49 protein-coding genes, 1 tRNA gene and 3 pseudogenes (1 of these 53 running past the window's edge) are annotated in these 57,671 nt (G+C 43.5%); 16 read left to right on the top strand and 37 right to left on the bottom strand.

Annotated features, from left to right (window positions below):
- A protein-coding gene (locus JMX70_RS03970; RefSeq protein ID WP_201589786.1) for an esterase-like activity of phytase family protein crosses the window boundary here: on the top strand, nucleotides 1-872 show its 3' portion. Its footprint begins 505 nt before the window's first position; only the last 872 of its 1,377 coding nucleotides appear in the window; the start codon falls outside the window, past its left edge; the stop codon is at nucleotides 870-872.
- Between the two features lie 103 nt (nucleotides 873-975).
- Here JMX70_RS03970 and hemN read toward each other — a convergent pair whose 3' ends face one another.
- Together hemN and JMX70_RS03960 are read right to left on the bottom strand one after the other, a co-directional pair.
- Nucleotides 976-2,520 carry an oxygen-independent coproporphyrinogen III oxidase gene (gene hemN / locus JMX70_RS03965; protein ID WP_201589784.1) on the bottom strand — a complete coding sequence of 515 codons (1,545 nt, stop codon included), beginning with the start codon at nucleotides 2,518-2,520 and terminating at the stop codon, nucleotides 976-978.
- A 189-nt stretch (nucleotides 2,521-2,709) separates the two neighbouring features.
- Entirely contained in the window at nucleotides 2,710-5,208 is a 2,499-nt protein-coding gene (locus JMX70_RS03960; protein WP_201589781.1) for a penicillin acylase family protein, read from the bottom strand.
- 378 nt (nucleotides 5,209-5,586) lie between these two features.
- On the opposite strand from JMX70_RS03960, the gene JMX70_RS03955 reads away from it, so the two are divergent.
- The gene (locus JMX70_RS03955) at nucleotides 5,587-7,128 is read left to right on the top strand and encodes a YifB family Mg chelatase-like AAA ATPase (protein WP_201589778.1); all 1,542 of its coding nucleotides are present in this window, start codon (nucleotides 5,587-5,589) and stop codon (nucleotides 7,126-7,128) included.
- A gap of 8 nt (nucleotides 7,129-7,136) precedes the next feature.
- On the opposite strand, the gene ilvD is transcribed toward JMX70_RS03955, so the two are convergent.
- Nucleotides 7,137-8,819, bottom strand: a complete 1,683-nt coding sequence (gene ilvD, locus JMX70_RS03950; RefSeq protein WP_201589774.1) for a dihydroxy-acid dehydratase — start codon at nucleotides 8,817-8,819, stop codon at nucleotides 7,137-7,139.
- A gap of 360 nt (nucleotides 8,820-9,179) precedes the next feature.
- Between ilvD and JMX70_RS03945 the strand changes: the two genes are divergently transcribed.
- A complete protein-coding gene (locus tag JMX70_RS03945; RefSeq protein ID WP_201589771.1) occupies nucleotides 9,180-9,473 on the top strand; it encodes a hypothetical protein in 294 nt (97 codons plus the stop codon).
- Nucleotides 9,474-9,617: 144 nt separating this feature from the next.
- Nucleotides 9,618-10,292 (top strand): NnrS family protein, encoded by a 675-nt coding sequence (locus JMX70_RS03940; protein ID WP_201589768.1) that lies wholly within the window; start codon nucleotides 9,618-9,620, stop codon nucleotides 10,290-10,292.
- A 100-nt stretch (nucleotides 10,293-10,392) separates the two neighbouring features.
- Here JMX70_RS03940 and JMX70_RS03935 read toward each other — a convergent pair whose 3' ends face one another.
- From JMX70_RS03935 to JMX70_RS03920, 4 genes are all read right to left on the bottom strand, one after another.
- On the bottom strand, nucleotides 10,393-11,112 hold the full coding sequence (locus JMX70_RS03935; RefSeq protein ID WP_201590574.1) for a phosphoglycolate phosphatase: 720 nt from the start codon (nucleotides 11,110-11,112) through the stop codon (nucleotides 10,393-10,395).
- Nucleotides 11,113-11,204: 92 nt separating this feature from the next.
- Complete coding sequence (locus tag JMX70_RS03930) at nucleotides 11,205-11,705, bottom strand: DUF4385 domain-containing protein (RefSeq protein WP_201589765.1); 501 nt, start codon at nucleotides 11,703-11,705, stop codon at nucleotides 11,205-11,207.
- Nucleotides 11,706-11,900: 195 nt separating this feature from the next.
- Nucleotides 11,901-11,976 (bottom strand) — tRNA-Phe (locus JMX70_RS03925).
- Between the two features lie 122 nt (nucleotides 11,977-12,098).
- Entirely contained in the window at nucleotides 12,099-12,521 is a 423-nt protein-coding gene (locus JMX70_RS03920; RefSeq protein WP_201589762.1) for a hypothetical protein, read from the bottom strand.
- A gap of 346 nt (nucleotides 12,522-12,867) precedes the next feature.
- Between JMX70_RS03920 and hisB the strand changes: the two genes are divergently transcribed.
- The 4 genes from hisB to JMX70_RS03900 all read left to right on the top strand — a co-directional run bounded on the left by hisB (nucleotide 12,868) and on the right by JMX70_RS03900 (nucleotide 15,888).
- Nucleotides 12,868-13,515 carry an imidazoleglycerol-phosphate dehydratase HisB gene (hisB, locus tag JMX70_RS03915; RefSeq protein ID WP_068404355.1) on the top strand — a complete coding sequence of 216 codons (648 nt, stop codon included), beginning with the start codon at nucleotides 12,868-12,870 and terminating at the stop codon, nucleotides 13,513-13,515.
- A complete protein-coding gene (gene hisH / locus JMX70_RS03910; protein ID WP_201589759.1) occupies nucleotides 13,516-14,160 on the top strand; it encodes an imidazole glycerol phosphate synthase subunit HisH in 645 nt (214 codons plus the stop codon). It abuts the gene before it with no gap.
- Between the two features lie 138 nt (nucleotides 14,161-14,298).
- Entirely contained in the window at nucleotides 14,299-14,691 is a 393-nt protein-coding gene (locus JMX70_RS03905; RefSeq protein WP_201589756.1) for a hypothetical protein, read from the top strand.
- Between the two features lie 234 nt (nucleotides 14,692-14,925).
- Nucleotides 14,926-15,888 (top strand): DJ-1/PfpI family protein, encoded by a 963-nt coding sequence (locus tag JMX70_RS03900; protein ID WP_201589753.1) that lies wholly within the window; start codon nucleotides 14,926-14,928, stop codon nucleotides 15,886-15,888.
- 92 nt (nucleotides 15,889-15,980) lie between these two features.
- Here the strand turns inward: JMX70_RS03900 and JMX70_RS03895 are convergent, their stop codons facing one another.
- Both JMX70_RS03895 and JMX70_RS03890 read right to left on the bottom strand, forming a co-directional pair.
- Nucleotides 15,981-17,312 (bottom strand): valine--pyruvate transaminase, encoded by a 1,332-nt coding sequence (locus tag JMX70_RS03895; RefSeq protein ID WP_201589749.1) that lies wholly within the window; start codon nucleotides 17,310-17,312, stop codon nucleotides 15,981-15,983.
- A gap of 320 nt (nucleotides 17,313-17,632) precedes the next feature.
- The gene (locus JMX70_RS03890; RefSeq protein ID WP_201589746.1) at nucleotides 17,633-18,334 is read right to left on the bottom strand and encodes an IS1 family transposase; all 702 of its coding nucleotides are present in this window, start codon (nucleotides 18,332-18,334) and stop codon (nucleotides 17,633-17,635) included.
- A 64-nt stretch (nucleotides 18,335-18,398) separates the two neighbouring features.
- Between JMX70_RS03890 and JMX70_RS12655 the strand changes: the two are divergent.
- A pseudogene (locus JMX70_RS12655) lies at nucleotides 18,399-18,687 on the top strand (IS3-like element ISPar2 family transposase); the annotation flags it as partial.
- Between the two features lie 89 nt (nucleotides 18,688-18,776).
- Here the strand turns inward: JMX70_RS12655 and JMX70_RS03880 are convergent.
- From JMX70_RS03880 to JMX70_RS03860, 5 genes are all read right to left on the bottom strand, one after another.
- A complete protein-coding gene (locus tag JMX70_RS03880) occupies nucleotides 18,777-19,220 on the bottom strand; it encodes an MgtC/SapB family protein (RefSeq protein ID WP_201589743.1) in 444 nt (147 codons plus the stop codon).
- A gap of 56 nt (nucleotides 19,221-19,276) precedes the next feature.
- Nucleotides 19,277-20,200: a DUF808 domain-containing protein gene (locus JMX70_RS03875; protein WP_201589740.1), complete on the bottom strand. Its 924-nt coding sequence runs from the start codon at nucleotides 20,198-20,200 to the stop codon at nucleotides 19,277-19,279.
- Between the two features lie 59 nt (nucleotides 20,201-20,259).
- A complete protein-coding gene (locus JMX70_RS03870; RefSeq protein WP_191690782.1) occupies nucleotides 20,260-20,784 on the bottom strand; it encodes a TIGR00645 family protein in 525 nt (174 codons plus the stop codon).
- A gap of 292 nt (nucleotides 20,785-21,076) precedes the next feature.
- Nucleotides 21,077-22,144 (bottom strand): DUF475 domain-containing protein, encoded by a 1,068-nt coding sequence (locus JMX70_RS03865; protein ID WP_201589737.1) that lies wholly within the window; start codon nucleotides 22,142-22,144, stop codon nucleotides 21,077-21,079.
- A gap of 383 nt (nucleotides 22,145-22,527) precedes the next feature.
- Nucleotides 22,528-24,300 carry a potassium/proton antiporter gene (locus JMX70_RS03860; protein ID WP_201589734.1) on the bottom strand — a complete coding sequence of 591 codons (1,773 nt, stop codon included), beginning with the start codon at nucleotides 24,298-24,300 and terminating at the stop codon, nucleotides 22,528-22,530.
- A 172-nt stretch (nucleotides 24,301-24,472) separates the two neighbouring features.
- On the opposite strand from JMX70_RS03860, the gene JMX70_RS03855 reads away from it, so the two are divergent.
- Nucleotides 24,473-24,832, top strand: a complete 360-nt coding sequence (locus JMX70_RS03855) for a hypothetical protein (protein WP_201589731.1) — start codon at nucleotides 24,473-24,475, stop codon at nucleotides 24,830-24,832.
- Between the two features lie 48 nt (nucleotides 24,833-24,880).
- Here the strand turns inward: JMX70_RS03855 and JMX70_RS12700 are convergent.
- The 3 genes and pseudogenes from JMX70_RS12700 to JMX70_RS03845 all read right to left on the bottom strand — a co-directional run.
- A pseudogene (locus tag JMX70_RS12700) lies at nucleotides 24,881-24,961 on the bottom strand (transposase); the annotation flags it as partial.
- Between the two features lie 262 nt (nucleotides 24,962-25,223).
- Entirely contained in the window at nucleotides 25,224-25,526 is a 303-nt protein-coding gene (locus tag JMX70_RS03850; RefSeq protein WP_068408813.1) for a helix-turn-helix domain-containing protein, read from the bottom strand.
- A 4-nt stretch (nucleotides 25,527-25,530) separates the two neighbouring features.
- Nucleotides 25,531-25,875 (bottom strand): type II toxin-antitoxin system RelE/ParE family toxin, encoded by a 345-nt coding sequence (locus tag JMX70_RS03845; RefSeq protein ID WP_201589728.1) that lies wholly within the window; start codon nucleotides 25,873-25,875, stop codon nucleotides 25,531-25,533.
- Nucleotides 25,876-26,216: 341 nt separating this feature from the next.
- Here JMX70_RS03845 and JMX70_RS03840 point away from each other — a divergent pair, with 341 nt between their 5' ends.
- The 3 genes and pseudogenes from JMX70_RS03840 to JMX70_RS03830 all read left to right on the top strand — a co-directional run bounded on the left by JMX70_RS03840 (nucleotide 26,217) and on the right by JMX70_RS03830 (nucleotide 29,032).
- A complete protein-coding gene (locus JMX70_RS03840; RefSeq protein WP_201589725.1) occupies nucleotides 26,217-26,420 on the top strand; it encodes a hypothetical protein in 204 nt (67 codons plus the stop codon).
- Between the two features lie 550 nt (nucleotides 26,421-26,970).
- Nucleotides 26,971-27,399 (top strand): PaaI family thioesterase, encoded by a 429-nt coding sequence (locus JMX70_RS03835; RefSeq protein WP_191690772.1) that lies wholly within the window; start codon nucleotides 26,971-26,973, stop codon nucleotides 27,397-27,399.
- A 351-nt stretch (nucleotides 27,400-27,750) separates the two neighbouring features.
- Nucleotides 27,751-29,032: pseudogene (locus JMX70_RS03830) on the top strand (IS256 family transposase).
- A 440-nt stretch (nucleotides 29,033-29,472) separates the two neighbouring features.
- Here the strand turns inward: JMX70_RS03830 and JMX70_RS03825 are convergent.
- The 16 genes from JMX70_RS03825 to JMX70_RS03755 form a co-directional block, all read right to left on the bottom strand.
- Entirely contained in the window at nucleotides 29,473-29,829 is a 357-nt protein-coding gene (locus tag JMX70_RS03825) for a DMP12 family DNA mimic protein (RefSeq protein ID WP_144297952.1), read from the bottom strand.
- On the bottom strand, nucleotides 29,829-30,707 hold the full coding sequence (locus JMX70_RS12570) for a hypothetical protein (protein WP_265089125.1): 879 nt from the start codon (nucleotides 30,705-30,707) through the stop codon (nucleotides 29,829-29,831). Before JMX70_RS12570 ends, JMX70_RS03825 begins: the two co-directional genes overlap by 1 nt.
- Nucleotides 30,704-30,892, bottom strand: coding sequence for a PAAR domain-containing protein (locus JMX70_RS12450; RefSeq protein WP_265089124.1), 189 nt, complete (start codon nucleotides 30,890-30,892; stop codon nucleotides 30,704-30,706). The genes JMX70_RS12570 and JMX70_RS12450 overlap by 4 nt, the downstream gene beginning before the upstream one ends.
- A 484-nt stretch (nucleotides 30,893-31,376) precedes the next feature.
- On the bottom strand, nucleotides 31,377-33,998 hold the full coding sequence (locus JMX70_RS03815; protein ID WP_227671161.1) for an ABC transporter permease: 2,622 nt from the start codon (nucleotides 33,996-33,998) through the stop codon (nucleotides 31,377-31,379).
- Entirely contained in the window at nucleotides 33,976-34,674 is a 699-nt protein-coding gene (locus JMX70_RS03810) for an ABC transporter ATP-binding protein (protein ID WP_201589722.1), read from the bottom strand. The genes JMX70_RS03815 and JMX70_RS03810 overlap by 23 nt, the downstream gene beginning before the upstream one ends.
- Nucleotides 34,671-35,492, bottom strand: a complete 822-nt coding sequence (locus tag JMX70_RS03805) for an arylesterase (protein WP_201589719.1) — start codon at nucleotides 35,490-35,492, stop codon at nucleotides 34,671-34,673. Before JMX70_RS03805 ends, JMX70_RS03810 begins: the two co-directional genes overlap by 4 nt.
- A gap of 90 nt (nucleotides 35,493-35,582) precedes the next feature.
- Nucleotides 35,583-36,860 (bottom strand): MFS transporter, encoded by a 1,278-nt coding sequence (locus JMX70_RS03800; protein WP_201589716.1) that lies wholly within the window; start codon nucleotides 36,858-36,860, stop codon nucleotides 35,583-35,585.
- 374 nt (nucleotides 36,861-37,234) lie between these two features.
- Nucleotides 37,235-37,480 carry a (Na+)-NQR maturation NqrM gene (gene nqrM / locus JMX70_RS03795; protein ID WP_201589713.1) on the bottom strand — a complete coding sequence of 82 codons (246 nt, stop codon included), beginning with the start codon at nucleotides 37,478-37,480 and terminating at the stop codon, nucleotides 37,235-37,237.
- A 121-nt stretch (nucleotides 37,481-37,601) separates the two neighbouring features.
- The gene (locus JMX70_RS03790) at nucleotides 37,602-38,732 is read right to left on the bottom strand and encodes an FAD:protein FMN transferase (RefSeq protein WP_201589710.1); all 1,131 of its coding nucleotides are present in this window, start codon (nucleotides 38,730-38,732) and stop codon (nucleotides 37,602-37,604) included.
- 180 nt (nucleotides 38,733-38,912) lie between these two features.
- Nucleotides 38,913-39,713 carry an SDR family NAD(P)-dependent oxidoreductase gene (locus tag JMX70_RS03785; RefSeq protein WP_201589708.1) on the bottom strand — a complete coding sequence of 267 codons (801 nt, stop codon included), beginning with the start codon at nucleotides 39,711-39,713 and terminating at the stop codon, nucleotides 38,913-38,915.
- Between the two features lie 140 nt (nucleotides 39,714-39,853).
- Complete coding sequence (nqrF, locus tag JMX70_RS03780) at nucleotides 39,854-41,089, bottom strand: NADH:ubiquinone reductase (Na(+)-transporting) subunit F (protein WP_144297945.1); 1,236 nt, start codon at nucleotides 41,087-41,089, stop codon at nucleotides 39,854-39,856.
- Nucleotides 41,090-41,209: 120 nt separating this feature from the next.
- Nucleotides 41,210-41,818, bottom strand: coding sequence for an NADH:ubiquinone reductase (Na(+)-transporting) subunit E (nqrE, locus tag JMX70_RS03775; RefSeq protein ID WP_068404382.1), 609 nt, complete (start codon nucleotides 41,816-41,818; stop codon nucleotides 41,210-41,212).
- A complete protein-coding gene (locus JMX70_RS03770; RefSeq protein ID WP_068404384.1) occupies nucleotides 41,818-42,489 on the bottom strand; it encodes an NADH:ubiquinone reductase (Na(+)-transporting) subunit D in 672 nt (223 codons plus the stop codon). Before JMX70_RS03770 ends, nqrE begins: the two co-directional genes overlap by 1 nt.
- Before the next feature lies 1 nt (nucleotide 42,490).
- Nucleotides 42,491-43,423, bottom strand: coding sequence for a Na(+)-translocating NADH-quinone reductase subunit C (locus JMX70_RS03765; RefSeq protein ID WP_144297944.1), 933 nt, complete (start codon nucleotides 43,421-43,423; stop codon nucleotides 42,491-42,493).
- A complete protein-coding gene (locus JMX70_RS03760) occupies nucleotides 43,404-44,639 on the bottom strand; it encodes an NADH:ubiquinone reductase (Na(+)-transporting) subunit B (protein WP_191692430.1) in 1,236 nt (411 codons plus the stop codon). The genes JMX70_RS03765 and JMX70_RS03760 overlap by 20 nt, the downstream gene beginning before the upstream one ends.
- Before the next feature lie 5 nt (nucleotides 44,640-44,644).
- Nucleotides 44,645-45,997 (bottom strand): Na(+)-translocating NADH-quinone reductase subunit A, encoded by a 1,353-nt coding sequence (locus JMX70_RS03755; protein ID WP_201589706.1) that lies wholly within the window; start codon nucleotides 45,995-45,997, stop codon nucleotides 44,645-44,647.
- Nucleotides 45,998-46,961: 964 nt separating this feature from the next.
- On the opposite strand from JMX70_RS03755, the gene hisA reads away from it, so the two are divergent.
- The 3 genes from hisA to JMX70_RS03740 all read left to right on the top strand — a co-directional run bounded on the left by hisA (nucleotide 46,962) and on the right by JMX70_RS03740 (nucleotide 49,946).
- Nucleotides 46,962-47,702 carry a 1-(5-phosphoribosyl)-5-[(5-phosphoribosylamino)methylideneamino]imidazole-4-carboxamide isomerase gene (hisA, locus tag JMX70_RS03750; RefSeq protein WP_068408306.1) on the top strand — a complete coding sequence of 247 codons (741 nt, stop codon included), beginning with the start codon at nucleotides 46,962-46,964 and terminating at the stop codon, nucleotides 47,700-47,702.
- A 202-nt stretch (nucleotides 47,703-47,904) separates the two neighbouring features.
- A complete protein-coding gene (locus tag JMX70_RS03745) occupies nucleotides 47,905-49,542 on the top strand; it encodes a mechanosensitive ion channel domain-containing protein (RefSeq protein WP_201589704.1) in 1,638 nt (545 codons plus the stop codon).
- A 119-nt stretch (nucleotides 49,543-49,661) separates the two neighbouring features.
- Nucleotides 49,662-49,946 carry a hypothetical protein gene (locus JMX70_RS03740; RefSeq protein WP_201589703.1) on the top strand — a complete coding sequence of 95 codons (285 nt, stop codon included), beginning with the start codon at nucleotides 49,662-49,664 and terminating at the stop codon, nucleotides 49,944-49,946.
- A gap of 152 nt (nucleotides 49,947-50,098) precedes the next feature.
- Here the strand turns inward: JMX70_RS03740 and rnr are convergent, their stop codons facing one another.
- From rnr to thrS, 4 genes are all read right to left on the bottom strand, one after another.
- Nucleotides 50,099-52,408 carry a ribonuclease R gene (gene rnr, locus JMX70_RS03735; RefSeq protein WP_201589701.1) on the bottom strand — a complete coding sequence of 770 codons (2,310 nt, stop codon included), beginning with the start codon at nucleotides 52,406-52,408 and terminating at the stop codon, nucleotides 50,099-50,101.
- A 149-nt stretch (nucleotides 52,409-52,557) separates the two neighbouring features.
- Nucleotides 52,558-53,802, bottom strand: a complete 1,245-nt coding sequence (locus JMX70_RS03730) for a toxic anion resistance protein (RefSeq protein WP_191692434.1) — start codon at nucleotides 53,800-53,802, stop codon at nucleotides 52,558-52,560.
- A 481-nt stretch (nucleotides 53,803-54,283) separates the two neighbouring features.
- Nucleotides 54,284-54,787, bottom strand: coding sequence for a translation initiation factor IF-3 (gene infC / locus JMX70_RS03725; RefSeq protein WP_144297936.1), 504 nt, complete (start codon nucleotides 54,785-54,787; stop codon nucleotides 54,284-54,286).
- 23 nt (nucleotides 54,788-54,810) lie between these two features.
- The gene (gene thrS, locus JMX70_RS03720) at nucleotides 54,811-56,745 is read right to left on the bottom strand and encodes a threonine--tRNA ligase (protein WP_201589700.1); all 1,935 of its coding nucleotides are present in this window, start codon (nucleotides 56,743-56,745) and stop codon (nucleotides 54,811-54,813) included.
- Nucleotides 56,746-57,671: the final 926 nt, after the last annotated feature.

The following is a 57,671-nucleotide window of genomic DNA, read 5'->3' as shown; positions in this document are numbered from 1 at the left end:
AAGGGCTCGCAGCGCTGCAAGATGGCAGCTTTTGGGTCAGCGATGAGTACGGTCCGCACCTTGTGCATTACGATGGCAATGGCGTAGAGATTGAGCGTATCAATGCATTTGCCAATGATGAGCGTAATAATGTGATGGTTGAAGGTAAGCCAATTTTGTTACCGACGGAATTTACCAAACGCCGTGCCAATCGTGGCATGGAAGCGTTAACCATTACGCCTGACCAAATGACGCTTGTCGGTATCATGGAATCCTCTATGGACAATCCCGATAAGTCAGGGCGACTATCTAGTTTGGTACGTATGGTAACGATTAACTTAGTTTCAGGACAAATAGCGCAGTATTTATATCGATTGGATAATGCAGCGCATGTGACCTCTGGCATTGTGGCGCTTAATGACCATGAGTTTTATCTCATTGAGCATGATCGCAAATTCCCGCTCCAAGATAAGTCGGCACAAAAACTCATTTATAAAATTGATATCGCGCATGCAACAGATATTGAAACTATTTTAAATGATGGAAGCGTTAGGCAAGATGAGACGGTTGGTTTGACAGTGAATGGACAAACGCTTGAGCAGTTGATTGCCATTGATGAAGAAAACTGGCAAATGCTTGAAAACATAAACATCACGCCTGTTAAAAAGACCTTGGTCGTCGATGTGCTGGCGAGCTTAGAGTACCCACATGATAAGCTTGAGGGCTTATGGTTAAGACAAGATGGTTCATTGGGTCTACTCAATGATGATGATTTTGCAATGACAGATACTGATATAATCAATCCAAAAAGTAGCGTCGAGCAAAAGTATCTCGATAAAGAAAAAACCATTGAAGATGCCAATCGCTTATATATTGTTATGCCGACTGAATAGAGTAGATTGATTTATCCTAAAAACCTTACTTATCGTCACCAAAAAAAATACCTCATAAAAGTGAGGTATTTTTTATTATTTACTCGAAAGAAGCTTATAAAGCTTAGATAACTTTTGAAAAGCGATTTCTATGTTTTTTCTCAAGATATTCATCGAACACCATAGCGACGTTACGCCCTAATAGACGACCTTTTGGCAGGACGCGAATACCAGCGGCATCCATGTCAATCAAGCGGTCCTCTTGCATCTCGCCCAATTGCTGAATTTCATCTATAAAATAAGTAATGGCATCGATACCGAATTTCTGATTGACATCTCTAAAGTCGATATAGTCATGACAGAGTAGATTCATAATCACGTATTCACGCAGACGATCTTTAATCGAGGTTTTAATCACATTGACCGCTGGCATGATCGCTGGATTATCACGCGCGGCATCAATATTTTCTTTATATACCTGCAAATCCGTATGGTTTTGCAAAATATAGCTGCTATTGGCGTTAGAGATTTGGCTGATTGACGACACGCCAAAGCCCAACAAATCGCAATCGCCCATGATGGTATAACCCTGAAAATTACGATGTAATTTGCCTTCGCGCTGGGCGATAGCAAGCTCATCGTCAGGTTTGGCAAAATGGTCGATACCGATATATTGATAACCGGCTTCGCTCAAGGTATTGATGGTATTACCGAGCATGGTAAGCTTGGCAGCTGGCGTCGGTAAATCTTCCTCTTTAATTTGGCGTTGCGATTTAAAGCGCTCAGGTAAATGAGCGTAATTGAATACCGATAAACGATCGGGTGACATCTCGATAACACGGCGTACGGTCTTGTCTAGAGTCGTTGGCGTTTGATGCGGTAAGCCGTAAATCAAATCGACGTTGGTAGAATGGAAGCCCAATCTACGCGCTTCAGCAAGCACATTCTCAATCAGTTCAGCAGAGTTGATACGGTTGACGGCGATTTGTACTTTTTCGTCTAAGTCTTGTACGCCTAGACTGACGCGGTTAAAACCAAGGTTACGCAGTACCGTTAGTGTCTCGTCGCCAAGCTCACGCGGATCGATTTCAATAGAGTAATCGCCTTGGTCTTCTGGCAAAAATTCAAACTGGGTCTGCAAAAACTCCCAAAGTTTTATCAACTCATTATCTTGTAGAAAGGTTGGCGTACCGCCACCGAAATGCAGCTGCTTGACCAGTGGATTTTTACGATCGGCTGGCGTTTTTAATAGGCTACGTTTGTGCTTGATTTCTGCCATTAAATATTCTAAATAATCTCCAGCATCACTGTTCTTTTTGGTGATAATTTTATTACAAGCACAGTAGTAGCAAAGATGACGACAAAACGGAATATGGAAATACAGCGATAAGGGCGCATCGGCTTCGCGCTCTTGCAGAATCTTAGTCTCCAGCCCCTCAGGCATCGGTGAAAATTCTAACGCGGTCGGGTAGGAGGTATAACGCGGCCCAGATCGATTGTATTTATTGATAATTTCTTCATCGAATGCCGGCAGCTGCTTACTGGTAATGCTGCCACGAGTACTGGCATAGGGATTGGGCATCTCAACCACAGGACGTGCAGTAGTAGGCTGCTCGTCGGCATGAGCGAAAGATTTTTGGTCGCTATTGATATCGGCTGGTTCTGACATGCGAGATTCCTCGGTTTAACTGTATAAATCGCCACTTAAGTAATAAGTAGTATAACAAATCAATAGTCATAGTGGCATGGACGGTAAGTTTTCGTATATACCCATAAAGTTGTATTGCTATCTACAATAAAAAAAGACTTCAGGATTACCCTAAAGTCTTTTTTATTATAATCAATAATTTAGCTAGAACTATTCTCTCAATTTAATCACTTCACCAACCGCTTGTTCGGATATTTCGCTCTTACTAAATGGCAGACGAATCCACTCTTTATCTGAATAACGGCGCGTCTGATCACGATGATAAGGGCGCGTTGTATCTCCTGCTTGTGAGTAGGCAAGTAACGCTTCTACGACAGGACCTTTACTATCAAAGGTCACTGACTGCATATAGGTTGGGCCATTATTAATAATATAATTACCAGCCTCATTGACTCCTGCACCTCGGGCAACGTTAAAGATACCTTCGCTACCATAACCACCATGCATAGGAATGTGCTGGTTGTTCTTGCCAGCATCTAGCACATATTGCAGCTCACCTAAGCTTGCATCAAGTGCAATGCCTTTATTTTGGAAGTAGGCAATCGCATCGCCTAAAGCTTGGCGAGTCTGGGCAGTGATTTTTAGCTCGCGCGGTGTATTGATGGGGTCGGCTTCGTTAAAAGGGACTTTAAATGAATCATTTGTATATTCACTAAAACCTGCCTTGTTCCAAAACTCTCTAAACACATGCGCGCCTCGGCTGTCGATGTTGTTGCGACGGTCCCAATTATTCAAGATGCTACAGGCTTGTTTGGCTTCGATAGTTGCGCCACCTGTCAGAGGTAGCATAGGGTTGGCATTACAATCGGCTAAGACATCATCGAGAACTAATTCGGCGGCATAACTGCGGTTGCCATAGACGACGTCTTGCATATTATCTAAGGTAAAGGTAGTACCACCCAAGTTATCTGAGTTATCCAAACGGTCTAATACTTGCTGAAATGCCATGCGTGTACGTAAAGAAAGTGGCACGCCCTCTGGGCTAGTCGCACTAGGGAATTGCGTTAAACGGCGACGTAGCAGCGGTGAAAACCCTGTTAACGGCTCATCTAAATTACTCAACCAATAAGTATCGTTTGAGTTAAGCACATAATCGTCACGAATCAAGAAAGGCAGGTTTGAGCGCCCAAAGATGCCCGCTTGCGGCGAATCGGCATCATTACCCCATTCGCAATCAGCCTTACTACCATCTAATGCTGGTAGACCAAAACTGACGATGGCTTGTAAATAAGGCTTGCCAGCCGTACAGCTATTTAATTTATCTGCGGTGACATGCGGCACGGTAGAGATATCAGCATACAGTGCTTTACCGTAGCGGTCGGTGGCAATGGTATTGACAAATCCTAGCCCAACCTGATCTTGCATTTTATCCACCAAGTCCTCTACGCTGGTGGCTTGATTCATACTGCGCCATTGGTTCAGTGAGCGAGCGTTTTCAGCGGCGGCATCACGGATGCTAAAGGCGATATTGTTCGCGCCCCAAGGTGGCAGTAAACCATTGACTTGATCGACAGCTATCATAGGACCAAAATGTGACGAATAAACCGATCTGTCCAGCGTCTTATTGTCTGGCAGTTGGATAGTGACGTCATCCTTTTTAATATCGCGCTGCTCAACGACGCCTGCACTATTGGTATAGTTGTACTTCATTGGGTTGCCGTCTACTAGGCTTAGCTGATAAAGGGTAAAGCGCTTAGCAGTCGATACCGTATGGCTCCACGCGACGTCTTTATTAAAGCCAATGTTGGGGAAAGGTTGGCCTTGTTGTCCTGCTCCCATGACGTCAAGCTTGCCTGGCAGTGTTAAATGAAATTCATAAAAGCGTTGTAAACCTTCCCATGGTTCATGAGGATTGCCATAAAGGATACCACTTTTGGTGCCCGTAACTTCGCTACCAAAGGCATAGGCGTTACTGCCGCCATCCGTTACATTGATGGTTGTCATATCAAAATCAAAGCCTGAGGACAAATCCGCGGCCGACTCTGATGTTAGGTCGTTCTCTGGCTCTATAGAAAGCGTACGCCTTCGCGAGCTACCCATGATACCTTTTTCGACAGTAGGCGCCGCAGTGGCAATAGGCGTGACAAAGTTTGATAGACCACCGCGTAGATTGGCCTTGCCATAAAGCGCTAGCAAATCATCAGTCGTGATTTCACGAACCCATTCAGCGCCGGCACAGTCAGGATCGATATTGTCGACACCTTTATCACGCAAATAGCGGCTATAACCGGCGGCATAACCAGCTACTGCATCTAAAACCTCGGGCTCTTGCGCGTCCAAAAACTGTTTACGCTTAGCGTCTGAATTATACCAGGTATAAAAGACATCACTATCGATATCCCCTTTATCGCCTAGATAGCGCATACTCTCACCCTTAGCGATTACAATTTCGCGCGCTAAGGAGCAGATATTGTCTTCGGCAAAAGCATACCCGACGCCATAACCCAAGCCTTTATAGTTTTTAGCAGTGATGTGCGGTATGCCAAACTCAGTGCGCTGGATATCCGCCGCATAAGTACTATCGCTAGTATCGTCGTCTATATTGCCGTTAAAATTGTCGTTATCCGAACAGCCAAATAATCCCAACGACACTGCCATTGTTAATAGCGTGAGTGTGCGTACACGCCGATTAAGCACATTAATGCTCATGAGCTTACCCATCCATGGTTAATTACGATTTTATAAAGTGCTGACGAGAATTACCGCCAAGCTTTATGTGTCAATAAATTCCTTTTATTGCCATGCTTTTATCTGTCTCATTTTCTATTTTTTTGAATGAAATAATGAATAAGAAAAATTAAAAACATTTATCAATCATATAACACTTTTAAATATCTATGCTAGCGAATAAATCGCAGAATTTAGGCGCTGATATTTTGCTTAGTAGTAGTCAGAAATGAGTTTTATCTATTAAAAAATAGGCTAGAAATAATAAGGTTTAAACGGATTGATAAAAATAGAACACGACATTTGCGCGCTGATTGATAATGCTCTATTATCGATTAATCTTTATAGTAGGAAACGCTGATGTCGTTCGCCCAAGTCTATACGCGTTCAGTCGTCGGACTGCACGCGCCGCAGGTCATTATCGAGGTGCATTTATCACAAGGCTTGCCAGCGCTGACCATTGTCGGCTTGCCTGCCGCTGCTGTGCGCGAAAGTAAAGACAGGGTGCGCTCGGCGATTTTGAATTCGGGCTTTCAATTCCCTAATCGGCGTTTAACGATTAATCTAGCACCGGCAGACTTGCCAAAAGATGGCGCAAGGTTAGATTTGCCAATAGCCATCGGGATTTTGGCCGCCAGTGGACAGCTTGAGCCAGAAACGTTATCAGGGTTTGAGTTTATCGGTGAGCTTGCACTCAATGGCGAGTTGCGGCAAGTGAGTGGTAGCTTGGCAGTAGCACGAGCGATAAAAGCAGAAATGCTAGCAGCATGTAAAAATACTGAACAAGATTCGCCGCTACGTCAGTTAATCGTACCTTGTGACAATGGAGCAGAGGCAAGCCGTGTCGACGGGGTGACGATATTGGCGGCGCAAAACTTAAAGGCAGTCTGTAATCATTTGCAGTCGCTCGCAGATTCTAGCTTGATAGATGAGCGCTTAGAAGTCGTGCAAGCAAACGCTGCGCAGAGTAAAGTTGCTTACAAAGTAGATTTGGCAGATGTCAAAGGTCAGCATCATGCTAGGCGGGCGTTAGAGATTGCCGCCGCTGGTGGTCATTCGATACTGTTTACCGGACCGCCGGGTTCGGGCAAGACGTTGATGGCATCACGGCTACCAACTATCTTGCCAGACTTGAGTGATGAAGATGCATTAGAGGTTGCTAGCACCTATTCAGTGGCAGATAGCGACTATGATTATGGTACACGCCCCTTTAGAGCGATTCATCACACCATATCTGCGGTGGCATTGGTTGGTGGTGGTTCTCGTCCCAAACCTGGCGAGATCACCCTTGCTAACAAGGGAATTTTATTTTTAGACGAGTTACCAGAGTTCGACCGTACGGTTTTAGAAGTATTGCGTCAGCCGTTAGAGGCCAAGCAAATCACCATTAGTCGTGCCAACTCGCAGCTTACTTTCCCCGCAAACTTTCAACTGGTAGCAGCGATGAACCCGTGTCCGTGCGGCTATGATGGTGATGGCTCAGGCCGATGTCGCTGTCGACCTGAGCAGATTAAGCGCTATCAAGATAAATTATCTGGGCCGTTACTTGATCGGATTGATTTGCATATTACCGTGCCAGCGCTACCGATTGCTGATTTACAAAATGCGCAGGCTGGCGAAACCTCTGAGCAAGTGCGAACGCGAGTCGCTGCCGCCCATCAGCAGCAATTAGAACGGCAAAAAAAGGTCAATAATGAACTGAGTCCCAGCGAGATTGATAAATATATTCATTTGGGCGAGGGCGAGCAGCAATTATTACAGCTTGCGCAGCAGCGTTTAAATCTATCGGCGCGCGGTTATCATCGGGTATTGCGCGTTGCGCGCACTATAGCCGATTTAGCAGATAGCGAAGGCATCACCAGCGCTCATGTCTCTGAGGCGCTAAGTTATCGTAGCAAGTGATTTAGCGCTTAAAACCTATCGGTAATGGCACCTTCTGAGGCACTACCAACGGTTTTGGCGTATTTAGCCAGTACGCCGCGCTTTATATTTGGCTCTGGAGCGATCCACCTGCTTAAACGCTTCTCAATGTCTGCTTCGCTGATGTTTAAATTTATTTCATTGTTATCGGCATCAATGGTGATGGTGTCGCCGTTTTCAATAATAGCAATCGGGCCGCCAACCATGGCTTCAGGGGTGATGTGCCCGACGACAAAGCCATGACTACCACCAGAGAAGCGGCCATCGGTAATTAAGGCAACATCATTGCCCAAACCGCGACCCATAATGGCAGAGGTCGGTGACAGCATTTCACGCATACCAGGGCCGCCTTTAGGACCTTCGTAACGAATAACAACCACGTCACCCGCCACCACAGTGCCATCTAAAATAGCGCTCATGGCATTTTCTTCGGAGTTAAACACACGTGCTGTGCCGGTAAACTGCGTACCTTCTTGGCCACTGATTTTTGCCACCGCACCGGTTGGTGCAATGTTGCCACGTAAGATGCGTAAGTGGCTGTCAGCTTTAATGGGATTGTCGAACGGACGGATAATATCTTGGTCCTCAGGGTAATCTTTTACGTTAGCCAAGTTTTGAGCGATGGTGTTGCCATTAACGGTTAAGCAATCACCATGCAGTAACCCTTTTGCCAATAAACGTTTCATTAATGGCGCGATGCCACCAATTTCGATGAGCTCTGACATCAAGTAGCGACCTGAAGGGCGTAAGTCGGCCAACACAGGAACGCGCTTTCCTATTTCAGTAAAGTCATCAATGCTAAGCTCGACACCGATGGCATCGGCCATGGCGAGCAGGTGCAGAACCGCGTTGGTTGAGCCGCCTAACACAATCACTATGGTAATAGCGTTTTCAAAGGCTTTGCGCGTCATAATGTCGCTGGGCTTGATATCGTTATCAAGGAGCCACTGGATCGCTTCACCGGCTTTTCGGCAATCTTCCCGTTTTTCAGGAGAAATAGCCTCTTGTGCCGAGCTGCCCGGTAAGCTCATGCCAAGCGCTTCAATGGCTGATGCCATGGTATTGGCAGTATACATGCCGCCGCAAGAACCAGGGCCGGGGATAGCCGTTCTTTCAACTTCTAAGACTTCCTCTTTGCTCATATCGCCGCGCGCATTGGCACCGACGGCTTCGAAGACAGAAACGATATCGGTGTGGTTTTTGCCCGGCTGAATGGTGCCGCCATAAATAAATAGCGAAGGACGGTTTAAGCGCGCCATGGCAATAAGGCAACCCGGCATGTTTTTATCGCAGCCACCGATAGCAATGATCGCGTCGTGACCTTGGCAGCCCGATACGGTTTCAATAGAGTCGGCAATCACTTCACGCGATACCAGTGAGTATTTCATACCTTGGTAACCATTCGCGATACCGTCAGAGATGGTGATGGTGTTAAAAATAATGGGTTTGCCATGGGCAAAATAAACGCCTTTGGCCACTTCATCCGCTAAACCATTAATATGAATATTACAGGGCGTCACTTGGCTCCAAGTCGAGGCAATGCCCACTTGCGGCCGTTTAAAATCTTCATCGGTAAAACCGACAGCACGCAGCATAGAACGTGCTGGGGCTTTTTGAATACCATCGACCAAAATAGAGGAGTGTTTTCTGTTGGTATTGTCTTTTTTAGTCATTCTTTGTCTCCAATAGCATACGGTTTATTGGCTTATTTAAGCCAAAGTGCTATTTAATCATACGCTAAACCGGTTATAAAAACCTAGTACTCCAAGACTTACACTGGATTATTCACCCATAACTCTCGACACTTTATTATACTTAACCCCAAACATACCTTTAATGCTCGTTTAGACAAATTGACGTTTTATAAAAGGATTCTTTTGTTAATGAAAGCCAAACCCCCTTTTGCTCATACTTATTGGTTTCCGCTTGCCGCGTTGTATTCCGCTTTAACGCTACCTTTATCAGTGGGTGGTCAGCTCGGCTAGTTTACGGTCCCTGTAGGCTTACAGTACGCTTGGGGTTACGGTCATGAAATGATTTTTGGATTTGCTTTGATTGTCATTGCAGGTTATCTGGCTGGCCCGCAACCAAAATCCTATATCTTTACTGTGATGGGGTTATGGCTGGTGGCCAGGTTGAGTTTTTGGTTTGCGCCTATTTTTCTGCGAACAGCTAAGAAATGGCGAAACAAATCGGCAGGATTTGTGCTGGTAGGCTTAGGTATTGCAGCGCTTGGTTTTCATATGGTTATGCAAAGCGATCAGTCAGATGGCTTGAGTCTGAGGTTCTTATTAGGGCGTGTCCTCAATTCAAGCGCTTGTATCTAAATGGGCTAAAAATGGCTAAATTTTATCAAACATCGTCAAATAGCTGACTAATATCTCGATATTATTTGCGCTATTTTCCTCGTTTGACGGCAATTTATCTCATTTTTATCACCATTTTTAAAATGAGGACACGCCCTAGAAGCGGTGTTGTTGTTAAGCGTGTTGACGTTTTATATGGGCGGGCGAATAATAGCGCCAGCGTTGGCAGGGCATTTTCAGAGTCAAAACCGCTTCTTAAAAGATCGTGTGCAGCCCAGGTTTGAAGGCAGTATTTTAATTCTGCTGTTTTCAGTATTGGTATTAAATCTACTGACCTTTACTTGGATTAAGCCCGTGATGGCAGCTCTTTTACTGTTTGGTGCGCTGCTCTGTATGATTCGAGTACTGCGCTGGCGACCATGTTGGAGCTATGGGCGTGCCGATTTATTGGCCATGCTTTTGGGTTACAGCTGGATTATCGTGGGCTGGTTAGGTATTGCTTTGAGCTTAATAACAGCCAATTTTCCGATTACCAAAGCGTTGCACGCCATTACTATAGGGGCACTGGGAACGCTCACCTTCACAGTGATGTCGCGAACTCGATCACACCGAGTATTGCGTGACACGAACGCCAAGCCTTTTGTCTTTATCTTGGCGTTATTGATAACCGCTGCGGCATTATTGAGGCTTAATCCTACTTGGCTAGGGTATTCTCAAAGTATTTTTTTAGCGGCCTGCTGCTGGAGCTTTGCTTTTATCGGATTGTTTATTTGGTTAATGTGGCTCAACAAAATAGAGAAAAAAGTGAAACGGCAACGACAATTAATGCAGGATAAGTAGGCGCTTAAGGCGTTAATTATAATATTAGCTCGCTTAACACTGTCAATGGCAATGGTTACTGCGTTACTTTGAGCACTATATCAAATCCCTATCAAAAACTTTATACGCCCAATAGTTTTAATAATTCAGCAAAATTATCAAACGCAAAGTTTGGCTTACTATCACGAATATCGACACCATAATTATAACCATATGAGAGCCCAATGGTATCCACGCCCGCATTTTTTCCCGCTAAAATATCATTGATCGAATCACCAATCATAAAAGCGTCAATAGGCGCAAACCCCAGCGCCTCACAAACGTGTAATAACGGCGCAGGATCTGGCTTTTTAGTCGGTAAGCTATCGCCGCCAATCACTTCGCTAAATAGCGGCGTCCAGCCCATATGATCTAGTATTTTAGGAACAAAGCGAATTGGCTTATTGGTCACCAGTGCCAAGGTATAGCCCGCGTTTTTAAGCTGATGCAAGCCGTCGCTCACATCAGGATAAGCCGTGGTTTTTTGACAATCAAGGGCGCCATAAGCGGCAAAAAAGATACGAAGCGCTTCCTCTACCGCATCGTTGTCTAAGCTGTCATCAACAATCACCTGACCTAATAGCGCTCGCTCAACCAATACACGCGCGCCATTACCAATCCAACCTTTAATGGTATCAAGAGCGAAAGGAGATCGACCTAGTTGCTCAAGCATTAGATTGGTGGCATCCGCCAAATCAGGAACGCTATCGATCAGCGTACCATCAAAATCAAAGATGAGAAGCGGTTTTTGTTGTGAAGTAAGTTGCGGTGTAATGGGCGCTGGGGCAAGGTTATTGGACATCATAAAAGCTCTTATTATTAATTTAGGATAAAGCGTAGCACAATCAAGCGCCTGAGGTCATTGTGATTCATGGTTATCATTTTTATAACCGGTTATTTGAAGTCTTTATAGCGTGCGCGATGTTCGGATTTCATTCTAAGATAGTCTGCGTTTTCGCGGCATTTATCCCAAGTTTGCTTAAAAATACGCGCTGACTCTGCTTTGATAGGGTCTTCAACCTGCCGTGGTAGCTCTTCACGGCCATGGGCGCCGCTTTGACCCTTTTTATCGTCAGGGACGGGTCCTTTGTATTTCTTGCCACCTTTGTGGTTGGCGTAGCGGCGGGCGCGAGTATAGCCCATTTGAATAAATTTACGTGCCATATCGGCACCGACGAAGTCATCGGTAGCGAGATAATCTAAGAACATTTGATAAATGGTTTCGCTGCTTTCCTTTGCCATATCAGGGGTTGCAAAGCGCCAATGTGGCAATATTTCCGACTTATAAGGCTCGACCAATAACACGCCTTGCTCACCGCGACCGACGCGATATAGCTCAGGGTGCGCGCGCAAGTCTAGGTTTTTATAATCCAAATCATAATCAAACTCTCTCATGGTTTTACCCTTTTACTTTGCATTAATCGTTTTAGTATAGAGAGAGTTTATCCTTTAAAAACAGCCTAAAAGTGTTATGAATTAGTGCGACTAACAGTTGTAGTAAATAGCTATCCTTATAATTTTTATTAAATTTTAACCATAAAAAAAGCCCCAAACAGTAATGTCTAGGGCTTTTCGGAATACTTAAACGAATGGTGGCTCGAGGCAGGTTCGAACTGCCGACACACGGATTTTCAATCCGTTGCTCTACCGACTGAGCTATCGAGCCGTCTTCGTTGAGGCGCTATTAAACTAAATATAGGCGTTACTGTCAAGTGATTTTTGCATAATAAGTGAGAAAAGCCTATAAATAATCGAATATCAGCCAAAACTAAGCTTTTAACCTCGTATTTAATCCTTAGCGCGCAGGAGCTCATACTCGCTCATAATACGGTGAATATCGGCATCGACTGGCACGAACTGGCGCACGCCTTTTTTCACTTCAGCATCATAAACCAGTTTGATAAATTTCGCATCGATAGCGCGCCCACGATTTTGGCTATGAACAGTAAGATATTGCAAGCGCTTGGCATCGGTTTGCCCATCATCAAAGCAAGCAACCGCGGCGATAGGCTTATCATTAAACATGCCGACATACAAAGTCTGACCACTCTTAAAACCTTGCTCAACGAGGTTTAATACCTCTGCGCCACTTGGCTGATTGTCATCGCTGTCATATAAGGCATGCAGACGCTCTGATAACTCGTTCTCGCGGGCAGGGTTTTTAATTAGGGGCGCATCTAAGCTATTGATGGCGATCGCTTCTAAAGGCATAATCGGTTCCTATAAGTGTTTACCGCGTCGTAACATCGAATGTAGCGCTGAGGGATCAGCGCGGGTGATGATTGATAATACTGAACGCACTATTTTAGCAGAATAGGGCGATTTTGTGCGTGGATTACTGCTTGGTCGTGGCAGTAAATGCTAGGGTTTGCTATGATGAAGATAGACAAGGGTTTATACGCCAAAAACCCAATATTCTACCTTTTTAAATAAGCTTTTTAGTAAACATTGACCTCACTTTCAGCTTAACTTTTATATTTCTTAGACGCTAGTAAGAATGCTTTGGGCGCTTTTTCGCCCTATTTTATTGACCGCTTTTCATTTATAGAGAGTAGCCATGACAGCCAATTCTACCGAACAAAATCAAAATTCTGCTCAAAATCTTTTCGGTCATGCCGCACGTACGGCGACCGTTACGCGTAATACTGCTGAAACGCAAGTCACTTGTACGGTAAACCTTGATGGTACCGGTCAAGGCACTGTCGATACTGGCGTACCATTTCTAGACCATATGATTGACCAAATCAAGCGTCATGGTCTGTTTGACTTAGATATCAAATGTACTGGCGATACCTTTATCGATGATCACCACAGTGTTGAAGATACGGGTATCACGCTTGGACAAGCGTTCAATAAAGCATTGGGCGATAAAAAAGGCATCCGTCGTTACGGGCATTTTTATGCGCCACTCGATGAGTCACTGACGCGCGCGGTGGTTGATTTGTCTGGTCGTCCAGGACTTCATATGGACATTCCGTTTACCCGCTCGCATGTTGGTAACTTCGATGTCGATTTGTTTAGCGAATTTTTCTACGGCTTCGTCAATCATTCATGGATGACGGTGCACTTGGACAACCTCAAAGGTAAAAACAGCCATCACCAAATCGAGTCAACCTTTAAAGCGTTTGCTCGTGCGCTACGTATGGCTTGCGAATATGATGAGCGTGCGCTGAATACCTTGCCATCGACCAAAGAGGCTTTTTAGATGAGTCGAACCACAAAGATTGCATTATTAGATTATGGCATGGGTAATTTGCACTCGGCCAGCAAGGCGTTAGCAGCGGTCGGGGCAGAGGTTTCTATTACCAATGACCCAAAAGTGGTCGCGGCGGCTGATAAGATTTTCTTCCCCGGTGTCGGTGCGATGCGCGATTGTATTGCTGGCATGCAAGATGCGGGTATTGACGAGGTCATACGTCAGGCGATATTTAATAAGCCTGTTATGGCCATCTGTGTTGGCATGCAGGCGTTGTTTGAGCAGTCCGCTGAGAATGGTGGTACAAAATGTTTGGGCATCTTAGATGGCAATGTAGAAGCGTTTGACCCGACGTGGAAGGATGAGCAAGGGGTTACCATTAAAGTGCCGCACATGGGCTGGAATACCATCAGCGGCATGGATTTCGCCCATCCGCTGTGGAATGGTATCGAGGACAACGCGCATTTTTACTTTGTACATAGCTATTACTGCGCGCCTAGCGACAATGCACAAGTGGCGGCCGTTTGTGATTATGGTCAGCCGTTTTGTGCCAGTATTTTGCAAGACAATTTATTTGCCACCCAGTTCCATCCAGAAAAGAGCCACACCGCAGGTCTGCAGCTATTAAAGAATTTCGTCGATTGGGATATTTAATAACTATACTTTAAACATTTCTTCAATAAGAAGGTAGATTAGCAAATGCTTAATCTACCTTTTTTATTCTCAATGTATAATTGGCTGTTTTTCATTTATACTCAGTTACTTTTTACCTCTTTTACACGGAATAAAATCGTGGATTTTTATCTCTTTAAAAACGGTGTCGTCGATGCTACTGGCTTAGACAAAGACGCCTTACATATCTATGTGGGCATTGGCGTCTACCTATTAAGTTTACTTTTGCTGCGTCCAATTTTTAAAAAATACAGCGTTAGAGCCTTTGTCGCTTTGATTTTGGTGACCGCCATCGCTCTATTGGGTGAATATTTGGACAATCGCCAGACGATTACCGAACTTGGTGTGGTAGGGTTAAAAGCGGTAGAAATAAAAGCCAGTATCCATGATGTCGTGAATACCTGTCTGCTGTCTTACATAATCTACGGCTTGACCGTATGGACAAAGACGTTTCAATCAATCAATACCGTCAAGCCTATGATTAAACGGCAGAAAAAAATGGACTATCGCTAAGTCCATTTTTTATTGTTTATAAGCTCATTGCTTTGCGCTTTTTACTCTGTTACTTTTTTAAAGCGCCAAATTTAAGCAACTCACCATTTACAAAGCTTACGAAAGTCAAAAAACTCTGGTCTATTTAATGTGTTATGAGTTTGCTACCTTACAATCAGAAAGGTAGCGACAGGCAATTATTCTATCTTTTCTAATTATCAATCTAATATAAGCAATAATAAAATAGGAAAAGTTATGAATATCTCAGACCTTAATATCAGTGAAATAGTAGACAAAGCCAAAGACACCTTAGGTTTAGAGCCGCAAGAAGCCGAAGATGGCGCTTATACCCCTTCTAAAGCTTCGCTTAAATTGGCAGCGCCTAACAAAACCAACTACGATCATAGCGAGTACGAAGCGCCATATCGGGGCAACAAAAAAATCCTGATGGTCTGCACCGAGCGGCAGTACATGACCATGGCAAATGATAAGAAGTTTAAGACTGGCAATCATCCGGTTGAGATGATGGTGCCGTTGCTGCATTTTAAAAAAGCAGGGTTTACGGTAGATGTTTTTACCCCAACCGGGGAGGCTGTAAAAGTCGAGCAGTGGGCAATGCCAGAGGACGATGACGACGTCAAAAAAATCTACGCTGAATATGAGTCTAAGCTTAACAGTCCAAAAAGTATCGCCGATTTTGTCAAAAATGATATGGAAAATAGCGAGGATTACGCAGCAATCTTTATCCCCGGTGGGCATGGGGCAATGCTGGGCTTGCCTGAAGATTATAACCTTGGCGAGTTGCTACGTTGGGGTTATGACAAGGATTTATTTACCTTAGCGATTTGTCATGGACCAGCGGCTTTATTGGCAGCCAATTTAGCAAGTCCTGATCGCTCTGATAAGCCTGATAGCGCTGACAATACTAATAGCGCCGATAAAGATGATAACGCCAATCGCGACTTTATCTTTAAAGGTTATGAGATGGTAGCGTTCCCGACAGCTATGGACAAGCAAATGCCAAAAATTGGTTATTTACCCGGTACGATGCCGTGGTATTTTGCTGATAAGCTTAAGGCGTTGGGCGTTACCATTGATAATAAATTGGCGACGGGGCAGACACATCAAGATAGAAAGCTGATCTCAGGCGATGGACCCTTGGCGGCCAATGATTTTGGTAAGATGAGTGCTGAAGCTTTGTTAAAAGCGCTGCGCTAAACCGTTTAGATTCAGTCATAGTATAAAAAAAACGGACTATTAATAAGTCCGTTTTTTTGTTTTTATGATTCAATATTTTTTTAATAAAAGATTTAGTCTTTCTGACTGTTAGCCTTATCATAAAGCTCACGCACCACTTCACCAATCACTGCAATACCATCGGTCAAAGTCTGCTCATTAGCAGCGATACTCATTCGGATACATTCATGTGCATGCTGATAATTACTCACATCGACACCGGGGAAGAAATACTCACTCGGTACGATAATCGTGCCTTTGTCTTTGAGAATTTCATACAGTTCAGTGGTGTTAATCGGCAAGTCTTTAAACCATAACCATAAAAATATCGCACCTTCAGGCTTGTGAATCATTAGCGGATAATCACCCAACGCTTCTTTTAACAGCTTGACCGCCAATGTCGCTTGCTGTTGATAAAAGGGTTTAATCTCATTATCCGCCAACTGCTTGATACGGTCATCGTTCACTAATGGTGTCGCAATCGCTGCCCCAAAACGTGTCGGTGCCAGATTGACCACTGCATTCATAGCGCTGACCGCTTCGATGACTTTCGTATCGGCAACGATAATGCCGGTACGCATACCGGGCAGACCAATTTTAGACAGGCTAAAGCACAAAATCGTATTATTATCCCAGTTCAAATGCGCGTTAGAGTAGATGATATTCGGGAAGGGCATACCGTAGGCGTTATCGATAATCAGCGGTATCTCATAACGTTTGGCAAGCTCGGATAAATGCGCCATTTCCTCATCGGTCAACACATTGCCCGTTGGATTGGTCGGACGCGAACAACAAATCGCACCAATACGACCTTCCTTCAATGCTGACAAGTTTTCTAACGCGTCAAAATCTACCCGATATTTAAAGAAACCTTCCTCGCCATCATGCGTCACTTCATCGATATGCGGTAATACCGCGGCGAAATGCTGACCTTCGACATGCACATCGCTATAGCCAATATACTCAGGGGTTAATGGTAGCAAAATAGATTTATCTACCAATTTGCTCTGTTCGTCAACGAACGCACCACCAAATAAATTAAACAAGTAGAAAAAAGCATTCTGTGAGCCATTGGTCAAAGCGATGTTTTCTGCGCTCAAACTCCAATCATAATGACGATTAAAGAAGCTAACTAAGGCATCGATAAAGGCAGCATCCCCTTGTGGATTGGAGTAATTTGCCATACTAATAATCGCGCTACTATTCGCCTCACCGGTATCGTTGTCAACGCCAAGCGCTTTATAAGTCTCTAAAAATAGCTCATTAACCGCATCAATCTTAGCAGGATTACCACCACCCAACATGTTGATAGGCTGATCGCTTTTTAGCGCATCGCCCAAGTCATCCATGAGTTGTGAGATGCCAGTTGGCTGGGTAAATTTTTGACCGAACTTTGAGAATTTCATAAGGCTACCATGCTGTTTTTGAGGATTTTATAAGGTAAGATTTAATCGATAAAGTGGGGCTAGTATAGCAAAGGGTTGCGATAAAATAAGCAAAGTGCATGGTTGATACTGACTTATATGTCTATATAGGTTGTGAAGCAAAAAAACGCCTTCTAGGTGAGTAGAAAGCATTTAGGTTAAGTTGAGTACGTACGGCAACAGGTGACGTATTAGATATACATATTCTTGCTTGCCAGCACCAACATGTTCATAATAAAAAATATGAAGTTATTTTTAAAACACTTAGAAAAGTTGGTGGTGTTCTAAAAAGTATGCTGACATCAGACATAGCCATAATTGATATAAAAGAATACCAAATCAAACACTTTTAAGTGATTATCGAGCTTCTTAGAGAAACAACAGGTTTTTCTAACGGCTCGTTTTAGTCGGTGTCTAAGGCGACAGTTATTGCCTTCAATACCTATCGTATGCTGTTTGCCAACTTGTTTGTTATCTGGTTTAAAGGCCGTTATGAAACTGTCCCAATTGTCCATACTGATTGAGCCATAGCTGACTTTGAGCTGCTTTAGATGCGCTCTTAGTTTCTGAGCCGTTTTTAAGTCGCGTTTGCCCCAGACATAAGCGACAATCTCATTGGTAGCACGGTCATAAGCGTAGATGAGCCAGACTTTACGCTTCTTGCGATACACGTAAGTCCAGAACTCATCAACCTCTAAGCGTTCATAGTAGCGCTTCTTAGGCGCAATCTTATAAACAGATGAGCCTATGGTGCTAAGCACTTTACCAATGCTAACTGAGGCTATAATAGCAATGTCTCTAATGCCACAGCCTCTCACTGTCATTAGCCGTATCTTATCTTCTATTCTAGAGTGACAGCCGTTATAAGTTAGGGCATGATCGCCAATAAACTGGCGTTTGCAGTCCTTACATTGATAGTTCTGCTTGCCATAGCTTTTTTTGCCGTATATCGAAAAACTGGGACTGTGACAGTCGGGGCAATCGATCTGTATTTGTGTCTTCATAACCTCAAATATATCATCTTGCCTCGGCTGTCACTCTCCTTTATTAACTCAGCATACTTTCTGATACACCACCGAATCTCTTAAAACAAATATATTGTAGGATGCCATGTCAAAAAAGTGGTAGGGTCCTGAGGCGCAGAGCCCTAGTTTGTTACTATATTAAAGAGCATGACATCAGTATCTGCAGAGCTTATTTGATCTTTAACATCAGTGTCACCTGTTATTATCACAAGTCTGTGGCTACTGACGAGAATAAGCAGATAGCGGACTTGCTAATAGATCTGACTCAGCAGAATAAGAATTGGGGCTTTGGATTGTGCTTTTTAAGCCTACGTAACGTGCTGGGACTGCCATAATAGTAAATAAAAAACATGAAATAAGTCCATTTATCGTTTCTAGCTATTTGATCCGTTTAAAGTATACAAACCGTGACGAATAATAATTATTCAAGATTATCTTTCACTTTGAAAGGTTCCGAGAATTGTAGGATTAAGAAATTGACCACCGACAATATGATCGCAATCTCATAACGCCCATAAGCAACAGAGATACCAATAGCAGCAGTATTCCATAGACTCGCAGCTGTCGCAGTGCCTCTTACAGTATTATCGCCTTTAAAAATCGCCCCGCCACCAATGAAACCCATACCTGTAATAATGGCGTACATGATTCTCGCTTCGGGTTCTGCTGCACCTCCATGATAGATATCGACAGCCACTAGCATGAAAGCACAGGAAGCAATACTGACTAATGGGAAAGTTCTGAGTCCTGCACCCTTATCTTTCATCTCACGATTAAGCGCAATCGGTAGGGAAAGCACGAAAGCAATTGCTAATTGAATTAGGTGATACGCCATTAATTTTAAGTTTAAATCAAATTCAAACATGGTTTATTGCACTCTTTAAAAGAAGGTTAAATGAACAAGGGTGATTATCGTTATTTTTAATGCGTCGAAGATGACTTATTACTGCGTAATTTACCAATCATGGTGACAATGGCCACGACAATAACACCGACGACTAAGCCTACTAACGCATTTAATAGCATCGTTGTTATGCTTTCAAATATGCCAGTTAGATGCGCTAAGTCTTCCACTTCATGATGCAAAAAACTGATCCCGTGCACTAAGATACCGCCGCCCACTAGAAACATAGCTAATGTCCCAGCAATCGATAGAAACTTCATCAGCTTTGGTGCCGCAGACAATAAAATCCCACCTATTTTCTGCTTTGCACCGTTCGTCTGTTTCATTAGGTAAAGACCTAAATCATCCATTTTAACGATACCCGCTACTAAGCCATAAACGCCTACTGTAATGCCAATAGCAATAATAGACAGCATCACGCTCTTCTCTAAAAGCGTCGCTCCAACTGCTGAGCCGAGTGCAATTACGATAATTTCAGCCGATAGAATAAAGTCGGTGCGCACCGCACCTTTGATTTTGTCCTTTTCAAAAGCAACCAAATCAATCGTCTCATCAGCATTGGCACGTAGACGGGCTATTTGTTCTTCATCGTGAGGTAAGATATGTGGCCAGAACTTATGAATGATTTTTTCAGCACCCTCATAAGCCAAATAGACACCTCCGCACATCAATAAAAACGTGACTAATGGCGGGTAGATGGCACTAATCAGCAACGCTAATGGTACTAATATAAGCTTGTTAACGAATGAGCCTTTGGCAACGGCCCAAACTACTGGCAGCTCACGGTCGGCTTTAACGCCTGAAACTTGCTCAGCATTAAGGGCCAAATCATCACCCAATACTCCTGCCGTTTTTTTAACGGCAACCTTGGTCATGATCGACACATCATCTAATATCACACTGATGTCATCAAGCAAGGTTAATAAACTGGCTCCTGCCATGTGCGCTCCTTTGCGTCTATTTATATAAATTAATTGATAGGTTTTTTATTAAAGTCTTTCTAATGTTTTTTGGTATCACCGACAATCTTATCCATCAAAGCAAATAACAGGCCTGACAGTACAAACGTCATATGTATAATCACTTTCCACATCAATCTATCAGCATCACCTTCGCTCATCTCTTTAGGTATATCCATAAATGATTTAAGAAGATCAATCGCAGAAATGGCAACGATGGCACCAATCACTTTGAGTTTTAGCCCAGAGAAATTGATTTTTCCCATCCATTCAGGACGGTCCTCATGATCTCCGGTATCAATTTTTGAGACAAAAATCTCATAACCACTAAATATGATGATAAGCAATAAACTTGCGACCAATGACATGTCGATAAGCGCCAACGCACCAACGATGACATCGGCTTCAGATGCACTGAACACATGAGTCGTCATATGCCATAGCTCTTGAAAAAACTTAATAAATAACAAAATGATACCGAGCACCAATCCTAAATAGAACGGGGCTAGCAGCCAACGACTATTAAATATGGTTTTTTCTAATCTTTGTTCAGCTTTCTTCAGCATTTGTGTCTCTTGTTGTTGGCAATATAAATTTTTAAATATAATACCCCACTCTCAACTTGTTTTTCTAAGGTATTGGTTTACTTAGTTTTTAAAATTTCAGTTAAAACAATTAGAATTTTAAATTCTATAAAAACCAAAAGCCTACGATAAGTTGAGATTGGCGTATATAATGTCTATTATTAGGTAATAAAAAGCAATGCATATTAGAAAAAAGGTTATACCAATTGTTTGGTATAACCTGTTATTAACGATATTCTAAGATAATGATTTTTTGCTTTACATTGTATACACTCTAAGCAGTGAGTTTATCCTGTTGCTTACGGTGTTTCAGTGAAGCCAGCAGGGCCCAACCAATGAAGGCAATACCAATCAAACCTGTGATAAGCTCTGGCACATGGAATTTCACCGACAATAGCATAATAATGGCTAGAGCACCGATGGCATAATGCGCGCCATGCTCAAGATAGACAAACTCATCAAGCGTGCCTTTATCGACTAAGAAAATAGTCATCGAACGTACGAACATCGCACCGATTGCTAGACCGAGCATAATCACGATAACGTCATTGGTAATCGCAAAGGCGCCAATCACACCATCGAAACTGAATGACGCATCAAGGACTTCTAGGTATAAGAAGCCGATAATACCGCCTTTCATAATCGCACTGGTCGCTGCTGCGCCCGAGCCATTTTCTTTGTTTTCTAAGCCCTCTTCGAGATCACCTTCAAGCATACCCGAGACCACTTGTACGCCAAGGTATATTAAGATACCCCAAACGCCTGCAATCAATACCGCGGCGGATTGCTCAGGGTCAGCAAATGATACCGCAATCATCAACACAATAAGCGCGACAAAGACGCTCATGGCATCTACTTTGCCAAGCTTTGCCAAACGGCTCTCTAACCAATCAAACCAATGCACTTCTTTTTCATCAAAAATGAAGTTTAAGAAGACGAGCAATAAGAAGATACCACCGAATGCGGAGATTTCAGCATGGTGCGCCATTAAACGGGCAGAGTATTCTTCTGGTTGATACAAAGCCAGTTTGATGACTTCTACCATAGCAAGCTCAGCAGTTACTGCGACAATGACAATAGGGAATACCAAGCGCATACCAAATACAGCAATCAAAATACCAACGGTTAAAAATATCTTTTTCCAAAATTCATCCCAGCCTTTGAGGACTGAGGCATTAACCACCGCATTATCGAATGATAATGAGATTTCCATGACGGCCAAAATAGCGGTAATAGATAAGGTTGCGATCAAACCGCCCATCCCGCCATGTGAATATCCCCACCATGCCGCGATCGCTAATGCAATGGCGGTAAAGATAAAGTCTAAATAAAAATGTCTCATGACACATCCTGTCTGGTTGCGTAAAGCTAAGTGTATCTACTAAAAGTATGAGGCATAAAAAAAGTGGCTATCGTGAGCCACTTTCCTATGTGATTTTTAATAGAATATAAAGTATTTTTGAAAAATCTTCTATGTAGAATTGTCACTGTATTTTTTATGCTTTGGCGATTAAAAACACCTTATATATTGATAATAATTCTAAGCGTAAGACACTGATTAAATAGAATTATGCTATTTTGGGTATACCCTAGCGAGACCAGTAAAACAGACCATAATTTGAGCTAATAAGTTACCTAAAATGGACAATGTTAGCAGGACTATTAATTGTCTTAAATGGTTGCCTTTCAGCTAATAGTCCATGTTATGTCTAATAATGATAGATACTATGCCACTGCTGGCTTTTCTAGTTGTTTTAGTCCAATCGTTTTCAGTCTTCCCTGGCCGTCAACTTCTTTAATGACTAATAACCACTCATTATTAATCACAACCGTATCGCCTGCTACGGGTGCCATCTTTAAGCTATCCTTAATATATTCAGCAACCGTTTGTTCCCACATATTATTCGTGTTCAGGGTATCTTCTAGAGATTCGAATTTCATCCTATCGGTAAAGAAAGGCACATCTTTAAGTTTGACACTCGGCGATAGCATCCAATCGCCATAAAAATCATCGATGGCTCTGCGGTCTAACGTAGTGTCATTAAAAACAGTCGCAATCTGATCGGCATAATCGCCACTCATGGCATACCATACGCTATCGCCAAATTTGAGCTTAGTCTGTTCATTAATTGCCAAGATTTGCTGACCACGCACCAAGGCAAAAACATGGATTCCTTCAGGGCTGATACGCGTAGATATATCCTTCGGATGACGACCAATTGCAAACGCGCCTAACTTTACTTCAAATTCATACAACGTAATACTTGCTCTATCTGACACCCACACTTCATGCTCTTCTTTTGGGCCCTTATTGTTAGGAATACGCACCTTAAACAGATTGGCCATAAAAGGAATGGTCGTCCCTTGTAACACCAACGATAAGACCACCACCCCAAAAGCGATATCAAACAGCATAAAGGCATTGTCTACCCCTGCAATCACTGGCAACATGGCAAGGGTAATGGGCACTGCACCACGTAAGCCGACCCAAGAGATAAAGCCGATCTCTCTATTTTTAAACTTAAAAGGTAAAACACTGGTATAGACTGCAATAGGACGAGCCACTAAAATCATAAAGGCAGCAATGGCCACTGAATAAGGCCAAACTTCAAGAACGTTCGATGGCGTGACCAATAGGCCCAATACCACAAATAACACCGCTTGCGACAACCACGCAAAGCTGTCCATCACGCGCATGACATGCTCAGTTGAGCGTACCTTATGGTTGCCAATCATAATACCAGCGATAAAGACTGCGAGAAACCCACTACCGCCCAGTAAGTTAGTGGCAGAAAACACTGCTAAACCCGCCGATAATATCAAGATGGCATACATGCCTTCTGCCAAGTGTATTTTGGGTAATAACCGAGAGAGGAAGTACCCGAAGAACAAGCCCATTCCTAGACCAAAGCTAAGCTGCTGTAATAGCAGCCCTAAAAAGCCTAGCGCTGTCTGCCCAGCGGGGTCGACATTTAAAGCAATTAATCCTGTGACTAATAAAATCGCTAACGGGTCGTTGGCGCCAGACTCAAGCTCCAAAGTTGCTTGGACGCGGTCGTTAAGCTTAACACCGCCATTACGCAGCAGTGAAAACACCGCTGCCGCATCGGTAGAACCAACGATTGCCGCTAGCAATAGCCCAAAGCGCCAATCGACATCAAGCAGCCACGTGACGAATACACCCAGTATCATTACGGTCGCAAGTACGCCCCACGTCGCCAGTGTGATGGCTGGTTTTAAGCCAACTCGGAATGATTTAACAGAGGTGCGCAACCCGCCATCTAACAAAATACAGGCTAAGGCTGCTTGTCCGACAAAATTGGCTATCGCATATTGAGAAAATTCAATACCCAAGATACCTTCTTCACCAGCAAGCATCCCGACGACTAAAAACAATAGCAAAAGAGGTACACCCAAACGTGCTGATAAAGTGCTCGCCATAATACTGGCAAAAATTAACACTGCTCCTACGAGATACACGATATTTAAGGTATCCATGTTTCATTAAGCCCTATTTTATAATACTAAGCTGTTTTAACCAGAACGGGAGTAACATTTACCCATTGCTTTCAACGGTTAATTATTGTTTTAACATACTCCTTAAGAATAACTGAGGTATGCTTGTATGTTGGTAAATATCTTATTCTACTATTGCTAAACGAGTCATATTATGAAAAAAGAGACACTGACAGGACTGTCTATTATTACATTTGCAGCATTTTATATTTGGATTCAAAATGGCAGTAACCCATCTGATAAAAAAAGAAACACTGAACTCGAACAAGCTCAAAAAACATCAAAGATTGCATTGCTAACGAAGTGCCAGAAAGCAGTACAGCCCATGCTTAAAGGCTTTAAGTCTATGGACATTAAACGAAAAAACACAGACTACAGACGATTAAATAATGGTAACTTTGAAGTCATAACACATTACTATGCTGAAGATAACTTGGATGCGGCCCCGCTCATTATCGTCGACTGCTTATTCGATAAAGATAGCAGTTTATTAGAAACAGCGCAGGTTAAATAACTTCCAGTATAGCTATGGAGCTGTAGTAAATAATACTTAAATATCACACCTTTTTCTGAAATTTTTTAAGCTGCTCATGCTGCTGGCCATTTGCTCAGCCAGTTTTTTAATATCGGATTGAGTAGTCATTGCTTATTCTCCTGTTATTGAATTATAAGCAGTTGCACAATTTTTAGGAAAAGCTTTTCAATCTGGCATTAAGTTACTGATTCATTTCGGCTATACCCGAGCGGAAACAGCTATATCACCCTTTAAGCCCATTGATAGACTGTTTAAAATAGACTAATGCAGTAAAACCACTTCAAGCGTACTATTATTAGCATATTTTTAATAAAAAAAAGCCAACCATAAGAGGGTGGCTTATTAGCGTTTGAATCACTCGAATTCATTATTACACATTAAAACCTATGTGCTTCCCTGTTGGCAGCTCAACATCGATACGAAGCTTACCACCCATAGCTTCAACATATTTTTTCATGGTCGATATTTTAAGATCATTGCCGCGATTTTCTATAGCAGACAATGAAGGCTGCTTAATACCCATGGTTTGAGCCAGCTCTTTTTGAGAGATCTCTAACTCTTCACGGATACGAGACAGCTGGTTTTCTAAAAGCAGTTGCTCTGCCAGTTGTTTAATACGCGCTCGGCTGTCTAAAGAGCGCTCAGCTAACATCTCTTGTAATGTCTTAGTCATATCATCAATCTCCTAAAGTTCTGAGGTGACACTCATACTGTTGGTCTGCAGTGGCTAGCATTTCTTTATAAAAACGCTTTCTATTACCCTTATCACCAATACAAAGCACAATAGCTTGCCGCTTTGGGTCAAAGGCAAAAAAGGCTCTGAGTGGCTTACCTTTGTGCTGAACACGTAACTCTTTCATGTTGGTAAATTTCGAATCATACACCGTATCCACTAAAGGGCGACCTAAGCTTGGACCTTGCTGTTCTAAAACCACCAAAGCTGCCAGTACTTTTTCTTGCGTTGATTCATCTTGCTGATCAAACCATTGGTTGAACAGCTCTGTTGTGATGACAGTCCACATATAAAAACCAATATATAGATTACAGTCTATATAATACAGCTAATCAAGACAGTCTGCAATTAGAACGAGCAGCTTTAGCGCGTCTTATTACTGGCTTACGACATTATGATCAGCTCTTAACAACCTATTCTTAGTTGTGATAGTATTTTCTATCGTATAACGATACTGGTTTTTAGTTATTTTCGGACAACTTAGAACCTGATATTCAAACCAAGATAGCAATACGCAAATGATGTTAAAATACAATCAGAGAAGTCTATAGACCACTAAAACACTTGGGAAACGACTAAGAGTTCAACGCCCTTACAACGCACTAATCACGATTTAAGGGAAAAATAACTTTGTATAAATCAGAGCAAGCAAGACAAGTAATTTATCATCAAGACCCTACTGTTAACACTGACTGGTTAGACGCGGTTACGATTGATACCGACAGCAAGAAAACAACCAAAGCAGAGAACGAGCAGCTGACAAAAGGATTTGTTAGGGGATTGATAGCAGGTAAAGTCATTGGCATTGAGTCGCTCGATGATTTAAATTTTTGATGGTCTGCTAAAAATCAGCACACCTTCATCATAATGACGAACCCTAAAAAGACATCAGTTAGGCGGAATAAAAACTGATTGTTGGTGCGGGTGTTGATATTGAGAAAAATACATAATAAGAAAGCCCGTAAAAACTGGACGTACAACCGACAGTTTGTGTTCTAGGATAGAAGTCAAACTAGAGCATGTTTAAAAAAATCTAGCGGCAACCATCGCAGACAACATAAAAATTTAACCAGCAGTTTCAATTGCTCGTATGAGAAATCTATTATTATCCAATCCTGCGCCCTTAGTTTTTATAGTTAATCAGTCAATATACACACTAATCTTTCTCAAATGCTAGCTAATTGTCTTTTTTCAATTCTTACAGTGGGACTGAACCAGTGAAAGGACCTGATAAGCTATCATTAGCCTATACCTCTCAGCAAATCGTCAAGGACTTTAAAACTAGTGCTCTGAACTAAAACGGTTCTATAACTTTTTATCGTAGTAAGGGGGAAAGTTAGGATAGGATAGAGGTACCAATAACAGTTAGATTAAAGGAAGCCCTATGTCAGCAACCAAGGAAGAGATAGCTGAGTTCATGAAGTCTGAGTTCCCTCAAGCAAAGTACAAGATTGAGGCAGTAAATAGCAGTGGGTCAATTTTATCCCATGATATCAGTTTAGATGATTTGAGACCTGGAGGTACTGTATCGGGACCTGTAATGATGGGAATTGCTGATGTGGCTCTTTATGTGGCTATCTTAGGTAGAATTGGCATAGTACCATTAGCAGTAACCACGAGTCTAACTATCAACTTTTTACGTAAACCAACTGCAAAATCACTCATTATTGCTGAGTGCAAACTGCTAAAAGTTGGAAGAAGTCTAGTCGTAGGTGAGGTTTCTTTATACTCAGATGGATCTGACGAATTAGTTGCCCATGTTGTGGGAACCTACTCAGTACCACCAACCAAGAACAAGTCTGAAAATATGTAAAAGATATCAACTTAAAGCCCTTTGCTCAAATCCTAGTGAAATAGATCAGGCGTTTTTACTGGTATAGTTCTCTAGTGAGGACTTGAATCTTTGGCTGTGGGCTAAGAAATAGTCCCAGTGTACTTACCATACAAATTTTATTTGTGATCGGTGCGCTACACAGACTGTAATACTCAGCATGAGTATTACAGTCTGTGTATGTGATAGCGTAGGTCAGCATTATAATATTAAGCTTATATAACTATAAAATAGATACTTCTAGCCAATACGCAGGGGTTTTCCCTCTAGAAGCTTGGAGAGTTTCCTAAAAACTGTGTAACTGCTTATAATCCCCTAACAGGAGAATAAGCAATGACTACTCAATCTGACATTAAAAAACTGGCTGAGCAAATGGCTGGTAGCATGAACAGCTTCGATGACATCAAAGACTTTCAGAAGCAGCTCATGCAATCCTTTATTGATACTGCCTTAGAGGCTGAGATGGAAGACCATCTCGGCTACCCCAAGCATGAAAAGGCGGATAAACCTAATAAGCGTAATGGGCACACTAAAAAGACCGTCCGCAGTGACACAGGCGATCTTGAAATCTCCACCCCAAGAGACCGTGATAGCAGCTTTGAGCCTGTACTCGTTAGTAAGCATCAAACCCGTATCTCAGGTCTCGATGATAAAATCATATTTCACTACAGGCTTAGCCTTACGTCTTGCGCTTCGGGCAAGTGTCTCCCAGACACTTGCTGATCCTCGCTCATACGCCAAGGGTCAAACCACCACCGAGATTGTAGAGAGCATTAAAGAGCTCTACGATGTCGACATCTCAAGCTCTCTTGTCTCAAGAGTCACCGATAACATCATAGACGACATCACCGCATGGCAGAACCGGCCATTGAGCAGCGTCTATCCTATCGTCTATTTGGACTGCATCGTCGTTAAGGTACGCCAAGACAAGCAGATTATCAACAAGGCGATCTATCTGGCCTTAGGCGTGGGACTTGATGGTAAAAAAGAGTTACTTGGCATGTGGCTGTCAGAGAATGAAGGCGCTAAGTTCTGGCTAGGCGTTCTCACTGAACTACAAAACCGCGGGGTACAAGATATCCTCATTGCCTGTGTCGATGGCTTAAAGGGCTTCCCTGATGCCATTAACACCGTCTATCCAAAGGCACAGGTTCAGCTGTGTATCGTACACATGGTGCGCTATTCAATGAAGTTTGTGCCGTGGACGGATAAAAAGGCCGTAGCGGCTGATTTAAAGGCCATCTACGGCGCTGATACCCTTGAGATGGCAGAGGCCAATCTTGAACACTTTGATGAGACTTGGGGGGATAAGTATCCGCATGTCATCAAGTCTTGGCGTAATAACTGGGAGGGCCTCACGGTGTTCTTTGAGTATCCTAAAGACATCAGAAAAGCGATTTATACCACCAATGCCATCGAGTCATTAAACAGTGTGATTCGGACAGCAGTGAATAAGCGTAAGGTGTTCCCGTCTGATCAAGCAGCATTCAAGGTAGTATATCTGGCAACCCAGCAGGCATCGTCAAGGTGGTCGATGCCAATCCGTAACTGGACGTCTGCTCTGAATCGCTTTATGATTATGTTTGATGATCGTATCAGTAAGCATTTAATCTAAATGGCAGTTACACAGAATCTGGGATGGGCTCTATATAATTTCTTATCATTTTATTTTTCCGACCACAATTGCTTGAAAATGATATTTTTGAAACTCTGAAAAAGTTAAGTCTGACTTAAGAGGTCTAGCGATTTCTCCCCATGTAAATAATTTTAGCTTGATAGCATCAGAGGGTTTTACATCACTTCTTATGGAACTACTGTCACTATTACGTAGCTGGTCAGTCCAGACTACCCAATGATTAGGATGGTTGACAGTTGGTAAACTTTAAGCAGAATTATAGCGACAACAAAGCAAAGATATAGGGCATGGCCGCTAACGCCCTATGGTTTTTGGCTAACTTGTGACCTGAAATTTAAATAAAAATGGAGTACTTCTTGTTCTTAATCTATTCATCCTCCGACATGTTTGCTACCGACGTTTTAAATTATATGCAAGCATCAAATATGTATAAATAGATCTCTATTATGGTCAATTGCATATTTCAAGATATAAATCATCTTTTCAATATTTTTATCCTTCGGTGTGTCCATATTTAAAAAAGCATCATATACCTTTTCAATCGTTTCAATATCATGTATAGAGTCGTCTTCGCTTGGTTCTAGTAGTTCACCAGTCTGTTCAGAGATCGTGTGCCATAACCCTTGCGCATGATAATACTCGACTTCATCAGTAGTAAGGGGTAATACGGTATCAGCTTCTAAATTATCATTTCCCCAATCTATTGTTTCAACGTAATCATCTATATTAACGTCAACAGGTAGGCAAAAAAAGCGGTAATTAGGTTCATAACTCATTAGTCTGTATTCCTTAAATGTGTTTGCTTTTGCATATGATCTTTGGCTTCCTTCCCTTTCAATCCACCTGTAGGAGGAGGTTTACCATTTGGTGAAACATACTGTTTTCGCGTATTGTCGTATATTCTAAAATAATTATTTTCATTATCCTTAATAATAGTATGACTATCGCTTGTATATCTTGTCTTTACACCATCTTTACTAAGAACACCTTCTGCATTTGGTGTAAATTTTTCATGACTGTCTTTTAAACTTCCTTTCGACCAGTTAGGACTAAATTTTTTATAGTTCTCAGCTCTCTTTATCTTAGCTGAGTCTACTACTCTTTTCATAGGGAATGAAAACTTACTCCTGATGACATACTGTCCAGCTTTGACAGCTGCTTGAGCAGATTTAACCGCGAATCCTGCTGGTAGTGTCAATATATCAAAAGCGAGCATATCTCTTGCTGCAATTTTTTTGACGCCTTCACGAAATTTTGTTTCGTCACCACCAACGTGTATATACATAGCTTCAAGTTCTGCCTGATAACGAAGCTCTTCAGGAGTACCAGCCGTACCAGATATGTATGCTGGTCTATCAATACCTCCCCCTCCTTCGTTAGGTTCACCAGCATAAGTATTACCTGCTACAAGAGTACCCTCAGCTGCATCATCCTCATTATCAAAAGGCGTAAAGCTGACAAATAAGATATCTCGATCGTTGTTATCAGACTCTGATGGTTGGTTGTCTTTAGGCGCTGCAAAGCTAGAAAACACTGATTCTGGATCAGACTTAGGGAATTGTATAGGCGCTGGCTGCTCAACGCCCATCACTTCAAAATCAGACTCACAGAACGACTGCTGAACCGCGATCAGTTTAGCACCGCAGCTGGTCACATCTCCTGCGCGAGCAATGGGTGCACCATCGACAATAAACGAGGCGTCCCCTTTTTACATTTTTTACAAATGACTTTATCGCCTTTACGCGATATGGGAATACCGTTGTGAGTCGTGTGTGGTGAGCCACTAATCACCTTACCGCCATGAGTTGTAGTTGCGCCTACGGTGATATAAGCTGCCATAGTATCGTCCTAAATATCGCTAAGACATAGATTTTAACATAATAAACGAACATAAGTTTACAAAAGCCATAAGATAGTTACCACCATTCAAGTCTTCACTAGAAAACCAAACAGACTTATATGGCCTAATATTCAAGGTACTCTTTGATAGGACGTTTATTAAACTGTGTAGGGTCTTTTTTAAGACGGTTAATCATTTCAAACTCCCACATCTTAGGGTCTTGAGCTGCTGGACTGGTAGAGCTAACCAAATGGTTGTAATCGGCAACAAAGCTGAGCCTTTCCTAAATTTCGTGTGAGTATTTCTACAATCTAAATGATAGTTACACAGTTTTTAGGAAAGGCTCAAGAATTAAGAAATTCTCTCTTATGTTATACCGAAACAGTGCTTTGTTTAATTTATCTTCAAACTTAGACTTGCAAATAATATCGAATCAAAAAGCCCCTGTTTAGGGACTTTGCAATGCTAGAAATTTTTTCACCCCTAAATCATCGCCCGAACCCGCGCCATAATCCCGCGCCCAATCACCAACCTCACATAAATAATGGCAATGGCAAACAGCAATACGACTAATGCCACACCGCCAATAGCCAAACTTGTCCACGGCACACTAAAGCGCAGATTAAACCATTGGGTAATAGCGGCCCAAGCACCGATATTAGCGATAATAGCCGCAAATAAAGCGGCACTAATCCCAAGTATGCTAAGCTCTAAGATATTGAGCATATAGAGGTCGCGCTTTTGCATACCGAGCAGCCTAAATGAGGCGCTGTCTTTCATGCGGTCTTGCGAAGTAGACAGTAGCGAGCTAATCAAAACCATGATGCCTGTTAACAATGCCAGTAAGGTGAAGACGTAAACCAAGCGGCTCATTTGTACGACCAATTCTTGGACTTGCTGCGCGATTGCTGTGCCGTCGATGGTCGTTACCGCAGGAAACTCGCGTACTAACTGACCTTGGAGCTTTGGAATATCATCCGCTGCGACATGGGCGGTGGCAAATTGGATTTGCGGCGCAGCTGCTAACACTTCAGGCTCAAATAAAAAGTAAAAATAGGGACTGGGTCCTTTTTCATAGCGCGAACGGATACTGGTGATTTGCCCGACGATTTCAATCCCTTGGATATTAAAGCGCACCTGATCACCCATACCGACGTTTAGCAAGCTGGCTGCCGTATCCAAAATCGATAAGGGCGCAACGGTTTGTGCTGGGTCGTTATCTGAAGTCTTAATAGGGGCATAAAGCTTGTCGTTTTCTACCGCATCAGTGATGAATTCAGTGTCCATCACCGTATCGGCGTAGCTCAAATTAAAGACCCGCGCCGGGTCATCAAAGCCGTCAGCAGGCTCGATATCTTGTACGGGTATATTATTAGCCGTGACGACACGCGCACGAATGACAGGATAATAGCTGACAGGGGCAGCAATAATATTATTAATCTCGTCATGCTGGTCGCTTTGAATATCGAGTAAAAATAAATTGGGCGCATCTTCAGGATAGGCATTAATAAACTGGGCATTGATACTATGATTGAGCGTGGTAATCAAAGTTAAAACCGCCACTGACAGCGATAAAGTGACAAAAAATAATGCTGACTGATTGCCTTTACGGGCAAGGTTATGGATAGCAATACGCTGCATCCAGCTGATATTAGAATGCTTGGCAAACTTAGTCAGCAGCCATAACCAACCGCGAGCCAATAGCCAAAATATCGCTACGAAGGCAGTTAAGCCTACTAACAGCTGCGCACCTAGTAACAGAGAATTGACTTCATAAGCGAAAAACACATAGAGACCAACTAGCATCAATCCATACCAAAGTAACGGCAGACTCCGATACCACGGCAGATTTTGCGAGTTTGTGCTTGCACCTTGATTAAGCAAAGTCGCAGGCTTGGTGCTACTTAACGTGCTTAAACCACGCTGAGCGATAAGCAAGGTCAGCACTAGCGCGATAATAATGGTTTTAATGGCGCTAATTGGGTTAATAGCTAAACCAACATCCGCTGGCAAGATAGCAATCAGATACGGCTGACCGACTTTAAGTAAGCCAAAACTCACGATAACCGCGGCCACACAGGCGATGATAGTAGTAACAATCAATAGCTGATAGTAGCTGCGTTTTAAGGATTTAAGCGGCTCACCTAATGCCAAGCGAATGGCATTACTAGACTGCTGCTTGGTCACAAAAGCGGTAATGACACCGTACATCGCAACGGCTGATAATAACAATACGGCAATGACGAGCAGCTTTAAAAACATCAAAACGTTGTCAGAGATACGCGAGACAGAGGTATCTGCTGACTTGGCATCAGAGAGCTCAATATCAGGATAATTATTGAGTATTTGCGTCAGCTTATCTCGCTGCACGGCCATTAATTCAGGCGCGCCGGCCAACTCAATACGATAGTTAATACGGCTACGCTGTCCTAATAAATTGGTCGCCGCGAGCGCATCCTGATGCATCAAAACCCGCCCACCAAAACCAAAGGCAGTCAGTGGACGGTCAGGCTCTTTGGTCAGCACATCACTAATAATAAACTCAGCATCACCAATGGTGATTTGGTCACCGACACTGGCGTTTAAGCTGTTTAGTACTTCAGGCGCGACGACGACATTAGCAGCGCTTAATTGCTGCCATAATGGTTGCCCCGAAGCAAGCTCAGCTTCTCCGTATAAGGGATAAGCCGGAGAGACGGCTTTGACGCTGGCAAGCAAGGTTTGCTCATCGGTCACCACCATCGCGCTAAACTGATAGTCATATACTATTTGTGTATCAGTAACCGTCTCTACCTGCGTTAATACTTCGCTTGGCCAATCTTGCTTACTGTTTAAAATCAAATCGCCGCCAACGAGCGCGCGCTGATTATCATTGATATAAGTATCAACCGATTGCTGAATAGAATCTAAAGTCAGGTAAGTGGCAAGCGAAAGAACTAGCGTGATTAAGAATAAGACGGGGTATATCCAGCGCTGCCACCAGCTACGACTTAAGGCTTGCGCGCCCAAGTTTTTTGAAATTAACAGACGATTAAATAGTTGGCTTATGATGCCACGCGAATCAGTCGACTCATTATCCATGTTATCCATTGATTTTTGATCCATCTATCATACCGTCATGCATGGTAATGACACGATCTGCCATCTCCGCTAGTGCGGCATCGTGGGTGACGACCACCAGTGCAGAGCCAACTTGCTGGCGTAAATCTAATAACAGCTGCATCACTTGCTTGGCATTTTGTTCATCTAAGTTACCGGTTGGTTCATCGGCAAAGACGATTTTTGGCTGCGATACCAACGCACGGGCAACTGCTGTTCGTTGCTGTTCTCCACCTGATAATTGGTTAGGTAAGCTATCACGCCGATGCCCTAAATCAACCGCTGCAATCAATTCATTGACGCGTGCTTTATTCGGACGGCGGGCAATATCAAGCGGAAAGGCAATATTTTCAGCAACAGTTAATGTCGGTAATAGATGAAACGATTGAAAGACAAATCCCATCTCACGTTGGCGAATGACCGCCAGCGTATCTTCATCAAGGCTGCTTAACATTTGCCCTGCCAACTCAACCGAGCCACTATCAGGATAATCTAACGCTGCTAGTAATCCGAGCAAAGTCGATTTGCCCGAGCCAGATTTACCCATGATGACCACAAACTCGCCCGCATCGACATGGATATCGACGTCTTTAATGATGGATAATGATTGCTCACCGACTTGAACGGTTTTATTCAGCTTGGAGGCGGTAAGTAGCGCTTTGTTATTGGCTGTAGCGGTCATTGGGTGGTCTCAGTAGGCGTGCTAGGTTTCGTTGCCGTATCGGTATAGGCTGCTTCTAGCTTTTCGATTTCAGGTTGCAGAATTGGCAAAATATTGTCGTTAACGATAATAGTATAGCCTTTCTTGGTTGGATGAATGGCATCGGCTTGGTTTAATTCTGCATCACCGCCCACACCGTCTAAAAAGAATGGAATCAGCGTCACATTCATATCTTTTGCCACCCTTGGATATATCGCAGCAAACGATTCGACGTAGTCAGCGCCAAGATTGTCATAAATCTGCATGCCGCCTAAGATAACCTCGCTACCATTATCCTGTAAGCGCTTAATAGCGGTGCGAATATTGGCTTCTACCGTTGCCACATCGATACCGCGCATGGCGTCATTGGCACCAATGGTCAAAATGGTGATATCAGGTTTGGTCTGCAACACCCAATCGAGTCGATTGACAAGCCCGGTACTGGTTTCACCACTCAAGCCTGAATTGATTACTTTGACGTCCTTATAGCCAAGCTCTTGTAAGCGAGCTTCTAGCTGCGCCGGATAATTGGCATCATTGTCAACGCCAAGCCCTTCAGTTAACGAGTCACCCAGTGCCAAGATGGTTAAAGGTGCTTGCTGCTCAGCTGAATGCTTAGATGGAGTAGATTCTGGTGTTTGAGGTTCAGCCATTGTCGTATTGACGGCCGGATTATTATTTTGAGTGTTATCAGCCGTTTTAGTGTCAGGCTGCTGTTGACAACCGCTAATAGCGATTGCGAGGCTCAAGGCGGCGACCGTAAGCAAACGCTGCGGTAGGCGAGAGGGTATGTTTATCATGATTCTGCTGTCCTAAATACAATAAAGTCAGTCTAGCAGAATCAGGTAAGCCGCAATATGGTACAAAAGTTAATTGATTGAAGATAAAAATTAAATCTTTTTACCATCGACCATGACTGGGCGGCTGACCAGCCAAGCAAACCCCACGTTGATAATCATCAATACCAGCATAATGAATAACGGTAAATCCCAGTTGTTCGTTGCTTCGTGCAACCAACCGGTGCCAAGTGGACCAAAAAACGCAATCAAATAACCAATAGCTTGCGCCATGCCGGACAGCTCGCTTGATTGATTGGCGGTATAAGTACGCATCGAAAACAGCATCATACTTAAAGTGAAAATCGCCGAGCAGCCCATGCCCATTAGTCCTGACCATAGCCAAGCATAATCGGCAGACAGATAAGTGAGACCCAAGACGCCGAGCACGTTTAGTGACGCAGCAAAGATGGCCAGCGCTTGTATAGGACGGCCGCGGTTGACGAGCCACGTTAAGCTTAAAATAGCGACCGGTGCCATAAATTGAAAGACGGAAGCCATTTGCCCCGCGCTCACCGCTGACAACCCTTTACTTAGCCATATCGACGGTAAGAAACTGGCAACGGTATAAAAAAGCAAGGACTGTAAGCCCATAAATACCGCAATTTGCCAAGCAAACGGCGTGCGCCACATCGAAATGTGCGATGGCGCTTTCTCGCCTGCCGCAAGCGGTTTGATGGGCTGATGATTTGATGAACCCAAACGCAGCCGTAGCACTACCCAAATGATTAAGGCAAACAAGCCTAAAATCGACCAGCCACCCAGCGCCCATTGCCAGCCAAATTGCTCAGATAACGGCAAAACCACGCCTGCGACAATCCCTGCCGAGACGGTCATGGTAAGACTAAAGAAACCAGTAATCAGCGGAATATGGTTCGGTGTGCGCTGCTTAATCACCGGAGCAGCAAGGGTATTGGCAAAACCAATTGCCAATGTCAATAGTAAGGTGCCGCTTAAAAAGCCAATCCAAGTCGGAATGACGCTACGAATAACCATACCTGCGGTTAATAATGCAATCATCGTGATCAGCGTATTTTCAAGCCCAAAACGCTTCCCAATCGTAGGGGAAATAAAAGCCCCAAGCGCAAAGGTCAGCATCGGCACCGCACCAAGCCAACCAATTTGGGTTTCGGAGATATCAAGCGCCCCTTGTACCACCGGTGCAATAGAACCCAGCGCCACAATCGGCGCGCGCATATTGGACGCCAATAAAACCATAGCACATAGCACGAGCCAAAAAATAAAGCGCGATGAGGGCAGCTTTAGGTTTGCTGGCGCATCTGGTTGAGATTGGGACGGTATATCAGATTGCAAATTAGGAGAGGTAGACATAGCAGCACGACTATTAAAATAAAAAAAGGACACGTCATTTATAAGCACTGACGCAGCAGCACTTATAAATAACCCCAAAGCCCGTCGATAAGACGGCGCTCAAGACCACATATTAGAATATAGAGTATAAAAACACTTGCAGAAAGCAAGTCATATGAACTTGCTACCCCATTTATCAGGGTAAAGTTAGTATATGAATAGTGAAGTTTTGGCTTTGCTGATAGCGCTTATGATAAAAAGGCTTTTATATAAACGCTAAAGTAAAAATAGCGTCAGTCACCGTTAGTTTGCAAGGTTAATTGCAAAGGACTCGACGCTATTATAAGAATAGAGGGCGGCTAAATACTACCAACGTATGGTAACAAATAGCAGGTTTATACCGACTTGCCTAATTGCGCAGCCTTTAGCGCGGTTTCTTGCTGCTGGCCAACCAGCGATTCGCATTTATTAGGGTCGTTACCACAAAATGAGCAAAACTCATCACCCATCAATTTTGCCACACCACCGCACGAACCTCTAAGCGGCTTTTTTTTGACCATATAACCGATGCCCATAAAGATAAAAAACAGCATAAAGACGGTAAAGGTAACAGCAAGCATGGGAAGCAATTGGTTAAGCATAGAGATAACCTCTCGTTTAAAATATGAAGCAGCCATCTAAGCAATGACTTACTTATAGTATAGCAAAAATTTGCCTCGCCCGTTTGTGCTTAGCAGGTTATTACAGTCTAGACGTTTGATACTAAGACTTTTTATCGGCGCGTAAGGTTTTCATCGCCGGCGTTTCGACCACTTGCCAATCATCAACGCTGTCGGTCGCCGTGTCTGCTGCAACACCTTTTGCCAAAATCACAAATAAAGCTGCGATATCATGCTCTTTCGCCGTAGCCAGCGCTTTTTCATAAGGCATGGCGGTCAAGGCCGTTGCCCACGCATCCGCCAGCGCCACCGTTTCTGCAGCGACCGTTACTGATGGCGCACCGCCTACGATTGGCTCACCTGTGGTTGGGGCAATAGTATGGCTATAGTGCTTACCATCGAAAACAACGGAGTTGCGATAGTTGCCAGAAGTAGCAAGCGCCATGCTAGCGCCATTATTGATAGGCTGGCGAATCATCGCCATTGCTTGCCGAGTACTTACCGTACTGCCCTCAATGGGTGCATCAATAGCGATTTGCCACGGCTGCTGCTGGGCGCTAACGCCTGAAGTCGCCACTTCGCCGCCAATCTCAACCATATAGTTGCGAATTTGATAAGTGTTCTTAAGCACATCGGCAATGACGTCGACGCCATAACCTTTAGCCACCGCCGAAAAATCAAGGCCAACGCCGTCTTTGGTTTTATAAATGCTGTCATCTTTTTGAATGACACTGTCAAAATCGACCAAAGCTTTTGCTTGCGCAATCTCAAGCGCCGTTGGCGGACTTTGTAAGCGCTCAACCGTCATGGTACTGCCAAAGCCCCAAGTTTCTATCAAAGGCATTACCGTTGGGTCAAAAGCGCCGCCCGATAGCTCATAAACTTGCCTTGAGGCTTGCAACACATGGCTAAAATCGGCGTCGATAGCAATCGGCGTATCTTTGCCTAATTGGTTAAATTTAGAAATAGTAGAGTCGGCTTGATAGGTCGACATGCTGTCGTTTATATCTTGCAAGCGCTTATCAATTGCTGCTTGTATGGCAGCTTCATCAGCGCCTTTGGGTAATTGATAACTGATGTGGTAGCTGGTGCCCATGGTCTCGCCGCTAAGATTGTCGTAATCGGGCTTTTGCTGGCAGGCGCTAAGCATGAGTACAGAGCTGATAGCAATGATGGTTAAAGAGGCGGATTTTAGGGGTTTGTTAGGAGTAAGAAAGGTGGTTAAATTTGTCATATAAGTCATCACAGCTTGATAAAGCGAAGGGGTGAGTGGGGGCGTTAGTTTGCAGGTAATAAACTAAGCAAGCTAAGCGTCGCCTATTTTACACCCCTTGTTACCGATAAGGCCAATTTACGACTAACGTACGACTTAAATAACTACGACTCGAGAAGATACGATTGAACCTGCCTGTTTTTATTTAACCTGTGACTCACGAATAAGCTTATATAGCTTCGGCGGCGATAAACGATTGACTCTAGTGGCAAGCTTTTCTTTACTGCCAGCAACGATGACATATTCTTCACCCTTAGTCAGGGCTTTGACGACTTGCTTGGCAAAGGCGGTCGCAGTAAGACCTTTATTGGTGGCGTCATCCATTGTCCCTTGCGCACTACCATCACCAGTCAAGGCATTGATAGAAATATTGGTTTGAATAAACCCTGGGAATATGGTCGCGACCTCGATGCCTTGGTCATGCAATTCTGCGCGCAAGCTGTTTGCCCACATATGGATAGCGGCTTTGGCAGCACCATAAGCGCCGCGATATTGGGTACCCAGTAAACCTGCCACGCTCGATATCATGACCACTTTGCCGCCACCTTGCGCAATCATATCGGGCAATACCAGTCTGGTCAGCCGCGTTTGCGCGAAATAATCTATCTCCATCAGCTTACGTTCAACTTCCTCGGTCGTTTCCATGATAAGCGCGCGTTGACTGATGCCCGCATTATTAATCAACCAATCCACTTTTTCAGTTTTAGCCTTGATTGTTTTATAGGCTTCTTTTGCTTGCGCGGCATCGGCGATATCAAAGGGAACGACGATATGCTTTTTGCTGTTTTTGCAGCGATTTTTGACTGTCTCTAATTTAGCTTTATCACGGCCACTTAAAATAATGCTGGCACCACGTTTGGCAAAGGCAAGTGATAATGCTTCGCCGATACCGCTAGACGCGCCGGTAATCCAAATGGTCAAATCTTTCGCTTTGGTTTTCATAAGAATCCTTTCTGATTGAAAATGGTTTATTTAGCGCATAAAAAAAGAGCCTCCATTGAGACTCTTAATTTATCATATATTTTTAGCTTAACGATACTTGTTGAATAAATAGGTGTTATCAACCGATTTAAATAACTCGCTTAACCACCAAAATCATCAAGCATGATATTTTCATCTTCCACGCCCAAGCTGTGTAGCATGTCGATTACCGCCGCGTTCATCATCGGTGGCCCGCACATGTAGTATTCACAGTCTTCTGGGTTTGGATGGTCTTTAAGATAGTTTTCAAGCAGCACGTTATGGATAAAGCCGGTTGGACCTTCCCAATTGTCTTCAGGGAGAGGGTCAGACAAGGCCACATGCCACTCAAAGTTATCAAACTCTTCTTCTAGCTGATCATAATCTTCAACGTAGAACATCTCACGAATCGAGCGCGCGCCATACCAAAAGCTAATCTTACGCTTGGTATCTAAGCGTTTAAGCTGATCGAAAATGTGCGAGCGCATCGGTGCCATACCCGCACCACCACCGACGAAAATCATTTCAGCTTCGGTGTCTTTGGCAAAAAACTCACCATAAGGACCAGAAACCGTCACTTTATCGCCAGGGACGAGGCTAAATACCCAAGAGGACATTTTGCCCGGTGGTATACCGTCAGGGCCGCGAGGCGGTGGACTGGCGATACGGATATTAAACTTAATAATGCCTTTCTCGTCTGGATAGTTGGCCATTGAGTAAGCACGAATCACTGGCTCATCAACTTTTGACACATATTTGAAAATGTCGAACTTTTCCCAATCTTCGCGGTATTCTTCGTCAATCACAAAGTCTTTATAATGCACTTCATGCGGCGGCGCTTCTAACTGTACATAACCACCCGCACGGAAATTGACTTCCTCGCCTTCTGGAATTTTAAGCACCAATTCTTTAATAAAGGTGGCAACGTTATCGTTCGAGACAACTTCACATTCCCATTTCTGTACATCAAAAAACTCAGGGTCAATCTCAATTTTCATGTCTTGCTTTACCGCAACCTGACAGGCAAGACGCATGTGGTTACGGATTTCGCCTTGGGTAAAATACCCAGTTTCGGTGGGCAGGATAGAGCCGCCCCCTTCGATAACGCGGCAACGACACTGCGCACAGGTACCACCGCCACCACAGGCCGAAGATAAGAAAATACCTTCGCTTGCCAATGTTTGTAGCAGTTTTCCGCCCGCGGGTGTCACGACGTCATTATCGGGATTATCATTGATATGGATAGTAACATCGCCTGAACTGACCAATCTTGAGCGCGCTGCCAAAATAATGGCAACAAGACCCATGATGATCACGGTAAACATAGCAACGCCACCAATCGCCGTAGCGTAATCCATGGTAGGTATCCTTAATCTATGGAGTAGGGGAGCGAAAAAACGTCTTTGCGTTTTTTGAACCCCTACCGAATAAATGAATTAAATAGGTCAAAGTGCTAAATAGGGTTTAAGCTTAGCGGTTTAAATTGACATACCGCCGAAAGACATAAAGCCAAGTGACATCAGACCAACCGTGATAAAGGTAATACCAAGACCACGCAGCGGCGCTGGAATGTCTGAGTATTTTAGCTTTTCACGGATACCCGCCAAGGCGGTAATCGCCAATGCCCAACCAAAACCTGCGCCGACGCCGTATACCATCGATTCGCCAAAGTTATAATCACGCTCAACCATAAACAGTACGCCACCTAAAATGGCGCAGTTAACGGTAATCAGTGGCAAAAACACCCCAAGGGCGTTATACAGACTCGGGACGAACTTATCCAAGAACATCTCTAAAATCTGTACCACAGCGGCGATCAAACCAATATAACTGAGTAGGCCCAAAAAGCTTAAGTCGATATCAGGGAAACCTGCCCATGCCAGCGCACCATTTTTTAAGATGAACTGAAACAAAAGGTTATTTAGCGGTACGGTAATCGCCATCACGACGACCACAGCGACCCCAAGACCAATCGCGGTGGAGACCTTTTTTGATACCGCCAAAAAGGTACACATGCCTAAGAAGTAGGCCAGCGCCATATTCTCGATAAAGACCGAGGTTATAAATAAACTGACATAGTGTCCCATTAGTGACCGCCTCCTTGTGCCATGCCTTTAGATTGCGGCTTCATTACAAATTCAGCTTCTTCGACCTGTTCAGGTTTCCAAGTACGGATAATCACAATGAACAGAGCGATAATAAAGAACGCTGACGGTGGCAATAGTAATAGACCATTTGGTACGTACCAACCACCATCGTTAGCAGTTTGCAAAATGGTAATACCGAACCAACTGCCTGCGCCCAAAATCTCACGCACGCTCGCGACAAATAGCAGTACCGCCGAGTAACCAAGACCGTTACCAATACCGTCTAAAAAGCTTGGTACTGGTGGATTGCTCATGGCAAATGCTTCGGCACGGCCCATCACGATACAGTTGGTGATAATCAAACCAACGAATACCGACAAACCTTTACTGACGTCATAAGCGACCGCTTTTAAAATCTGGTCAACCACAATAACCAATGACGCAATAATCGTCATCTGCACAATAATACGAATGCTTGATGGGATTTGCTTACGGATAATAGAGATAAAAAAGCTTGAGAATGCCGTGACCAAGGTCAAAGCCACACTCATTACCAGCGCATTCGCCACACTGGTAGTAACCGCCAACGCCGAACAAATACCTAAGATTTGCAGGGCAATCGGGTTATTGTCAAAGATAGGCGAGGTTAAAATCGTTTTTGTATCAGCCATGTTATGCCTCCTTACCGTGTGCTGCTGGCACTACTGCGACCAGTTCGGTTGCGGGATGCGTCTGCTGTTGATGTAAGTTCTGACCCAGTTTTTTATACGGACTTTGACTGGCTTTGACTTCTGGATCCGCCACTGTTTTGCCGTTTTGTTCACGCAGCTGGTCTAAGTAAGGCTTATAGCCTTGCTCACCTAGCCAAAACTGAATCATGTTACTGACGCCGCGACCGGTTAAGGTTGCACCACTGATGCCATCTACCCAGTTGTCTTTTGGATTACCGGCTTTAGTCACACCTGTTGCAACTGCGCCGTTTTCATCATAAGAGTGAATGCCGCTCCACATGGCGCGCCACTCAGGCTCCTCGATACGAGCACCTAGACCTGGGGTTTCTTTATGCTCATAGAAACTGATTCCTTTGATGGTATTCATATCACTTTCAAGCGTTAAGAAACCATAAATCGTACCCCATAGACCATAGCCTTGAATCGGCAGCACCACCATTTCAGGCTGTCCAGCGTCATCACTTTTGACATAGACTTTGGCGTATTTAGGAACACGGCCGATACCAGCAGGGTCATTACCGCCCAAATCTTCGCTTAGCGCCTGATTTTTGGTCGCTTGACTGGCATCGTACGCATTGCGATCAGGAATGCCAGCGGCTTTTAGCGCGTCGTCATCGAGGTAATTGCCTTTATTAAGGTCAACGATTTTTACCTCAAAGTCTTTAAAACGCTCGGCCACATCTTCATTGGTATCAGACGCTGGGTCAAACATACCAGCGGCGACTAAGATATTTTTGTTACGGTCTAAGCGCGCGTTTTCAACTTGTGCTGGTTTCAAACCCACAGCCGCCGCTGAGACCAATACAGAGCACACCAAGCATAGCGTCAACGCCACGCTGATGGTTTTTGCATTATTACTTTTGGGCTTGGACATAACGAACCCTCCGTGCTGTTTGGCGCTTGATATTGGCTTGCGTCACAAAGTAATCAAATAATGGCGCAAATAAGTTGGCGAATAAAATGGCAAGCATGATGCCTTCTGGGAAGGCTGGGTTGACGACGCGAATGAGTACGGTCATAAAACCAATCAAAATACCATAAGCCCAGCGGCCTTTATTGGTGTGAGCAGCTGATACAGGGTCGGTTGCCATAAATACTGCACCAAAGGCAAAACCGCCGATGACTAAGTGCCAATAAAACGGCAGGCTCATCATCATATTGTCTTCAGAACCGACCATATTAAAGACTAGCGATGTGGCAATTAGCCCCACCACACAACCTGCCATGATGCGCCATGAGGCAATGCGCGTCCAAAGTAGAACCACTGCACCTAGCAAAATAGCCAGCGTCGATACTTCACCGATACTGCCTTGCATATTACCTAAGAAAGCATCCGTCCATGTGATGGCATTGCCATAAACATCAACGAAGTCTGCTGGGACGACGCCAAGCGCGGCAAGTCCAAGTGGCGTGGCTCCTGAGAAACCATCAACCGCCGTCCATACTGAGTCGCCTGACATATAAGCAGGGTAAGCAAAGTATAAGAACGCACGACCTGATAGGGCAGGGTTCAGGAAGTTTTTACCCGTACCGCCAAAGACTTCTTTTGCCACGACCACACCAAAGATAATACCTAAGGCAACTTGCCATAAAGGAATATCTGGTGGGAGACACAGCGCAAATAGCACAGAAGTCACAAAGAAACCTTCGTTAACTTCATGCCCGCGCACGACAGCAAAGATAATCTCACAGAGAATACCAACCGCAAAGGTGACGATATAAATCGGTAAGAACTGCATGGCTCCGTAGACAAAGCTTGCCCAGATACTGTCTGGATTGTAGCCCGCCATACTGGTGATAACGGTACGCCAGCCTTCAGGCTGTAAGCCAAGCTGCGCAATCGCTGTTAATGCTTGATGACCGATATTGTACATACCCCAAAACATCGCAGGGAAAGTACATAACCAAACGGTAATCATAATACGCTTAAGGTCGATACCGTCGCGTACGTGTGAGGATGCGTATGTCGTTGAGCCTGGTTGACGTAAAAACGTATCAAACATCTCAAAGATGGCGTAGTACTTTTCGTGTTTGCCACCCTTGGTGAAAGACGGCTCCATACGATCGAACATATTGTGTAAAAATTTCATCGTGGTTAGCCCTCCAGCTCAATGCGCGTTAAGTTGTCACGCAAAATATCGCCGAATTCATATTTGCCAGGAGATACAAAGGTGCATAATGCCAAATCTTCTTCGTCCAATTCAAGTACGCCCAAATCGACAGCGCTAACGATGTCTTCGACAATCAAAGCGCGCAGTAGCTGCGTTGGCAGATAGTCTTGCGGCATGACTTCTTCATAGACACCAATTGGCACCATCGCCCGCGGCGAGCCATTGCTCGAAGTGGTAAAGCTATATTTTTTACCACCAAAAAACTGCGAGATATAGATGGGCAATTTAGAGAAGCGATTGGCACCAGCGGTAAAGAAGTGAAACGCTGGACGTTCACGACCTTCGGTTAGCGCGCTGATTTGATTATGAAAGCGACCAAGATAATTGGTATTGCCAAACACTTTACGTCCCGATAAAACAGAACCTGAGATGATACGATTTTCACCCGCTGCAAGCTGACCTTTGGTCAATGCTGAGATATCTGCACCGCGCTCGGTGACCACCAAGTGCGGGTTTTTAACCGCAGGGCCAGCAAGACTAAGCATACGGCGCGTATATAAACGACCAGTAGTAAACAGCTTACCAATGGCAATCACGTCTTGATAACCAATCGTCCACACGGTCACGCCGCGCATAATTGGATGCAAAAAGTGAATGTGCGTGCCAGCCAGACCAGCAGGGTGTTTGCCAGCAAAGCTATGATACTCAGTGACATTATTAGCGGCCGTTTTGGCAACTGGCGTCAACTGGGCATCGCCGTGATGGCAGACAAAGGTCTTGGGGCTGAGGGTTGATAATACAGCAAGTCCGTCATTGAACGCTTGAAGCTGCTCATTAATCAGCAACATCGGGTCAAGCGCTAATGGATTGGTATCCATAGCGGTGACAAAGATAGCGTGCGGACGGGCACCAATATCGGGGGAGCGGCTATAAGGACGCGTACGAAATGCGGTCCATTCGCCAGAGGCAAGCAGTTGGGTTTCAACGACTTCAGAATCTAGGTCAGCAAGTTGCTGGGAGTCGTAGCGCTGAAATTCTACTTCTTCACCGTTTGGGTCGACCGCAATCACAAGACTTTCAAAAACACGACGCTCACCGCGATTAACGGCGACGACCTTACCAGCAGCAGGGGCAGTGTAGATAACGCCGACCCGTTTTTTGTCTTCAAAAACGGGCTGACCTTTAGCTACGATGTCGCCTTCTTTGACATTCATCGTGGGCTTCATGCCCACATAATCATAGCCAACGAGTGCTACATAGGCGGGTCTGTGCTCAGATATCTCGCGGGAGGGTTCACCAGTGATGGGTAAATCCAAACCTTTCTTGATGGTAATCATAAGCGAAAACTTAGTCCATAGTCTAAAACGATACCAGACGTCCTGTTTGGTATATCGGCAGCATGGATAACAGCGTCATCAATAAAGTGCTTTATCACTCCCAAAAAAGGGCGTAAAAAAGTGCTCTAGACATAACACATCATCATAACTACAAGTAAGAGTATTAACGCTGACCTTAGACTCCTTAACAACACGTTAATGTCTTATTCGAATGACCAAAGTGACGACTGGCTACCAAGGTGTATCGTAAAACTTACAAATCTAACCGCGTCCTCAACGAGGATGACAGTAGATAAAATACAGTTTTACCATACGATTTATTAAAATCTTAAAATTTGTCGTATCAGGAATCATAGGGTTATTAAAATTTACACAGCGCTATTCATTCGAGTGAATATAAATGAGGCATCAATGATTTGTTCATACTTTATGAAAGCTGTCTTTGTGAAAGCTATCTAAGTGCTGGTTAATGACCTATGATTACAGGGTAAACTCAATTACTTGATAAGCTCAGCATTAATTTAGTGCTAATGCGGTGCTCATATTTACCTTATGCTGATTGCAATCGTCAATAGGTAGCAGACGATTAGGTTTTATCATACAAATACAAATTTACCTAGGATTATACGCTAAACTGACCTAAAATTGCCAGTTGGTAAATGAATTTACCTAATGTTACGAGTGATTCCTTCAGCTAAAACTTATGGTTATGGTTGTGATTACGGTGATGGGTTCTTTATCATTTTTTAACCAAACTTTAATTCGTATTCTCATTTACCACTGCCATTTTTAATATTTAATCAATTTTCCCTAATAGCTGCTTTTAATTTGCTATGCTAAATAAATTTTACGTAGTCGCCCTTTGATGGGCTTGGATACTTTTTTTACTTTTGAATTTTTCTTATTCATATTGTTATTATTCAACTATTTTTAATCGCTGATATCGTTTTATAAGGAATGCTGTATGTGTGCTGTCCCTGTCATTATCCCCGCTATCGATTTAAAAGATGGTAAATGTGTGCGTTTAAAACAAGGTCGTATGGAAGACGATACGGTATTTTCTGATGATCCAGTCGCTATGGCGGCGCGTTGGGTCAATGAAGGCGCGCGTCGCTTACATTTGGTCGATTTAAATGGCGCTTTTGATGGCATCCCAGTACACAAACAAGTGGTCAACGACATTGCCAAAGCTTTCCCCAAGCTGCCGATTCAATTGGGCGGCGGTGTGCGCAATATGAAAACCATCGAGCAATATATTAGCGCAGGTTTGACCTACATTATTATTGGTACCAAAGCCGTGGAAGATCCTGACTTTGTGACCGAAGCTTGCCGCGAGTTTGCTGGACACATTATTGTCGGTATCGATGCCAAAGATGGCATGGTTGCCACGCACGGTTGGGCAAACGTGACCGATACCAAAGCCACCGAGCTTGCCAAGCGTTTCGCTGATGTTGGCGTATCGTCAATCGTTTATACCGATATCGCTCGTGATGGCATGATGCAAGGCGTCAATGTCGAGCAAACGGTTAATTTAGCGCGTGAAGGCGGCTTGCCGGTGATTGCGTCAGGCGGCGTCACCGATATGAAAGACATTGAATTGCTAAAACCTTATGGTGACTGTATCGAAGGGATTATCACTGGCCGCGCGATTTACGAAGGCACCTTAGACTTGGGTGAGGCGCAGCTTTATCTAGATGGTAAATAGTTTTTAGTCGCCATGTCCAGAGAGCGTTATTGGAAATGTGATATAAAGCTAGAATAATAAAGGGATACTTATGGCAGCGTATGTTGACCAGCCTCAATTACGTAGGCTACACAGGTTAAGCCAGCGCCAGTCGCGTATAACGATAAACGTCTACGCTCAGCTGTTATTGCTATTAAGTATCTTTTTAAGTGTTCTTTTAAGCATGCCAACTTATGCGGCTACAGACAGCAGCACAAGTGAGAGTATTATACTCAATAATGAGGCTACTGAAGATAGTACAGCTGACAGTGGGACCAGCGCTCAGACGCCTAACGCCCCAGCTATAAACGCCCCACCTGCCAATGAGCCAAATAATAGTCTAAATAGTGCCATCACTATTACCCCTGCTACGCCAAGTACTTCTGACACTGCGCCCGCGCCAGTTGAAAAACCGCCAGTTATCAGCGGTGAAAGTACTAATAATGCCCAAATCGAAACCACGCCAACGCCGTTAAAAGACAATGATATCCAGCAACGTATCAGTGGTATTTTTTCAGAAATTGACGGCTTGCAAGCAGTAAGTGTCAGCGTCAACCAAGGGGTTGTAACCTTAACCGGTGAGACGCCTAACGAGAAAAAAGCCCAGCAAGCGATTAATCTGACCAATCGCTTAACCGACGTGGTGACGGTAGAAGATAGAATCAATCGCACCCTTGATGTGCAGGATAATGTCTCGACTGTTTATCAGAGTCTCAAAGCGCAAACCAAAAACCTAGTCAAAGCGTTGCCGCTACTACTCGTAGGGATTGTTTTATTTGCCTTAGTGACGTGGTTTGGCAGTTGGTTATCCAATCGACAAAAAATGTGGCAACGTCTTACGCCAAATCCCTTTATCGCAGAGTTACTTGCCCAAACCGTTAAAGTCATCTTTATCACTTTCGGTCTTATCTTAGCGTTAAGTTTGATTGGTGCTGAGACTATCTTGGGCACGCTGCTTGGTGGGGCAGGTGTTATTGGTATCGCCGTTGGTTTTGCCGTCAAAGACACCATTGAGAACTATATTGCCTCGCTCATGCTCAGTATCCGCCAACCGTTTCGCGCCCGCGACCATATTTTGATTAACAATCAAGAAGGCATCGTGGTGCGCCTAACCTCACGCGCGACGATTTTGATGACCTTAGATGGTAACCAATTACGGATTCCCAATGCCGAAGTCTTTAAAGCGACGATTTTAAATTACACCAAAAACCCCGAGCGCCGTTTTACCTTTGAGCTCGGGGTTGATGCCAACGATGACCCACTTGCTGCGATCAAGGTAGGTATCGATGCCATCTGTCAGCTGGGATTTGCCTTAGATAAGCCAAAAGTCACGGCGGTTATCAAAGAAGTCGGCGAATCAAACATCGTTTTACAGTTCCAAGTATGGGTCAATCAATTGGAGGCAGATTTCTCCAAAGCCCGCAGTATCGCCATTCGCGAAACTAAGCATGCCTTAGAAGATGAAGGTTTTACTTTACCCGAGCCCATTTATCAGTTGCGCTTTAACCATAAGCTAGAAAAAGCCTTTGAGCATTTCCAAAGCAGTCAAACGAACGATAAATCCCCAGCGGAAACGACGGTAATGCCGCACATTTCTGCAACTGATAAAGCGTCTGATGAATCTTCTCCCACTGGCACTAGCATTGAAAATAAAGATAAAAAACAAGCAAAGGCGCGAGCCAAGCATATCTTACAAGGTCGCAATGCCGACGAAGTACTCGATGCGCGTCCTGACCAGAAACTAATGGAAAAAGTTGAGCAAGAAATTGCCGAAAATTCAGATGAAACCGACTTATTAAGTAACAATAGTCCGCAAGAATAGCCCACAAGAGTGGCGTTGAAGATTACCTATTAAAAAATGATTACTAACTATAAAAGTCGGCATAAAAAATGCAACGAAACGTCTATCTACCTTTTATCGACATAGACGAGATATTTTTTATGCAAATCAAACATCTGATTATTTTTGCTTTGGCTGGTATCGTTATTCTCGCAGGGTTTAATATGATCAGCGGCAGTCAACGTGAAAAAAATAGAGAAGCGTTGACCGCTAGTAGTGTCGCAGAACAAACTGACATTAACGTAGCTGAGGGTAATACTTCAGATATCGCAAGTCAGCCGTTAGGGCAGCAGCCAAAAGCTATTCTTGATAAAGCAAGCACGCAGATAGAACAAGCGGAGCAGGTCAGTCAACAACGCAGCGAGCAAATCGCTAATACGCAATAGTTGTGCATTACTGTGAGTTATTGATACTAAGAGTTATAAGGTTTAAACATGCTGCATTTTGATATAGCCATTTAAGTAGCTACTTTTTAATGAGCAAAAAAAAGACTAACGATAATGTTAGTCTTTTTTTTAATCTTAACATTTAAGCAGCGTTAGCTTTTTTTGCTGGTGCCTTTACCACGGCTGCTGCTTCTTTTAGAAGTAGTTTTATTCGCCGAAGTTTTGTTAGCAGAACTCTTGCTGGCCGAATTGTTCTTTGGCTGATCACGTTTGGTTTGATTCATTTGGCTTGCTTGTAGCTTAGCTTTAAGATCAAAGTCGATTTGTAGCAGGTCCATATTAACGCCCGCTACTTTTACGCGAACCAAGTCGCCAAGCCCAAATACCGTGCCTCTGTCTTTACCGATAAGCTGCTGTTGCTGCTCATCATAGACAAAGAAGTCGTCGCCAACGTTGGAGATGTGCACGAGACCATCGATATATAAGTCGGTCAAAGTCACAAATAAACCGAAGCTCGTCACAGTCGTTACTACACCATCGAACTCTTCGCCGACATGATCTTTCATATAATGACATTTGAGCCAAGATTCCACGTAACGCGATGCTTTTTCGGCGCGGCGCTCGGTATCTGAGGTTTGCGTGCCAGCCTCTTCAAGCGAGAAATCCATTACTGGCTGCTGGCTATTAGTCACTTTCGCTTTAATCGCGCGATGCAGCATTAAATCAGGATAGCGGCGAATCGGCGAGGTAAAGTGGCTATATTCATCATAAGCCAAACCAAAGTGACCGATGTTGTCAGGCGCATAGTTCGCTTGCATCATCGAGCGTAGCAGCATGCTGTGGATGCTAATGGCGTCAGGACGGTCTTTGGTTGCTTCGATGATACGCTGATAATCTGCTTGCGTTGGGCTTTCTTCTGGAAAGCTTAAGCCAAAGTTTTTGGCATATTCATGAATGCGCATTGACTTTTCGCTATCAGGCTTATCGTGGTTACGATATAAGACAGGCAACTCATGTTTTAGGGCAAAGTTTGCTGCACAGGTATTGGCAAGCAGCATACATTCTTCGATAAGCTTTTGCGCATCGCCGCGCGTACGCGGTAAAATCGCTTCGATGCCACCTTTTTCATTAAACTTAATATACGTTTCGACTGTTTCAAACTCCATGGCATGGCGTTCTTCACGTTTTTTTAGCAGCAGCTCATACAATTGATGTAAGGTATCGACCGATTTTTTAACATCTTTATTAGCCGTTAATGATTCAGGGACGCTCTTATCTTTTGGATTGGCAAGGTAAGCATTTACTTGGTTATAAGTCAGGCGCGCCTGTGAGTGCATAACGCCCGGATAAAACTCATACCCTGTGACTTTACCAGCACGCGATATCTTGATATCGGCAACCATACAGAGACGGTCAAGGTTAGGATTCAATGAGCATAGGCCATTAGACAGGACTTCTGGCAACATCGGAATCACACGATGCGGAAAATACACTGACGTGCCGCGCTCGTAAGCATCTTTATCAAGTGGCGAGTTTGGCGTGACATAATAACTGACGTCAGCAATCGCCACCAACACCCGATAGTTACCGCCCGAGCGTTTTTCGGCGAATACTGCATCATCAAAGTCGCGCGCGTCTTCACCATCAATAGTAATTAAGGGTAAATCACGTAAGTCTGTCCGACCTTTCAAGTCTTTTTCAGTCGGCTCTTGATAGCTATTGGCCTGCTGTAGCGCGGCTTCGCTAAAGTCTGACGGGATATCATAGTTGAGTAGAGTCGTCTCAATAATCAATTCACGGTCATTATCATCAGATAGCACTTCAGTGATTTTACCGGTGGCAAATTCGTGTTGGTTTGGCCAATCGATAATATCGACTTTGACTGGCGCACCTTGTTTGGCGTTCAATGCTTGCACGTTTTCTTCAGTGACGGTAATCGGCTGATGGTTATTTGGGCTACCAAGCTCAACGCAATAACCTTCTTCATCGTGCGCCAATGTACCAATAAAGTTGTTTTGGCGACGTTCAACGATATCCACAATACGCCCTTCGGTACGACCACGATTATCTGTAGAGGTACCAACCGCTTGTACGGTATCGCCATTAAATACCCAGCGCATCTGCTTTTCATGCAAAAACAAATCAGGCATATCACTCAATATTACGAAGCCAAAGCCTTTAGGGTGAGCTGACACGGTGCCAGTGACGATATCGTGTTCGGTTACAGTACGATAGCGATAAGGACGCCCGTCGCGGTTTACTTGCCCATCGCGCGCCATTGCCTTTAGACGATTGCCTAAAGCGTCAAATTGGTCAGGGTCATCAATATTAAAGGCTTTTGCCAATTGTTGATGCGTGACTTCACCGTATTCATTAATCGTACTGAGTATCAGTTCGCGACTAGGAATAGGATTGACGTATTTTTGTGCCTCACTCGAGGCGTTTGGATCATTCCAACTCATAAATTACCGTATCTATTTTTTAAAATTATTAATAAGTGCTATCTTAACACGAACGACGCTGCAATATCTTCGGTCAATTGTTTTATGTGTATCAGATAGCAAGTAGCTGCTAGCTTGTATCGATAAGAGCCTTCGACATGCGAGCTCAATCAAATATCAATATCGACCGTATTTGATTGATTGGTTATCTTTTTAGTATTTAACTCTTTCGACACTTCAAGGACAGTCGTTTGATTCGACTTATCGAGATATTTCTGTGCTTTATCAACCTCGGCTGTCAGAGTATTGACCGTTTGTTTCATATTCTCTAGCGCCTCGATTTTATAATTGCTAATCATATCCATCGTCTCATAGACGTTATTGAAGGCGTTTTGGAGTTTATCAAGCTCAATCGTGCTACTGGTTGCCTGCTCGTGAATTTCAAGTGACTGACGTTTGAGCATCGCAGAGGTCGATTCAATCAAGCTGCTGGTGGTTTTATTTAACGCGGTGATTTGATCGAGTACCAGTTTTTGATTGGTCATCGCCTGAGCAACCACCACTGCGGTACGTAACGCCGAGATAGTCGTCGTCGTCGCGCGATCCACACCTTTAATCAGCTCTAGGTTGTTTTTGCGAATGGTATCAAGAGCCAAGTAGCCTTGTACGTTTACCGCCAATTGCGTTAAAAAGTCAGTATTTTTTTGCCGTACATAAAACAGCATTTCTTCTTTAATAATACGCGCTTTTTCGGGGTCAGTAGCTTCAACGGCATAAACCTTTTGTTCAAGCTGCTCATCGATTTTTTTACCCACATAAATATATTGGCGAATCGATTGCATCAGCTCCCACATATTGACTTTTTCTTGCTCAATCATAGCATTGTCTTTGAGCAGCTCGTCTTTACCGTTATAGAGGCTGGTCACTACAGCGTTGATATGTGATTGCGCTGACTCGTATTGACGGAAATAATCTTGCACTTTGTTACCAAATGGAATCAGACCGAAGAGCTTACGTGAGCTGGTCAGCTCTTTTTTGCTCGGATCCAAATCTTCAACAATACCGCGCAGCTCAGTCAATGATTTGGCAATAGGTGAGTTATCAAACAAACTGTCATTGAGACTTTTTGCTGGCAAATCGAGCATACGGTTCGACACTTGCGCCGACTCACGAATTTCTTTATTGCCCAAATTGTGAATAGATTGCACGTTTTGTTGAAACTCAGCGCTGTGTACTGAGTTGTTAATCACGTGATCGACAAAGGCATCGACTTTAGCATCAAGTTCAGGGATGTGGCTTTCGTCCAGTTTCACCATTTGATCCGCTTCACTTTTTTGAATCTCTTTCACCGGTTCAGGAGCAGTTAAGGTGATGCTAGGCGTTGAGGCGTTTTCAGGTGGGGTCAATTCTTGCATAAAATTTCCTATAATATCTAAAAATGGAATTCTTTACCGACGACGTTATTTATCAATGACACTATTTATTGACTATTAATTGTCATTAACTATTCATTGTTAATGAATAACAGTTTTCGCTTAGCACTTTTATAGTCGTGGTTTCAATTGTTTTTATTACCCAATAATTTTTATTCGAATGAGATATGTGTGATGAGACAATCTTTAGATTAACTGGTAATGAAAAGGTTGAGAAGATGGGTTTTGTAAACTGAGTTTTATAAAGCATTTATAGAGGAATTTGGCTTATCGTGCTTAGCTTTTTTATATTTAATGCGCGTATTCAGCAATAAATATGAAAAAACCATCAATATCCCGGAGTATATTGATGGTTAAGAGTATAACTATCTATAATAACAAGCTGTCTGTGTTAGTTAATTGATTATATTAACTAACCATCACATCAATTTACAGCCACTACTCGCTATAATCCACAGGTGGATTATTTTTTCTTAGTAGGCCCAAGCAGCATACCCATTTGACGGCCTTCCATCTTAGGATACTGTTCGACGTTTGAGATATCAGCGGTATCTTCAATGATACGATCAAGTTGTTTGCGTCCAATCTCTTGATGCGCCATTTCGCGACCACGGAAACGGATACTGATTTTAACTTTATCTTGGTTTTCCAAGAAGCTGACGATTTTTTTCAGCTTAACTTGATAATCCGCCTCTTCAGTACTAGGACGTAGCTTCATCTCTTTGAGCTGGGTCTGTTTTTGGTTCTTCTTCGCTTCTTTCGCTTTCTGCTTTTGATCATAGAGGAAATGTTTATAATCCATGATTTTGCATACTGGCGGCTTGGCTTCAGGAACCAATTCGACCAAATCTAGGTTTTCATCACGCGCCGCTTTCATCGCGGTTTCGATATCGACCACGCCCATTTGCTCGCCATCTTCTTTAACCAAACGGACTTCTTTAGCATTGATATCTTCGTTGATGTTCAAACGGTTTGACTGTTTAATAGGTATTACTCCTCATCTGTTTTTGGGGTCTGTCGGCCTTTTTTGCTGACAGCAGTCTGTACTAAGCTAATAAATTCTGCAACACTCATGACGCCGAGGTTTTCACCTTCACGAGTTCGGACGTTGACACTGCCCGTTTCGACCTCTTTATCCCCTAATACTAGCATATAGGGAACGCGTTCTAATGTTTTCTCTCGTATCTTAAATCCAATCTTTTCGTTACGCAAGTCACTCGTCGCTCGCAAACCTGCATTTTTCAGCTCACGAACCACATTTTCACAAGCATCGGCTTGTTTATCAGTGATATTCATCACCGCTACTTGTTGCGGCGCAAGCCATACAGGCATCCAACCGGCGTAGTTTTCAATCAAAATACCAATGAAGCGCTCAAACGAGCCTAAGATTGCACGGTGCAGCATAATTGGGGTTTCGCGCTCATTTTGCTCATTGACAAATTCAGCATCAAGGCGCTCAGGCATATTTGGATCAACCTGAATCGTACCGCATTGCCACACGCGACCCAATGAATCCTTTAGACTAAACTCAATCTTCGGACCATAAAATGCGCCTTCACCCGGTAGATATTCCCAATCAAGACCTGAGCTATCTAGGGCATCTGCCAAGGCTTTTTCGGCAAAATCCCATGATTCATCGCTACCAACGCGTTTTTCAGGACGGGTTGAGAGCTTCATAAGGATATTATCAAAACCAAAGTCTTCATACACCGCAAGGGTAAGCTTAATAAAATCCGCGACTTCTTGCTGAATTTGCGCTTGCGTACAAAATATATGCGCATCATCTTGCGTGAAACCACGTACACGCATCAAACCATGCAATGAACCAGATGGTTCGTTACGATGGCACGAGCCAAACTCCGCCATACGTAGCGGCAGCTCACGGTAAGACTTTAAGCCTTGGTTAAATACTTGCACGTGACACGGGCAGTTCATTGGTTTTACTGCATAATCACGGTTTTCGCTCGAAGTGGTAAACATATTGGTGGCATAGTTGCCCCAATGGCCTGAACGTTCCCACAAGCTGCGATCGACGATTTGCGGCGTTTTGATTTCCTCATAACCATGGTCATGCTGCACTTTACGCATATATTGCTCAAGTACTTGATAAATCGTCCAACCATTGGCATGCCAAAACACCATGCCCGGCGCTTGCTCTTGCATATGAAACAGATTTAACGCTTTACCAATCTTACGATGGTCACGTTTTTCTGCCTCTTCAATACGTTGGATATAGGCTTTTAAATCTTTTTTATCTGCCCACGCCGTACCATAGATACGTTGTAGCTGTTCGTTCTTAGCATCACCGCGCCAATAAGCGCCTGACATTTTGGTCAGTTTAAATACTTTTAAGAAGCGCGTATTTGGCACGTGTGGACCACGGCACATATCGACATATTCTTGATGATGATATAGACCAAAGGCTTCTTCACCCGGCATGTCATTAATCAATTTCAGCTTATAATCTTCGCCGCGTTCTTCAAAAATCTTAATCACTTCATCGCGAGGGGTCATTTTTTTGATGACGTCATAATCTTGCTTAATCAGCTCCATCATGCGTTTTTCAATTTTTTCCATGTGCTCAGGCGTAAATGGCGTCTCACTATAGATGTCATAATAAAAGCCATCTTCGATAACAGGACCGATGACCATTTTTACGTCAGGATAAAGCTGTTTTACCGCATGACCTAACAAGTGGGCACATGAGTGGCGAATGATATCGACGCCGTCAGCGTCTTTTGGCGTCACGATTTCAACTTTTGCATCGGCAACGATAGGGTCGTGGGCATCTACTAAATGGCCATCAACGCGTCCCGCGACCGTCGCCTTCGCCAAGCCCGCTCCAATACTTTGCGCCACTTCCATGACCGTTGTATTGCCTTCAAAGTTTTTTACGCTACCATCAGGTAAAGTAATCGCTACCATAATCTATTCACCTTTTTGGGTCCGTTGGCAGTGATGATTGCAACCATCAATCATATAACCGTAAGACCACGTCAATTATATCTAACCGCTATAATATGTCGGATATGTTGTAAGAAATGGGCATTAACCACAAACACTGCGCTAAAATTTATCTTATATATTATGCTAATTAAGTAGCCATTTAATAACTGTTCATCCAATCGCTATAATATAATATAGAATAAGTTGCTTGTTAATAAGAATAATTAGGAGTGCCATGCAGTAATGTCATAAAAGCCGCTATTATAGCAAACGCTGCCTATTAACACTAGACAGCTGCGGCGCGGTAAGCTTCCCTATATAGGTACGCTTAATGTCAATATCAATAGTGTTGAATATATACCTATATAAGCCCAGTAATATAATGCATGGTTTATAAATGTCCAATTGAGCTTACTAATAAGCTTCGTAGCAAATAATAATTAAACATTAAGACATGTCTAGAGAATAATCCTCTTTGGTTTTATATATGTTTTTTACTAAGTTATTGAAAAATATGGTTTGTTATGTGTTTTCTAAAATTAATTAAAAAATCTATCGAAAAGCAGTTGACACCCAGCTCAAAGCGTCTATAATACGCACCTCATTAGGGAGAACCGGAATAGCTTATATGTGAATTACATATAACCAACCTGGCTAACCCATTGAAACAAATTATAAAAAAGCTTGACAAACCAAATCATCATGATATGATAGTCGGCTCGCTAGATAGGATAAGTTCTTATACTTAAACAAACTAGCAAAGAGAAATACCCTATATATCAACTACTGGACGACAGTAGCTTGACACTATTTAAAAGCATAACTAAAGAACAACTTGTGTGGATTTTTGCTGATTCAGAATGCTAAAAAATAAAGTTGGTTGAAACTTCTTTTCGGAGTTCCTT

It is taken from the genome of Psychrobacter pulmonis (assembly GCF_904846465.1).
Lineage (GTDB): Bacteria > Pseudomonadota > Gammaproteobacteria > Pseudomonadales > Moraxellaceae > Psychrobacter > Psychrobacter faecalis.
Note: the sequence above shows the minus strand (reverse complement) of the source record. Positions and strands in the feature narration are given on the sequence as shown.

Coding starts and splice junctions, on each gene's coding strand:
- hemN (WP_201589784.1), bottom strand. CDS start 2,520: ATGTCAGAACCAGCCGATATCAATAGCGACCAAAAATCTTTCGCTCAT.
- JMX70_RS03960 (WP_201589781.1), bottom strand. CDS start 5,208: ATGAGCATTAATGTGCTTAATCGGCGTGTACGCACACTCACGCTATTA.
- JMX70_RS03955 (WP_201589778.1), top strand. CDS start 5,587: ATGTCGTTCGCCCAAGTCTATACGCGTTCAGTCGTCGGACTGCACGCG.
- ilvD (WP_201589774.1), bottom strand. CDS start 8,819: ATGACTAAAAAAGACAATACCAACAGAAAACACTCCTCTATTTTGGTC.
- JMX70_RS03945 (WP_201589771.1), top strand. CDS start 9,180: ATGATTTTTGGATTTGCTTTGATTGTCATTGCAGGTTATCTGGCTGGC.
- JMX70_RS03935 (WP_201590574.1), bottom strand. CDS start 11,112: ATGTCCAATAACCTTGCCCCAGCGCCCATTACACCGCAACTTACTTCA.
- JMX70_RS03930 (WP_201589765.1), bottom strand. CDS start 11,705: ATGAGAGAGTTTGATTATGATTTGGATTATAAAAACCTAGACTTGCGC.
- JMX70_RS03920 (WP_201589762.1), bottom strand. CDS start 12,521: ATGCCTTTAGAAGCGATCGCCATCAATAGCTTAGATGCGCCCCTAATT.
- hisB (WP_068404355.1), top strand. CDS start 12,868: ATGACAGCCAATTCTACCGAACAAAATCAAAATTCTGCTCAAAATCTT.
- hisH (WP_201589759.1), top strand. CDS start 13,516: ATGAGTCGAACCACAAAGATTGCATTATTAGATTATGGCATGGGTAAT.
- JMX70_RS03900 (WP_201589753.1), top strand. CDS start 14,926: ATGAATATCTCAGACCTTAATATCAGTGAAATAGTAGACAAAGCCAAA.
- JMX70_RS03895 (WP_201589749.1), bottom strand. CDS start 17,312: ATGAAATTCTCAAAGTTCGGTCAAAAATTTACCCAGCCAACTGGCATC.
- JMX70_RS03890 (WP_201589746.1), bottom strand. CDS start 18,334: ATGAAGACACAAATACAGATCGATTGCCCCGACTGTCACAGTCCCAGT.
- JMX70_RS03880 (WP_201589743.1), bottom strand. CDS start 19,220: ATGTTTGAATTTGATTTAAACTTAAAATTAATGGCGTATCACCTAATT.
- JMX70_RS03875 (WP_201589740.1), bottom strand. CDS start 20,200: ATGGCAGGAGCCAGTTTATTAACCTTGCTTGATGACATCAGTGTGATA.
- JMX70_RS03870 (WP_191690782.1), bottom strand. CDS start 20,784: ATGCTGAAGAAAGCTGAACAAAGATTAGAAAAAACCATATTTAATAGT.
- JMX70_RS03865 (WP_201589737.1), bottom strand. CDS start 22,144: ATGAGACATTTTTATTTAGACTTTATCTTTACCGCCATTGCATTAGCG.
- JMX70_RS03860 (WP_201589734.1), bottom strand. CDS start 24,300: ATGGATACCTTAAATATCGTGTATCTCGTAGGAGCAGTGTTAATTTTT.
- JMX70_RS03855 (WP_201589731.1), top strand. CDS start 24,473: ATGAAAAAAGAGACACTGACAGGACTGTCTATTATTACATTTGCAGCA.
- JMX70_RS03850 (WP_068408813.1), bottom strand. CDS start 25,526: ATGACTAAGACATTACAAGAGATGTTAGCTGAGCGCTCTTTAGACAGC.
- JMX70_RS03845 (WP_201589728.1), bottom strand. CDS start 25,875: ATGTGGACTGTCATCACAACAGAGCTGTTCAACCAATGGTTTGATCAG.
- JMX70_RS03835 (WP_191690772.1), top strand. CDS start 26,971: ATGTCAGCAACCAAGGAAGAGATAGCTGAGTTCATGAAGTCTGAGTTC.
- JMX70_RS03825 (WP_144297952.1), bottom strand. CDS start 29,829: ATGAGTTATGAACCTAATTACCGCTTTTTTTGCCTACCTGTTGACGTT.
- JMX70_RS12450 (WP_265089124.1), bottom strand. CDS start 30,892: ATGGCAGCTTATATCACCGTAGGCGCAACTACAACTCATGGCGGTAAG.
- JMX70_RS03815 (WP_227671161.1), bottom strand. CDS start 33,998: ATGGATCAAAAATCAATGGATAACATGGATAATGAGTCGACTGATTCG.
- JMX70_RS03810 (WP_201589722.1), bottom strand. CDS start 34,674: ATGACCGCTACAGCCAATAACAAAGCGCTACTTACCGCCTCCAAGCTG.
- JMX70_RS03805 (WP_201589719.1), bottom strand. CDS start 35,492: ATGATAAACATACCCTCTCGCCTACCGCAGCGTTTGCTTACGGTCGCC.
- JMX70_RS03800 (WP_201589716.1), bottom strand. CDS start 36,860: ATGTCTACCTCTCCTAATTTGCAATCTGATATACCGTCCCAATCTCAA.
- nqrM (WP_201589713.1), bottom strand. CDS start 37,480: ATGCTTAACCAATTGCTTCCCATGCTTGCTGTTACCTTTACCGTCTTT.
- JMX70_RS03790 (WP_201589710.1), bottom strand. CDS start 38,732: ATGACAAATTTAACCACCTTTCTTACTCCTAACAAACCCCTAAAATCC.
- JMX70_RS03785 (WP_201589708.1), bottom strand. CDS start 39,713: ATGAAAACCAAAGCGAAAGATTTGACCATTTGGATTACCGGCGCGTCT.
- nqrF (WP_144297945.1), bottom strand. CDS start 41,089: ATGGATTACGCTACGGCGATTGGTGGCGTTGCTATGTTTACCGTGATC.
- nqrE (WP_068404382.1), bottom strand. CDS start 41,818: ATGGGACACTATGTCAGTTTATTTATAACCTCGGTCTTTATCGAGAAT.
- JMX70_RS03770 (WP_068404384.1), bottom strand. CDS start 42,489: ATGGCTGATACAAAAACGATTTTAACCTCGCCTATCTTTGACAATAAC.
- JMX70_RS03765 (WP_144297944.1), bottom strand. CDS start 43,423: ATGTCCAAGCCCAAAAGTAATAATGCAAAAACCATCAGCGTGGCGTTG.
- JMX70_RS03760 (WP_191692430.1), bottom strand. CDS start 44,639: ATGAAATTTTTACACAATATGTTCGATCGTATGGAGCCGTCTTTCACC.
- JMX70_RS03755 (WP_201589706.1), bottom strand. CDS start 45,997: ATGATTACCATCAAGAAAGGTTTGGATTTACCCATCACTGGTGAACCC.
- hisA (WP_068408306.1), top strand. CDS start 46,962: ATGTGTGCTGTCCCTGTCATTATCCCCGCTATCGATTTAAAAGATGGT.
- JMX70_RS03745 (WP_201589704.1), top strand. CDS start 47,905: ATGCCAACTTATGCGGCTACAGACAGCAGCACAAGTGAGAGTATTATA.
- JMX70_RS03740 (WP_201589703.1), top strand. CDS start 49,662: ATGCAAATCAAACATCTGATTATTTTTGCTTTGGCTGGTATCGTTATT.
- rnr (WP_201589701.1), bottom strand. CDS start 52,408: ATGAGTTGGAATGATCCAAACGCCTCGAGTGAGGCACAAAAATACGTC.
- JMX70_RS03730 (WP_191692434.1), bottom strand. CDS start 53,802: ATGCAAGAATTGACCCCACCTGAAAACGCCTCAACGCCTAGCATCACC.
- thrS (WP_201589700.1), bottom strand. CDS start 56,745: ATGGTAGCGATTACTTTACCTGATGGTAGCGTAAAAAACTTTGAAGGC.